This window comes from uncultured Enterococcus sp. (genome assembly GCF_913775425.1).
GTDB lineage: Bacteria > Bacillota > Bacilli > Lactobacillales > Enterococcaceae > Enterococcus_G.
This window is the reverse complement of sequence record NZ_CAJYIS010000071.1, coordinates 1-40,616: the sequence shown is the minus strand read 5'-3', so window position 1 is coordinate 40,616 and position 40,616 is coordinate 1. Positions and strand designations below refer to the sequence as shown.

Sequence of the window (40,616 nt, the reverse complement as noted above, 5' to 3'; positions counted from 1 at the left end):
TGATCCCAGTCATCGATTGGTGTATCGGCAACTTGGATTTTTCCACCTTGATAGGTTTCATTTGGGTTATACACCCCTTCAGTCATGCCAGCAGCTGTTGTTAAGATTTTCATCGTTGAACCTGGTTCATAAGTATCTTGGACTAAAATATTTCCCCATTTGAAGGTATCGGTGTCCGTACCTTCTTTTGTTTCTGGATCAAACGTTGGTTGTTGGGATAACGCGATGATTTCTCCAGTATCCGCTTTGACCAACATAGCCGTCATATTTTCCGCATCTAATTTATCGAAATATTCTTTCATATATTGATCTAAATACACTTGGATTCGACTATCTAATGTCGTATAGATATCTTTTCCATCTTCAGCTGGTGTAGATTCTGAGATCGTTCCTGGAAGTGGATTTTGATAGTTATCTTTTTGATAGACAATCTTTCCATCTTTTCCTTTTAAGATATCATTATACGCCGCTTCGATCCCCATTTTTCCGACAAGTTCTTTTTCGCCGGTCTTTTCTTCCACAACGTCAGTATATCCAATCAAATGAGAAGCAAATGCTCCATTAGGATATAAACGTGCTGGGCTTTCATTAAAGTAAATCCCGACAATATTTTGTTTTTCCATCGCTTCTTCGATGGCTTGTTTTTGCTTAAGGGTCAAATTTTTTGCACTGTTGATTTCTACTTGATAGGATTCTGCTTTTTCACCATTTTCTAACTGTTTCACCACGTCGTCGACATCGACCGCTTCGACTTGCGTTTTTAAAATTTTTGCTAAAGCTTCAAAATTCTTTGGCTCAGCATATAATTTTTTATCTCCAGTCGTATAGGTCTTTGATAAGATGATGTAAGCGGAATAAGAGGTAGCATCTTCAGCAATCGCGATCCCATTACGATCGTAAATAGTCCCTCGTTTGGCCGCCACGGTCTGACTCCCTTTATAAAGAGCATCCGTTTTATCTTTTAATGATACATCAGAAACTTTACCTGCTAATACGATATAACTCAAACGGCCCGCAAATAAAAAGAACATCACAAAAGTCATAGAGAACAAAAAGATCCCTACTTTTTTGCGATTGCTCTTAGGTGTGCCATTGTGTTTAGTGAAATATCGCTTGATTTTTTGTATGAGATTCATCTATTTCACATTCCTTAAATTATCCTCTTTATTGGTTAATCCTTTTTCTTCAGCGATTTTTTTGATTCGATCTGTTTTGGTTAATTCATTTTTTTCTTGACGCAAGTCATTGATTTGATTTTGATTTTTTGTAATTTCACTTTGTACGCCTGAGATCGTATTTTCGACTGAACTGATCGTCGTACGCAAGTTAATCGTAAATAGACCTAATGCAATAGCTCCCACAATAATGCTTGCAATCAAATATCTTTCTAGACGGCTTAAGACCGCCAAGCGATGTGCAGGAGATGTTGGCACCGAAACAACTTCAGGACGAACAAGTTGATCAGCATAGACTGTGGATTGTTCGACTTGTTCCTCAGGTGTTAATGGTTGGAATTGATCTTCTTGAAACTTCAATTCAGCCATGATGAATCTCCTCACTTTCTTTTATTCTCTCTACAATCCGTAGCTTCGCGCTACGAGAACGATTATTTTCAGCTAATTCTTCTTTAGATGCCGTAATCGGTTTACGATTGACTAAACGTAACTCTGGTTGAAATTCTTCAGGAATCATCGGCAATCCCGGCGGAACATCTTTTTGTTGACTAAATTCTTTAAACATCGTTTTGACGATCCGATCTTCTAACGAATGGAATGTGATGACACTGATTCTGCCATGAAGATCGATTAGTTCGATTGCTTGTTCTAATGAATCTTCTACCACACCTAATTCGTCGTTGACTGCGATTCGAATAGCTTGGAAAATCCGTTTAGCCGGATGACCGCCTTTTCGTCTAGCTGGTGCTGGAATCGCTTCTTTGATCAAGTCCACTAATTCTCCAGTAGTTTTGATCGGCTTTACTTCGCGGGCACGTTCGATTTCACGTGCGACTTGTTTTGAAAATTTTTCCTCTCCATAACGAAAGAAAATTTTTACTAATTCATGGTAACTATATGTATTGACCACATCATATGCAGAAAATTCTGCTGTCTCATCCATGCGCATATCGAGCGGTGCATCTTGATGGTAACTAAAGCCACGTTCTGCTTCATCTAGTTGCGGTGAAGAAACACCCAAATCATACAAGATCCCATCGACACGTGAGACACCTAAAGCCATTAGTTCTTCCTTTAAATAGCGAAAATTACGCTTAATAAACGTTACTTGTCCTTTTTCAACATAAGGCGCTAAACGTTTTGTAGCAAAATCAATGGCTTTTTGATCTTGATCAAATGCATAAAGATGACCTGAATCCCCAAGTTGTTGAAGAAGATATTCACTATGCCCTGCGCCTCCTAAGGTACAATCCACATAAATACCGTCTTCTTTGATATTCAATCCGTCAACAGTCTCTTGTTTCATGACTGTATAATGCTGAAATTCTGTCATCTTCTGCCTCTTTCTAAAACCCGAAATCTATCATATTTTCGGCAATCTCATCAAAATTTTCTTCTGCTTCAGTTGAGAAAGATCGCCATTTTTCTTCATCCCATATTTCAATTCGATTGGCTACACCAATAATGGTGCAATTTTTCGTTAAATTTGCATAGTCACATAATGTTTTTGGAAGGGTAATTCGTCCTTGCTTATCAAATTCACACTCCGTTGCAGCGGAATAGAGAAAGCGGACAAAGGTGCGAGCTTCTTTTTTCGCTAAGGGCATATCACTTAATTTTTGTTCCATTTTCGCCCATTCATCTTTAGGGTAACCAAAAAGACAGCCGTCTAGTCCTCTTGTAATCACAAATTGAGGCACTAGTTGCTCGCGCAGTTTCGCGGGAATAATCACTCGGTTTTTGGCATCGATTGTATGCTGAAATTCGCCCATCAACAACGCAAAAACCCCCGTTCACCACTTGATAAATCAAGTCTACCACAATCCCCCACTTTCTACCACATTTTCTCAAAAATTGAAAAAAAAGTTTTCTTTTCTGCTTTTTTTCAACATGAGTTTTGCAAATCTAAACAATCAGTCCGATCACGCTAGTTACAATCAGTAAGATGTAAATAAATAACGTAAATAAAAAGACCATCCGCCAATACATTTTGAAAAAACGTTGGTAATGGATCTCATCAAAAAAGTACGCATGTACAAAAGCCAATCCGATCGCTAGTAAGATAATCGACATAAAGTAGTAAGCTAAAAGCGTGGTACCAAGGACTTCTAAAGATAATTCATGGAATCCAATAATCAAAAAGAACGTTGCGATATCTGGTGCTTTAATGTTGAATTTCTTTTTTAATTGAAAAAACCTCACGATAAATTGTGCACCAAAAAGTGCGATGATTGGAAAAATATACCAAAAAAGTAAACTAACTGTAAATGTAAACATAATGTATTCCTTCCTGATTCTCTATAGATTGAGAGAAGTTTTATTATTTCGGGCTTTAGAAAAATTTAGAAAACGGTTGACGTGAGTTGAATCGTCTATTCGTATTCATTGATTGTCATAACTAGTAAAGGTGTGGATCGCTACGCATTCCAAGACTCTGTTTGCATATCGCTTTCTCTTTGAACGGCGAATAAAAAAAGAAAAATCTTCTTTAATTTACGCTTTTGAATCTTGAGTTCTGCTATACTTGAGAGTAAACTAAGTTATAACTGATTGTTTAGAAAGGTGAGGCATGATGAGCGGAAAAAAACCTAAAAGCCGATTTGAAAAAATTACGATGGTCGTTGTCTGGTTAATGTTGATTTTAACCATTGGATCTATCGTACTAGGTGCAATCGCAAGTATCAAAGGATAACAGACAATGAGCTGAAAACCGTAGCGAGAACTACGACTTTCAGCTCGTTTTTTCTTGTTTCGCAATGGCTAACAATTCCTCTGCATGTTGGACTGTAAGCTTCGTTACTTCTGCTCCAGCTAACATTCGTGCTACTTCATGCACTCGTTCTTCATTTGACAAGCATTCCACTGTCGTTTTTGTTCGTCCATCGGTTACTTCTTTTTTGATAAAGTATTGATAATCCGCAAATGCAGCCACTTGAGGCAAGTGGGTAATACACAAGACTTGTGAACGTCGCCCGATCGTAGCGATTTTTTGCGCAATCGCTTGAGCTACGCGTCCACTAACCCCCGTATCGACTTCATCAAATACAATACTGGTCAACGCTTGGTTCTCTGAGAAGACTGTTTTTAATGCCAGCAAGATTCGCGACAATTCTCCACCACTGGCCACTTTAACTAGTGGCTTCAGCGGTTCACCAGGGTTTGTGGATAAATAAAACGCCACCTTATCCATCCCTCGCTCGCCAAGCTCTACTTGTGTATCAAAACGGATTTGAAAATCTGTATTTTCCATATACAATTCTTTTAACTCAAGCAAAATCCCTTGTTCTAAACGTTTTGCGATTTGCTGACGTTTCTCATGCAACGTTTGCGCTAGTGAAGTGACGAGAGCTTGTTTTTGCTCTAATGCTTCACTTAAAGCAGCCAATTGTTCATCTGAGTGATCTGCTTCTGCGACTTCTTTAGTGATCTGTTCATAATAAGCTAATACTGCTTCGATGGAATCACCATATTTACGTTTGAGCTGACGAATCACTTCTAGACGGTCATACACTTCTTCTAAACGTTGTCCATCAAATTCCAAACTATCGATTTGACGTGAAAGATCAGAAGTCGCTTCTTGCACTAAGTAATAAGCCGATTGCAACGATTCTGCCATTCGTTCATATTCTTTATCAAGTGCCGCGATCCCTTCCATCTGTCCTGTAGCTTGGCTTAGTTGATCTGTCGTTCCTTGACCATCTTGTGTCAAAAGCTGATACGTCGCAGCTAGCGCATCTACGATCTTTTGGAAATTTGCCAATTTATCGCGTTCTTCAATCAAAGCCTCTTCTTCACCAAGCTGTAAATTAGCTTGTGCTAACTCATCTAATTGAAAGTGAAGCATATCCATTCGCTGTACATAGGACTGCTCATTTTGTTTGATTTGCATCACTTTTTTCTGTAATTTTCGAAAGTTCTGGTACTCTTCTTGGTAATGACTCAGTTGTGCGGTGAATTTGGCATCACCAAATTCATCGACTAGACGTAAATGTTGATCGGGTTGTAACAGTGCTTGATGATCGTTTTGACCTTGGATATCGACTAGAAAAGCGCCGATTTTCCGTAGATTAGCTAGCGTCATGACGCGGCCGTTGACCCGACAAATTGATTTACCAGTCAGTGCCATATCCCGTTGTACGATCAAAAAATCTTCTTCACGATCAAGTCCTAATTCCACGAGTAAATGGTCAAAAGCTTCTTGTGTCGGCCATTCAAACACACCTTCTAGTCGACAACGATCTGCTCCTTGACGAATCATCTCTACTGAACCTCGACCACCGGCTAAAAGCCCCATCGCATCGATAATGATCGATTTACCCGCACCTGTTTCTCCCGTCAGAGCATTCATTCCTTGATAAAAATTTAAATGTAACGATTCAATGATCGCGAAATTTTCAATTGTAATCTCGATCAGCATCTCTTCACCTAATTTCCCTACTGCTCGTAACGTCTAATTTCTTCGTAGATCACGTCGCGTGCTTCGTGTGTTTTTGTGATCATCAAGATCGTGTCATCATCCGTCATCATCCCGAATAATTCTTTAGTGTAATAACTCTCCAATAAATTTGCTAGCGCACGAGCATTTCCTGGCATCGTATTGATCAGGACAAATTTATCCATCTTATCGACTGAACGAACAGCATGTTTTAATAAATTTTCCATCCGTTGCGCGACTTCGACATCATTTTGTGCCGGCAAACTATAGCGATATCCTCCCGTAGCAGCTGGCACTTTGATCAATTTTAATTCCTTGATATCACGCGAGATCGTAGCTTGAGTAACTTGAATCCCACGTTGTTCTAAAATCGCAACAAATTCTTCTTGTTTGGCGATATCTTGTTCACTTAACAAGCGCGTCAATAATTGATGACGATCTTTTTTTCTCATACTTTCGCTCCTTTACGTCAATTGCTGATGCGCACGAGCGACTAACTCTGCGATATCGATCGTTGGATCGATTTTACCGATTCCCGTGCTTTTTTTCAAATGAACAATAAATTCAATATTTCCTTCTCCACCTGTAATGGGCGAGAAATCTAATTGTTTGACATCGTAACCTTCTTTAGCAGCAAATGTCGTGATACGTTCGATAACTTCTTGATGCGTTTTCGCTTCACGAACGATCCCGTGCTTTCCGACTGCTTCTTTGCCGGCTTCAAATTGCGGTTTGATCAACGCCATCACATCTCCTTGGTCAGCAAGGATTCGATGTAAATTCGGTAAAATCAGGCGCAATGAGATAAACGATACATCGATTGTTGCAACTTGAGGAACACGCTTGAAATCTTCTGGGTTCGAATGTCTAAAATTCACTCGTTCCATGACGACCACACGTTCATCTTGTCGTAATTTCCATGCAAGTTGATTATACCCTACGTCAAGCGCGTAACTTAATAATGCCCCATTTTGCAGGGCAACATCGGTAAAGCCACCTGTTGAAGATCCAATATCTAACACAACTTTATCGGTAACGGTAAAGTCAAATACTTTTAATGCTTTAGCTAATTTCAATCCACCTCTGGATACATAAGGCAGCTTTTGTCCTTTGATTTCTAAAGGTGTTGTAGCATCGATCTTCTCACCTGGTTTATCCAAGCGTTCGCTGTTGATTTCTTTATAAACCAAACCTGCCATAACGCCTCGCTTAGCTTGTTCGCGGGTCTCGAATAACCCTTGTTGGACTGCCAATACATCCACTCGTTCTTTTTTCATGTTATGCCTCTTTCTGTAGTGCCAATTGTGCAAGAATAGCTTGCATCGGTGCAGTCGTACGGTTCTCTTGTGCTAATGTGGTTAAAATCTCTTGTGCCTCTTCCAATTGTCTAGTTAGCGCAGCTTTTGCACCAGCTAATCCTAATAATTTTGGATAAGTGCTTTTGTCTAATGCTTCATCACGATGAGCAGTTTTGCCTAATTCATCAGTCGTGGCGATCACATCTAGAATATCATCCCGAATTTGAAACGCAAGACCGATTTTACGCGCTAATTGATCTAATTGTATCAATTCTTGCTCACTTACTTGACTGATAATCCCACCAGCCAATAAAGCAAATCGGATCAATTCACCGGTTTTTCGTTCGTGAATGGCTTGCAATTCCACTTGGTCTATTTGACGTTTTTCACCGCGCATATCCGCTACTTGACCTGCGACCATCCCACTTGGACCAGAACTAGTCGCTAGCAATGTAACTAAACGAACCGTATCTTTGGCATCAAATTCTATACTCGCTAGTACTTGGAAAGCTAATGTCAGTAACGCGTCACCAGCCAAAATCGCCATATCCTCACCAAATACTTTATGATTCGTCGGTTTTCCGCGGCGAAGATCGTCATCGTCCATTGCCGGTAGATCATCATGGATCAATGAATATGTATGCACCATTTCTAAAGCAGCGGCTGCATCGATCGCCGCTTTAGGAATAGTTGGTTGAAACAATAAGACTGTACTAAGCAACAGTAGTGGGCGAATTCGTTTTCCACCAGCGTCTACTGAATACTGCATACTTTGTGCTAAGCTTTTTTCGTTCGTTTCGTCTTGGATCATTTGAGCGATTTTTTGCTCGACTGCAACTAAATGCTCATTCATCATCTTCATTTTGCATCCTCTTCAAATGGTAATTCTTCATTGGTATCACTCATGATCTTCGCTAATGTTTTTTCTGCATGAGTCAGCGTATCTTTACATTCTTTACTTAATTCCATGCCTCGTTTAAAAGCGGTTAGTGATTCTTCTAGGGCAATATCCCCTTGTTCTAATTGGGTGACAATTTTTTCTAATTCAGCTAATGATGCTTCAAATGTCTGTTGGGTCATCTACTTGTCCTTTCTTGACGTCTCGTACATCTACCTTGGCTTGTCCGTCGGCTAAATGCAAGGTCAAATGATCGTTTGTATTTAATTGCTCCACCGAACGAATGATTTCGGTGTCACTTGTCGCATAACTATATCCTCGACTCATAATCTTTAAGGGACTTAATAGATCGAGTGCTTGGATTGTTTGATTGGCTTGTTGTTGTTTTTGCATAAGTACTCGAGTCATAGCTTGCATCAAACGTGTAGTCGTGTAGGCTTGCTCTTGCTGTTTTTGTGTCACTTGATTCTTCATCTGTTGTGGCGATAGCCGATAAGTGGCTGCAGCGACACGCTCGTTTTCTTTAGCGAAGCGTGTACTGATCACATGCTGTAGTCTTTGAATCATCACATCTACTTTTTGGATCTTCGATTCATATAGCCGCTCCGGCTGTCTCAAAATGTACGAATTGGCTAACGCTTGATACCGTTGTTTCTTCAAGTCGATCTGATGTAAAAAAGCTTGTTCCAATCGCAGTTGTTTTTCTTTGATCGCTAATACTTCTTGGGTCAATACCGGCACAGCCAATTCAGCAGCTGCTGTCGGAGTAGCTGCACGAACATCCGCAACTAAATCGGCAATCGTCGTATCTGTTTCGTGCCCGACCGAAGAAATCACAGAAATAGGCATCGACACAATCGCTCGAGCCACTTGCTCTTCATTAAACGGCCATAAGTCTTCAATCGATCCTCCACCTCGACCCACGATCACAGTATCAAAATCACCTAATTGTTTCACGCGTTCTAAATTTTCTACTATATTTGCCGCCGAACGTTCTCCTTGAACGACGGTAGGAAATAGCACGATTTGTGCAATCGGGTATCGTCTTTGGACAGTCGTCATAATGTCGCGGATCACGGCACCACTAGGAGACGTTAGTACTGCGATTCGTTTGGGAAATTTAGGCAATGCACGTTTTTGACGATTGAATAATCCTTCAGCGGCTAGCTTTTCTTTTAATTGTTCAAATGCTTGATATAAAGCCCCCACACCATCTGGTTCCATATGTTCGACATATAATTGATAGTTTCCCGTCGTTTCAAATAGTGAAATGCGCCCGACTACCAAGACTTTCATACCTTCTTTTGGTTCAAAATTCAATTTTGCAAAAGCTTGCTTGAACATCACTGCCGACAGCTTAGCCTGATCGTCTTTTAAACTAAAGTATTGATGGTTTGGACGCAGCCTAAAATTTGAAATCTCTCCAGTCAAATAAACGCGCTCCAAATAAGGATCTGCGTCAAATTTACGTTTCAAATAGGCGGTAATCGCCGCAATGCTAAGATAATTTGTTTTCACTTAATCGTCTCTCCTGACGTTTTGCAGCTTCATAAGTTTGTTGCATCAACATCGTAATCGTCATCGGACCCACACCTTTTGGAACCGGTGTGATAAAACTAGTTAATGGCGCTACTTCATCAAAATGGACATCGCCGATCAATTTGCCATTTTCATCGCGATTCATTCCAACATCGATGACCACTGCACCTTCCTTGATAAATTCTTTCGTTACAAAATGACCTCGTCCAATTGCCACGACTAAAATATCTGCCGTTTTGGCTAAAGCTGCTAACTCTTTTGTTTTAGAATGTGCCATCGTGACTGTAGCATTTTGCGCCAATAATAATTGAGCCATCGGTTTTCCCACAATGTTACTGCGACCGATCACAACAGCGTGTTTTCCGCTTAGATCGATCTCATATGCACGAAACATCTCCATAATACCGTATGGTGTACAGGGAATCATCTCAGGTGTACCGGCAAATAAATGCCCTAGATTCATCGGATGAAATCCATCAACATCTTTTTTAGGATCGATGGCTTCAACAATCTTGGCTTCATCGATATGTTTTGGAAGTGGAAGTTGTACCAAAATCCCATGAAAATCCTCATGTTGATTGTAAAATGCAATTCGTTCTAATAACTCATCTTCTGTAATCGTTTGACTCAAACGTTCGATTTTTGAATGGATACCAATTCTCGTTGCAGCCAATTCTTTATTTTTCACATATGTCTGACTTGCAGGATCTTCCCCGACTAATAACACCACTAACCCTGGTGTTTTCAGCGTTTGTTCTTGTTTGATCGTTTCTCTTAATTGTTCTTGCATGTTTTGGGCTAACCCTTTTCCGTCAATAATTGTTGGCATTCATTCCACTCCTTTACACTTTCTCATATTTTATCATAGGAAAGAAACGGATAGAACTCTCTAAACACGAAAGATCCAATTTTAGACAAAAACTTAGCCATTTTACAAAAAAAAGAAGCTGACCTATGCGCCAGCCTCGATTTCTTTATTGATAGAAGACAATACTCCATTGATAAACTTACGTGACTGTTCATCGCTAAATGTTTTTGCCAGTTCGATCGCTTCATTTAATACAACACGATTTGGTACGTCTTCCACATAAAGCATTTCAAATAATGCAAGACGTAAAATCGTTACATCAATCTTAGCTAAACGACTAATCGACCATCCTTTACGTAAATGCTGACCGATCTGTTCATCTAATTCATTTCGTTTAACACATACGCCACTGACCACTAAATCCAAGTAAGCAGGTACAAATGCTTCTTCTGCTTCATCGAGCAATTCCGTATGGTTCAATTCAATCGCATGATCGATCGCTGCCTGTTTTGAAAGGTCTTTGTTAACATCTAGAGGAAATAAAGCTTGAACTGCCATTTCTCTGATCTCATGTCTTGATAACTCTTTATTCATTCTCTTCCTCTTCATTCCCAAATAATTCCGCTATATTGATTTCTTCGGTTTTTTCTGGCACTACTGCCAAAACGTGTACATTTACTTCACTTAATACTACGTCTGTCATAAACAATACTTGTTGTTTGACGATTTGCTGGATCTCCATGGCAACTTTCGGTACCGATACACCGTATTTCATATAGCTGTATAAATCGACCTTAATTCCAGCTTCATCGATAGTTAAATGCACGCCTTTACGATGTGCTGAACGACCTAGTAATTCGTTCACATTATTGGTAAATGAACCACGCATCGCATAAACACCTTCGACTTTAGCTGCAGCAATCCCAATGATGACTTCGATAACTTCAGGTGCAATCACGATTTCACCTAGTTCTTGGTTGGCGTCTAATACTAAATTTGTTTCCTCGACCATATTATCTCCTCCGTCCCTAATTATGAGCACGAACGAGTAGCGCTCATGACAATTTCTAACTAGAACCACATATTGTGTTTACTTCGGTAACAGTGTATCATTTTCTCAGAAATTTCGCTATAAAAACTCTAGTTTATAGCGAAATTCTAAGATTTTATTTTTCACTTTATAGTAAAATTAATTCTTTTGGTGCATGTGTCAAGACGCGATTTCCTGTTTCGGTAATCAACAGATCGTCTTCGATACGAACACCACCGATACCTGGCAAGTAGATTCCTGGTTCATCCGTGATGACATTTCCAGCAACAAATGCTTTTTGCGCTCTAAACGAGACATTTGGTCCTTCATGGATCTCTAAACCGATTCCATGACCAGTGGAGTGTCCAAATGCATCTTTGTAGCCATAAGATGCAATGTGATCACGCGCAATTGCATCCAATTCCACACCAGTCATGCCAGGTCGTGCGACTTCAATCACTTTTTGATTGGCTTCTAAAACGATTTGGTAGATATCTTTTAATTGTTGGCCTGGATCACCAATCGCAAATGTACGCGTCACGTCCGATACGTACCCTTCATAATAGCAACCAAAATCGATGGTAATCAAATCGTTTTGCTCGATGATTTTTGAGCTTGCTACACCATGAGGCATCGCTGAACGAACACCACTTGCAACGATCGTTTCAAACGACACACTCGTTGCCCCTAGTGAGCGCATGAAAAAATCTAATTGATTGGCTACTTCGATTTCTGTCATCCCTGGACGAATCGTTTTAATCGTATTGGCGATTCCTTGATCTGCGATTGCACATGCTTTTTCGATCAATTCGATCTCTGTTTCATCTTTGACTTCACGTAATTCTTCGATCATCCCAGAAATCGGTACTAATGAAGACTCTGCAATAATTTCTTCTAACCATTGATAATCCGCAAAACTCACAAAACTTTCTTCAAAAGCGATCGCATCAATTTCTTCTTGCATACAAAGTTTGGCCACTTCGTCAAAGATCGGCCCTTTATTTGTAACGATCTCAAATCCTTGTGCTTGTGCTGTTGCTTGTTCTGTATAACGAAAATCTGTCACAAAAAAAGCTTTCGTTAAGGTAATCACCGCTAAACCAGTCGTTCCGGTGAAGTTCGTCAAATAGCGTAAATTATAAGGACTGGTAATCAAAAATGCGTCCACTGCTTCTTTTTTCATTGCCGCACGTAATTTTTCAATTTTATACATATTCTTCCCTCTTTCTGTTTCAGATTCCTATACTAGTATACCAAATTTTAGATTATTCTGGTATTAAAGAAAATGGACCTCCATCCAGGAGATCCATTTTTTATTTTTTCTTTTTTCCAGTAAACAATGCGACAACACCCCGCTTGACGACATCCGTAAAGGTCAATGAGCGCACCATATGACTTGGATCGACATAGACTTGAATCGCTCGCAACACTTTTTTAGGCTGTTTTGAGGCAAATGTATACGTCCCATTTTTTTTCGTCTGGATCGCATAGCGTGGGATCCATTTCCCTTTAAACATGACAGAGGCAATGACGTAATCTACTTCCTCCCAAGGGATTTGAATATATTTTCGTGCGTCCCGATCATTAAAAAACTCAAATCCATGATTGCCGATCATAATTTTCCCGTAATCGGTGATGCCTAAATAAGATGTTGCATCGATAACCAAATCAACTTTAGAATTAATCGATTCTACCATATTGCTCTCTCCACCTCTTATGTAAAAATGAAGGTCTTGAGTTAAGACCTTCATTTCTTTTTTCTATATTATAACAAACCGATTACGTGGCCGACAACACCGACTACGAATAATCCTAAAATGATTACGATTGGAGAAACTTTTTTCTTCAACAACCACATACAACCTAATGTTAATAATAAAGCTGCAAGTCCTGGAATCAATTGATCCAAGTTATCTTGTAGAGTAGTGACTTTAGTTGAATCTAATGCACGACCTGAAGCTACTTGACCAAATGCATCTTTTAGACCTTGACCAGACAATGGAATTTTGTCCCAATCAACATACGCACCATCGTCTAATTTCACACGTGAAATCACTGGTGTGAATTTGATCGATACCCAACGCTGTACTAATGATCCTAACACAAACATCCCTAAGATCGAAGCACCTTTTGTTACTTTTTGTAATAAACCACCAGATAAATCTTCAGTGATTTTTGATCCTGCTGTGTAGCCAAATTCTTGTGTATAGACCATAAATGCCCAACGGATGATATTCCACAAAACAAAGAATAAAATTGGTCCTAAGATGTTTCCTGTTAAGGCAAGTGATGCTCCTAGTGCACCTAACATCGGACGAACAGTAAACCAGAATACTGGATCACCCACACCGGCCAAAGGACCCATCATCCCTACTTTAACCCCTTGAATCGCTACATCATCAACAGGTGCTCCATTTGCACGATCTTCTTCTAATGCTAAGGTTACCCCTAAAATCGGTGATGCGATATATGGATGTGTGTTAAAGAATTCTAAGTGACGTTTCAACGCTGCCGCGCGGTCTTCTTTTGATTTATATAATTTTTTGATTGCTGGGATCATTGCAAAGGCCCAACCACCATTTTGCATACGCTCATAGTTCCAAGATCCTTGGATAAATGTTGAACGCCATGCTACGGACATCCGATCTTTTTTTGTTAATTCAATTCTATCTGCCATGTTTTTCTCCTCCTTCTTTCGCTTAGTAATCGTTTAAGATATCGCCTAATGGGTCACCAGTGTTTCCACCGCCGCCTTTAGATGAACCACCCATATCTGAAAGATTTAGGTAGATCAATGCAATCGCGATAGCTAACGCACCAATAGCGATCAAAGTTAGTTGTGAAATTGCTGCAATAACGAATCCAATAATAAAGAATGGCCAAACTTCACGTGTTGCCATCATGTTAATAACCAACGCATACCCTACTGCTACGACCATTCCTCCACCAATTGCCATTCCATCTGTTAACCAAGCTGGCATTGATTCCAAGAAATTACGTACTACGTCTGCTGGAATGAATAATAAAGCGGCTGCTGGAATCGCAATACGAATCCCTTGTAAACATACTGCTACGATATGCCAAAATTCGATTTTACGATAATCACCTTGTTCTGCCGCTGCATCCATAAAGTGAATGATCGGTACAGCAATCGTACGTACTAACATCGTTAAGAATAAACCAGCTACGGCTAAAGGAATCGCTACAGCAATCGCTGAATCTACCCCTTTTACTCCTTGACCACCTAATACTAAAATAATTGCAGATGCTACTGAAGCTAAAGCGGCATCGGGTGCTACTGCAGCTCCGATATTCGCCCAACCTAGTGCGATCATTTGTAGTGAACCACCTAAAACAATTCCGGCTCCTAAGTTTCCTGTTACTAGTCCAATCAGTGTACATGCTACTAATGGTTGGTGGAATTGGAATTCATCCAAAATTCCTCCCATCCCCGCAAAGAATGCGACGATGATAACTAAAATCATAGATATAATCGACATCTCTTAATCCTCCTTATAGTTGACGTTAAGCTTTCCCTAACTCTTGTTTTGCTTTTTTCAATAACTCATTCATATTACTCTTTGAATCATTTGGTACTTTGCGAACGTCGAATTTAACGCCTAATTTTTCTAGTTTTTCAAACGTCTCAACATCTTCTTCACCCATTGAAAGCACTTTATTTACGACGACTTTCCCTGTTGAATGTGCCATCGATCCTACGTTGACTTCTTTGATATCCACGCCACCTTCGACTGCTTTTAATAAGTCTTCAGGAGTTTCAAATAATAAGAGCGCTTTTGTTCCACCAAAACGAGGATCTTTTGCTACTTCGATCATTTTCTTGATCGGAATCACGTTGGCTTTTACTCCAGGAGGCGCTGCTTGTTCGATCAGTTTTTTACGAAGATCATCTTTTGCTACAGCATCCGATACAACGATGATACGTGTTGGCCCAGTCGCTTTCGTCCATGCGGTTGCCACTTGTCCATGAAGTAAACGTGTATCGATACGTGCTAAAACAAATTTGATTTTCCCATCACCCACTACAGTTCCTGGAGGCATTGCGCCTTGTGGAGCTTCAGCTTGAACAGGCGCTGCAACTTCTGGTTCTAATTCTTCTGGTTTTACTTTAACACCATCTTTTGCGGTATTAATGATGGCTTTGGCGATATCTTGTGCAGATTCCATTGAGAAACGAGAAGCATATGCTTCGATGACCATCGGTAAATTCATCCCCGCTACAATCGCCCAATTATCTTTATGCGCTTCAAATAGGCTGTTGGCTTGGTTGAAAGGAGTTCCTCCCCATAAATCAACTAAAAACAAGATCTCATCTTGGCTATCAAATGAAGCAATCGCTGCTTCCATTTTCGCCTTGATATCATCTGGTCCTTCACTTGGTTCTAATACACAAGCAGCAACGTTTTGTTGTTCTCCAAAAATCATTGCGCCTGACTGTAAGATCCCTTTAGCGAAATCACCATGGCTGGCTAAAATTATTCCGACCATTCTTTTCCCTCCTATACTTTTTTTGACATCGTTGTCATTTTTTCTCTTTTTCTAATAAATCGATCAACGAAATCTTACGATCTGTCGGAACTTTTCTAAGTTCTAGTTCGATTCCTCGATAATAGAGATAGTAAAAGGCTTGTCGATCCTTTTCATCAATAGATACATAATTTGTAAGCATATGCTTTCCGGTTTGAAATCGCATCCCACCGATATTCACACTCGATAAGGATAATCCTCCTTGAACAACGCGAACCACATCTTGCGGATTCGTAAACAATAATAAAATAGCTTGTTCAGAATACAAAGAATAATCACGAATCTGTAGCATTTTTTCAATAGTGACCACGTTTGCGCGAATACCTGGAGGAGCTGCTTCTTTCAACAACACCGTTCGAAATGGATCTTTCGCTACTTCATCACTGACGACGATGATTCGATTGATATTGGTCATTTTCGTCCAAGCCGTTGCGACTTGTCCATGAATCAAGCGATCATCGATTCTCGCTAAACGAATTACCATCTCGTTACCCCTCACACTTACAATTTTGTTATCTATTCATGAATCGGCCTTTCACTTATCTATAAGCAAGAAGCGTGCCAATAATTACATACACTATTAAACAGCATTTATTCAACTCAAAAAACACTAAAACGATACACTAAAAATAGTGTATCGTTTTAGTGTATCGTTCAAATGCTATATTGTATTGTAGTGTATTATTGTGTATCGATTTTTAATCGTAACATTTCAACAATATAATACTCTTCAGATTCTGCAATATCTAATCCAAATGGTGTCATTAGTTTTACAAGTTCACGATGCAAAAATGCATATCCTGAGAATGTATACATCGCCTGTATTTGCTCACTTGTAGCACTTAATGGTCGTTTGAGTAATGCACGTTCAAACAGATTGCTACAATGTGTCACTAAATTCGTACGAAAAGCATACGTTTCATCTTGGATTTTCCATACTTCTAGCAGTTGACTCGCAAACGTCCAAAGTGGATCGATCAATTTATCTGGATTAAAAAAAGTCAATCCTTCTGCCATAAATCGTTGACACGCTTGTTTAGCACTCACTTGATCGATCATTCGATCTTCATCTAATAATTGCGCTTCAAATGTCGATTCCATCAGTAAGTAATCAATTAATTCATCCGTGTCCGCATTGATAAAACGTTCTAAGGAAATGAACGGGGCATCAATTTTAGGATCAACCACGCCTGTCGAGGCAATGATTTCATATCGCTCCACTAGATCTGCTAAACGCGTGCTAAGTTCGACGACAGATAAAGTCAATACATTTAGATCATCGATATGTTGCTGTCCTAGAGAAGTTTCGATGATTTTTTTTACTTGTTGGGCCGTTCCCTCACCAGAAGCACAAATCGCTAAAATCACACGTTCTTTATTGGTATCTTTTGCTTTTTCTGCTACATGACCATACCCTCTAAACGTGCGTAGTGCATCATAAATACTATCTAGGTCACTACCGATTACAGATGCCTTGCGCGCAGCTTCTAATACATTTGGTGTGGTTACCATATCAAGCGTACGTACTTTAATCCCTGTATCGCGTTGGATTTGATCTTGAAACGTAGCCAAAGATCCCATATCAACCATCAATAAAACCCCACTATAATCATGTACACGTTTTACCGCTTCGACGACTTTATCATAAGCGACCTTAGGCGACATATCTAGTGGCATATCCACTGCGGCAATCTGATCAACACCTAAGAGCGATTTGACGACATCCACCATACTGCGCGCAGTACTTTCGCCATGAGCCGCTACAACGACACCAATTTTCCCTGTCATCGATGCATTGCGTAGCGAAATTAATAATACTGCCAAATAATCTTCTTCTGCTTGGGGAATCTCGACTTGGAAAAAGTGCGCGATATGTTGCCTGATTTCGTGAGCGAGTGCTAGTTCTTCAGGATAGCTATGAACCATTTCACGAATATTATCATTTGAGTAGCGAATATCTCCTAGCTGGATTTTCTTCATAAACGAACTGATATGTAAACTCATCGCATACAAAAAGTTTTGCTCAAGTGCATCCCCAAATCGTTCGTGGACGATCTGATATAACTGATTAGTCAACTCGATGATCTTAGGATCCACAAATTCACTTAATTTATTTTCTGATTGAAAAGAAAATCCATGGTTTTTATAAAATGATTTCAAGTGAACATTAATATCTGTTGAAATAAAGTGGTGAATCGTCTCTTGATCCACACCTTCAGCTTTTAGTAAATCTGCTTTGTCACCAATGATATCATATAAATTATAAGGTAGATCGTACGAACCAGTTTGGATATCAATCAATGCATCGTCTGGTTGGATTACTAATTTAGACGTTACATATTGTGATAACGCAGTCAAACTCTGACGTTTACTTGCCAAATGGACAAGCCCAGAGCGAATACCTTCTGGCACATCTTCCATCGTGATTTCGATCTCATTATGATACATATGATTTAAAAACCCTCTAGCACAAATCAGTTGAACATTGGATTTTAATTGTCCGATATTCCCAAACGTCACTGCCCCAATCAACGACTTCACCACATCTTCAGTCAACGAGATCGTTCGTTCGATACGTTTGGCTTCTTGTGCGACCATTACTTTTACTAAATCGATTTTTTCAATTGCCGGCCGTTCATCAAAAGAAGGCAATTGGATCGTAATTGGGATCCTACGTAAAAAGGTTCCTAGTAATGTCGAGGATGGATTTTCTGTTGTTGCTCCGATAATGCGAACACTAGCTTGTCGATGCTTTCCACTTTCTCCTAAACGATTATACCGACCATGATCCATAAAATAGAAGATCATTTCTTGACCTTCAGGTGGTAACCGATGGATTTCATCTAAAAATAGCATGCCATCATTCGCTTCTTCAATAATGCCTTCTTTATCTTTTTCAGCTCCAGTAAAAGCGCCTTTAGCATAGCCAAATAAATGACTCATCAATAGCTCAGGGTTGTGGGCGTAGTCAGCACAATTGAATACGATCAATTCTTTGTCTGATGCGATCACTTCATTTTGTCGCGCAAATTGAAACATAGCATGTGCAAAATGAGTTTTTCCTGATCCGGTGGGTCCTGTAATCAAACAATTTAACCCTTTAGGTGGATATAAAATCGCAGCTTTAGCCTGTTCACCTGCGTTTTTCATCGAACCATTGATTCCAATGATCGTTTGAAAGACATCTTGTGATTTTTCAAACGACAAGCGGGGTTTTGTAACTGGCAACTCTTTATAACTTGGCACATATTTTTCTACTGGTGGAATAGGATCGACTAGTTGATCCAAGGCTTTTTCTACTAAAAAATAGGTAACTGGACGTCCATCACTTTTCGTTAATTTTTGTTGCCGAACCAATTCATTTAATTCTTTGCTGACATTGGAACGTTGCATATTGAGTTTTTCGGCAAGTTCACTTGTCGTAAACCCTTGCTGTGTCGCTTTTTTCTGCTGCAAATAATTCCAAATCAAATCCTTACGTTTTGCCACGTATTCCCCCCCTTTTTTTTACCCGTGTATGCCAAAAATCATGCTAATGAGTAAAATAAAAAACACGACAATCGTAATGATCGTATAGATAAGATCACGTTGTTGAATAAATAGTAAAATCGAAACAAGTACGCGTAATGCGGGTGTTAAAATAAGGAAAAACAATCCTACTAATAGATAGGTATCCGGAACCAAATGGATAAAACCAAATACTAATTTTGACCATGAAAACAAGTCTTGTGCTGTAAACACTTGATCGGTCCCACGTAACGTCAACAATAGTCCAATAACCAATAAAGCCGCTGCAACATACGTCCCGATCGCTAAAATCCGTCCAATCAAAAGCTCCATTTTTTGAATTTCTGATTCTGAATTGTTCATCCTATTCCTCCAAATCCTTTGATGATCATTTGGATGCCTAAATAAAGTAAAATCGGAACAAAAATGATGCGGATCGTTCTCGTTTTAAGATACTGCATGATTCTGGTTCCGATCGTTGAACCAATTAATACGCCGATTGCTAATGGAGCTGCGATCATTGGCTGAATCGATCCGTTAAATAAATAAATCATCGCACTTGCCGCAGCCGTAACGCCCATCATCAAATTACTCGTCGCGCTAGAAGGCTTTAACGGCATTTTCATGATCGTATCCATCGCCAACACCTTAAATGCCCCGCTACCAATCCCTAATAGACCACTAGCGATCCCAGCACCAAACATCATCGAAAAGCCACCCGTTAGATTCGTCAGTTGGTAAGAGATCATTCGTTTTTCTTGCTTGTCATAATACGCGCCATTTAATTGAAGTTTTTCTACTACCGGAGATACAGTACCTTGAAAAATCGTTTCTTTTTTGCGGCCGATCAATTTTTTAACCATATTATATGCTGAAAAAACAAGTAAGGAACCAAAAAACATATATAAGATATTAGGCGCAAATAGCCCCGTCAACAATGCGCCTACAATCGCGCCTAGTGTCGTCGCGATTTCTAAAAACATTGCGACTCTCAGATTTAATAAATCGTCTTTTAGATATGCAATACTCGCGCCAGAACTCGTCGCAATCACCGAAATCACACTTGCTCCGATCGCATATTTAATATCGATTCCTAAAGCTAAGGTCAAAAATGGCGTGACGATAATGCCTCCACCTAATCCTAAAATCGCGCCTAAAATTCCAGCTAGGATTCCACTAAGCAAAAACAAAGCAATCATACTCTTTCTCCTTTAGCGTTTGCCGGGATAAAATTATCCGGTTTTTTAGACGTAAGTAACGTTTTTTGCATCCATGTAATATCCCACCATGTATCAAATTTATAGCCGACTTGTCGAAACTCACCGACTATTTGATACCCTAGTCGTTCATGAAAACGAATACTCGATGTGTTGCTAGATGTGATACAAGCTAATGTTTGATGAATATTTTGCATACGTAAGCGTTGTTCTAACTGTTCATAAAGCATGCGTCCGATACCATTTTTTTGTGCATCAGGCGCAAGATACACACTCACTTCAACACTCCAATCATATGCCTTACGCGCTTTATACGCACTTGCATAGGCATATCCCACTACTATATCCTCTTTTACTGCCACTAGATAAGGATAGGTATGCTGAATTTGTGTGACACGTGTGGTAAATTCGTCTAGTGTAGGGACTTCGTACTCAAATGTCGTGGCGGTTTGCAAGACATAGTGACCGTAGATCTCAACTAGTTTAGGAATATCTGCAGTCGTTACATTTCGTATATCTATCATATTAATTGGCCACGCTTTTTGGGTTCGGACCTGAAAATACTTGTAGATGTTGTGCATAAATTTCTAAAGTAACAGGTAACGCCGGTCCTGGATCACCATCGACATTTGTTTCCAAATGAGTCGCTGTAGTCAACTCAATCGTTCCTTTTTTAAACGTATGGTAGCCGACATTTTCACTTGATGTTTCGACCCCCTGATACAATTCTGGTAAACTTTTTAACACATCAAACATCGTTTGGTCTTTTAAATAAAGCAAATGAAAATTACCATCATCGACTTGAGCTTTCGGTACGAGTTGTTCAAACCCACCAATCGAATTGGTCAACCCAATCAACACTAAACTACTCGTCACTTCGATTTCTGTTTGATCGAATTTGATCAAAAAATCATAGGATTCATTTTTGATCAACTGTTTCAGTCCTGAAAAAATATAGGCAAATTTCCCTAGTTTGGTCTTCGCTTCAGGATCGACATCATTAATTGACTCTGGGATCGTGCCGATCGCGACCACATCCATAAAGTAACGCTCATTGATTTTGCCAATATCTAGTGGCTTAATACGATCAAATGAAATACATTCAATTGCCTCTTTTGGATCTAAAGGCAAATCTAGCGCTCGACCTAAGTCATTGACTGTCCCTAATGGAAAGAAACCAAATAATGGACGAGTTGCATGATTGGCTAAACCATTGATTACTTCATTGACTGTACCGTCACCGCCCATAGCAAATACGGCATCATAGCCAATCTGTGCCGCTTCATCTGCAAAACGTGTGGCATCATCAGCTTTTTCAGTATATTGGATATCGACACGCTCAAACATCGAGCGTAATTTTTCTTCTGCTAAATCTGCATATTCTTTTGCTTGCTCTTGTCCTGAACTAGGATTGATAATTAGTCTTGCTTTTTTCATTATAAACTCATCCTCTCATTTTATCGGTTTAAGCATCCACACTACTCATCGAATAGCCTCGTACATCAAAACGGTTACGACTTTTTGAATATTCTAGTGGACGGCCATCTTTTAGATAGACGACTTGTTCGACTTCTAACACCGGATCTTCTAGTGAACAAGCTAGATACTCTTGATCATAACGGTCCGAGCGATCCGCTTGAATACTGCGATACGCACCACCAAATTGTAGTCCCAATTCTCCTTTGACATAATCATAAATCGAGTGTAATAAAATATCCGTAGTCAGTCCAGGTACTAGATCACAAGGCATATACGTATGCTCGATCAAATAAGGAACATCTTCTAAAATACGCAAACGGATCAATTTATAAACAGGTTGCTGCGCTTTGATCATTAGTCGTTGTTGGACCTCAGTACTTGGAAACATCACTTCAAAACAAATCACCTTACTAGTCAACGTCTTATGTTTTGCGGCCATTTGTTTACTTAGCCCGTCATATTCTCCTACAGGTGAGGTATCTTTATTCCAAAACGAACGATTTAAAACTTTTGTACCGGCACCTCTTCTGGCGTATACTCGCCCTTCCATCATTAAGAGATCAATCGCTTTTTTGACCGTCATTCGACTAGCATCAAATTCTGCTACCAATTCTGTTTGATTTGGTAAGAATGTATCTTCTGCATAGATACCAGAATCGATGCGTTCACGTAAACTATTGGCGATTTCTTCATATTTGGGTTTCAAAAAAACCACCTCCTCTATCATTTTACTCGATATCAAATTGTTAGACAATTTTTACTCTACATTATTTTTTGTCTTGACAGCTGTTTTTGTATCCACTAGGCTTAAAGGGAATCTTGCAGTAAAAATACGATTAAAAGGAGTCGCTATGTTAGAAGTACATGAGTTAGTCAAAACGTTTGGAAGTTTAACAGCAGTCGATCATCTTTCGTTTCAAATCCAAGATGGACAAATCTTAGGCTTAATCGGTCAAAACGGTGCTGGAAAAACGACAACATTTCGCTTGATCCTTGATTTTTTAAATCAAGATAGTGGTAGTGTCAACTGGAATGGCCATGAATTAACTGGAAAAGATTATGATATCATTGGCTATCTTCCAGAAGAACGCGGGCTTTATCCGAAATTATCGATTCAGGATCAATTGCTGTATTTTGCAGCATTACGCGGAAAAAACAAAAAAGAAATCGAGCCTAAAATCGATGAATGGATGGATAAATTCCAAGTCAAAGGAAAAAAAACAGATAAAGTCAAATCTTTGTCTAAAGGAAATCAGCAAAAAGTCCAATTGATTGCTACATTAATTCACGAACCAAAACTGGTGATTTTAGACGAACCATTTAGCGGGCTAGATCCAGTCAATGCAGAATTATTAAAAAATGGGATTTTAGAATTAAAAGAAAAAGGATCCTGCGTGATTTTTTCAAGTCACAATATGGAAAATGTCGAGCAGATTTGTGATCACCTGATTATGTTGCGTAATGGGCAAGCAGTGTTAAACGGAACCGTTCGGGAAATTCGCGAATCTTTTGGACGCACAAAGCTCTTTTTGGAAGCACCCGTCACCAAAGAACAGTTAAGCCAAATTGCTGGCGTACAAGTCCACGAAAAAACAGGACAACAATTTGAACTGACTTTATCTAATCCAGAAATCGGCAAACAAGTATTTGAATTGGTTACAAAACATGGATATATCCCCATGTTCAACCAACAACCGCCAACATTAGAAGAAATCTTTAAACGAAAAGCAGGTGTGACGAATGAATAAATTTTGGATCATTGCCTCAGATGTTTATAAAAAAAATGTACGCTCATTATCTTTTATCATTATGCTACTGGCACCTTTCTTATTAATGGGAATCGTGTATCTTGTGGGCTCCTTGGCCACAAATTTTTCTAGTGAGACGACGATTGCTCTAGTGAGTAAAGAAGATGCTGTAACCGATGCACTAACTGCATCTAAATTACAGGATGTCACGTTTAAAACCTATCCGTCTGAACAAGCTGCTAAACAAGCACTAAAAGCTGAAAAAATCGATGGATTTATGACTGTAGAAAATACTGATGAAACCCTAAATGCTACACTCTATGCCACTTCTTCGATCGGTACAACGACTGAACTTGAGATCCAACAAACACTGTCTCAACTCCAAAGTATGCTAAGAGCCAATCAGTTGCAATTGTCTTCAAAAGAAGTCACGGCCTTAGCACAACCAGCATTATTTGAAAAAAACAAAGTTTCCTTTAACGATCAAGGAAAAATGGTTACCGGGGAAGATAATTCAGCGATTCAATTAGTGTTAGTCATCGGAATCACGGTGGTACTCTTTATTTTTATCACAAGTTATTCTTCAATTATCGCCCAAGAAATCGCCTCTGAAAAAGGTACACGGATCATGGAAGTCATCTTATCAAGTACCAAAGCTAAGACGCATTTTTACGGCAAATTAACTGGTGTGGTTCTCGTAGCGTTAACTCAAATCATAGTCTATGCTGTAGCTTTTATCGTTGGCTACTCACAATTGAAAAAATTGGAGTTCGTCCAATCGCTTTTAGATACGATCACGCTAGATAAATTGTTAGGACCTGCACTTTGGTTTACGTTGCTCTTTTTTGTCTTTGGGATTTTAGTTTATGCTGTCTTGGCTGCACTTTGTGGGTCACTCGTTTCAAAACCTGAAGATACAGCTAAAGCAGTTCAGCCGATTATTTATATCGGCATGATCGGCTATATTATCGGCTTTACTTTCGGAACCAATGATCCTCAAAATATCGTGATCAAAGTGACCTCTTTTATTCCTTTAGTTTCATCTTACGTCATGCCAATTCGCTTGGCTACAGATACTGTAAGTTTGACACAAGCGAGCTTATCCTTTGGGCTATTGGTTTTATTTGGAATCGGGTTGACTTTAGTTTCAGCCAATTTATACAAATCAAATGTTCTAGTCTATAGCGAAAAAGGCATGTTCCAATCCTTGAAACAATCACTAACGATCTTAGCCAATGAAAAGAAAAAATAATCAAAAAAGGGTGAGACAGATTTTTGTCTCACCCTCTTTTTGATTAAATGCTGTTAAAGACGTGTATTTAAATCATACTTTCTTTTTCTTTGTCTAACACACGTAAGAACGGATACCAGATAAACCCAACGATCATCATATCAACTAATTGCAATAAGCCACCTAATACTGAATTTGTCGCTAACATCCCACTAAAGAAGATCGGTACTGTCCAAGGAACCGATACCCCTGTTGGTGCAGGTACGATCCCAGCTGCCATTACCAAATAGTTCATAGTCGTCACGATAATCGGCGCGATGACCCAAGGAATCAAAATCGTCGCATTCAAGACGATCGGTAATCCAAAGATCGCCGGCTCATTCACATTGAAAATCCCTGGTGCCAAACTCAAGCGACCAATATCTTTATATTGCTTTTTCTTCATGACAAAAGCCATAATCAGTACTACTGCTAACGTCATCCCTGAACCACCTAACCCTACTGTAAAGGTTTCCATAAATGGTTTCGTAATAATATGTGGTAACGTTTCACCTGCTTTATATGCTTCAAGATTATCGAGCATTAGCGTATTCCAAATCGGATCCATAACAGAATTGACGATAATTTGACCATGTAACCCAAAGAACCATAAAAATTGAACAAAGAATAATGCAAGTAAAGTTGCTGGTAAACTACTTCCTAAACCAACCAATGGTTTTTGAATGATTTCATACACCACATCGTGTAAATTGGTATTTAAGACACCGGTTACAAATGCATTGATCAGTAAAAAGATGGTCAATGTTAACACCGCAGGAATCAACGCTGCAAACGATTTTGATACTGCTGGTGGTACACCATCTGGCATTTTGATCTGCCATCCTCTTTTCGTGATCCGACAATAGATTTCTGCCGCTAAAAAAGCAGCAATCATGCCGATAAACATCCCTTTGGCACCCAAACGATCTAACGATAATACTCCAGTAACTTCAACGCCATCTGCAGTCGTCATCATAAAAGGTGTAAGCAATAAAAAGCTTGCAAATGAAACGGCTCCACCAAAAATTCCTTCCACATCATATGATTTTGATAAATAATAGCCAATACCAAATGTCACAAATACCGACATGATACTCATCGTCGCATTTTGACCATTTCCAAACAAATTGCTTAACGTGCCCTTAGTCGCATCATTGAAAAATGGCAAGTTATTTAAAACCACGACAATCGATCCAAACATCGTCAACGGAAACGACAGCATAAATGCATCACGTAATACAGATAAATAGCGATTTTGACCTAACTTATTGGCAAAAGGTAAGATTTTTTCAGACAACCGATCCATAAAATTATTCACTTTATTCACATTCCTTATCGTTTAAAATTTTTGGTATAGCCAAACCTATGGCAACAAGCGATTGTGTTGTGCGACAGTCTTAAACCAGTGTCCCGATGCTTTGATCGTTTTCACTTGGGTATGGATATTATTTGAGATCAAACCATAACGATTTTTATAAGCATTACTCCAAGACCAACAGTCGATCGGCGTCCATAAATGATACCCAAAACAATTGGCCCCTTCACTGATCGCTTGATGTAAATAATTCAAGTGATCTTTGATAAAGGCAATTCGATACTCATCTTCAATGATTCCCTGTTCATTTTGATAACGTTCTTCACCTGAGATCCCCATACCATTTTCTGAAATAAACCAAGGAATATTCCCATATTCATCACGAATCGAACAAGCGATATCGTAAATCGCTGCTGGATAAATCTCCCAACCACGATCAAGATTCATGGTTCTTCCAGGTAATTCGTACTCATCGTAATATCGATCAGGCAACCATTCGCCTACGCTATTTGGTGAAATATCCGGTGCTTTTACACGATGTGGATGATAGTAATTTACACCTAATATATCAATTGGATTGTCTTTAATGATCGTCAATTCTTCTTCTGTACTTTCCCATATCACTTGATTTTCTTCAAGTAATGCTACAAGTTCTTGAGGAAACGTTCCTTTGATGGCTGGATCTAAAAACAAACGATTCGTGAATAATTCAGCTAAATGCGCCGCCTGTTGATCTGCAGGCGCATCTGAGGCTGGATAAGTCGGTGTTAGATTTAAAATGATCCCGATCTTCCCACCTGAACGAGCAACCTCCATTTCCTTGAAACGTTTGATTACTTTAGCTGAAGCTAAGTTTAAATTGTACGCGACTTGCATCGCTTTTTTACCATCAACTAATTTGGGATAGTGGAATTGATGCAAGTATCCTCCTTCCACAACAACGATTGGTTCATTATGCGTAAACCATTCTTTGACGCGATCACCAAATAGTTCGAAACATTTTGTCGCAAAGACAACAAACAACTCCACTACTTTTTTTGACTCCCATCCTCCATATTTATGATACAGTTCTACCGGGATATCAAAATGGTGTAGATTCATAACCGGACGAATATTTTTCGCAATCATCGAATCGATCACTTCATTGTAAAAACGTACCGCATCTGGATTAACACTTCCTGTTTCAAAATCGTCGATCAACCGTGACCACTGAATCGAAGTCCGTAAACTATTAAACGATAGTTCCTCCATCATCTTTAAATCGCTTTCAAAACTATTGTAAAAATTAGAAGCTACATCTGGCCCAATCTGATCGTAAAAATCTTCTGGATGTTGCTCAAACCAATAATCAAAAACGTTTGCATGTTGTTTGTTGAATCGGCCCTCACTTTGCGGACCAGACGTTGCTGCTCCCCACCAAAAATCTTCTGGAAACAATTTTTCCATTACTCATCCCTACCTTCGCTTGAATTCCCCCTTATTATATATTCATTATTTTTAAATGTCTATACTTTTATTTAAAAAGTTCTTATATTTCTAATTTTAAGATGATTTGATCGTATAAGCGCAACCCGTTTTCCATAATTGGTTCTGCGTAATGAGTCGTAAAATAATCGGGTACGATTTCTACCATTCGAAAATGATATTTTTGATATAGATACAACTGTTTGAAACTTGTACTACCGGTTTTGATTACGATTGTATGCTGATGTTTTGTTTTTGCTAGATCAATCAAATGCGTTAATAGTCGACTAGCGATATGGCGGTTTTCTGCATACTCAACTACAGCTAGATGTGTGATTTCAATTTCTTTAAGCTCTTCTACATATACTAATGCCCCTAATAGTCGATCATCTTCTATAAAGCCAAGCACTTCACCTTTTTCTAATGCTTTCTTTATCGCGAATTCACTAGGATCAGCGAGTAATAATAACGGCAACAGTTCACTTATTGTTTTGGTTAGCGTAACAATCATTTTATCCTCCTAAAAACCCCAAAAACGATGTGATCTCACATTGCTTTTGGGGTCTAATTTATCCGATTTTTTGTTGTTTATCTTTAGCTGCTTGAACATTTTGTAAAAATTCTTCTAGTGTCAATTGATGCGTTGTGATGTATTGCGCGTATTCTTTTCCGACATAGCGTAAATGCCACGGTTCATAGTCGATTTTAGTGATCGCTTCTTTTCCTTCAGGATAGCGAATAATAAACCCATACTCTGGTGCCTGTTTTGCTAACCACTTTCCACCTTCTGTATAGCCAAAATCAGAGTGCAAGACTTCTGAAGGATAGGAAGTGTACCAACTTTCATCCACGACATCTAATGCAAGTCCAGTGTGGTGTTCGCTATGTCCTGGTTCCGTCATCGTTTTTTTAGCATCTGCTAAGGCTTCCTCTTCTGTCATTCCATTAGCAACACGCTGTTGAACACCAGCATTTAACACTTGTTGTTGGTAGTCAACCGAACGATAAGCAGAAATAATAACCAATGGAAATTGCGCATCCTGACAGGCTTGAGCAAGTGCTTCATAATCTGGCAAAATTCGTTTATCTACTAAATAATTCCCTACTGCAGCTAGATCCGTTGCTTCATTAACTTCTGACTTGATCAAATGATCTGGTCCTACAAGTGGTAGACGCCAATCATCTAAAGATACATTGGCTAAAAATACTTCATCCTCAGTCAATGCTGTTGTTTTAGATTTTGCTGTTGTTTTTTTCTCAGCTTTCACTACGGTAGCTTGTTTGTCTTTATGTTCGATAATGCCACCTACTACAAGACCTAAAATCCCAACGCTTAAGAGCGTTAATCCAACCGTTTTTTTAGTCCATAGTGTACGTGTTTGTTTCTTGATTTTGCCCATGGTATACCTCGATTTTCCTATCTATTTCACTAAAAGTCGCAAACAAAAATGAATTTTTTTCAAGTTTTGTTAACGTTTGCGTTAGCGCTTGATAAAATTCTATTTGCATCGGCTGTTCTCTTAACCAATGAACGTCAGCAAATGGGTGATCAATCTGTCGATCTGTAAGATTCATCATAAAAATTGTATACTTATTTTCGTAATGACGCAAGCATCCAAAAATCGTATCAGAATAAAAAAGATACGTATCCCCTTTTTGTAACGGTTCATGCGTTGTACGATAGTGGATCAACTGCTTCATTTGATAGTATAGGTGATGATCGAATGTTTCCCAAGGATAATATGAACGATTATCTGGATCGGCTTGCCCTAAAACGCCCACTTCATCACCATAATAAATACAAGGTGTCCCAGGCAAAGCGAACATGACTGCAAAAGCTAGATAGACGTTGTTTAGTGATCCATCTAGTTCGGTTCGCAAGCGTTTGGTATCGTGTGTCCCTAAATTATTTAAAGATTGATGTAAAAAAGGTTGTGGATAGTTTTCTAGAATCGTTTGCAGTTGTTTGCTGATCACGGCTACTTCTTTCGTATTGATCAGCTTTAAAATTGCTTCACGAAAAGGATAATTCATTACCCCATTTAGATTTTCACCTTGTACATATCTACGACGTTGGTCATACGCAATTTTATTTGAGGCATCTTCCCAAACTTCACCGATCAAGATACGATCATCATATTCATCTAGTACTTGGCGAATCCCTTCAATAAACTCATCTGGTAATTCATCGGCAACGTCTAAACGCCATCCATCTACACCAAGATCTGTCCAATAACGGATCACGCTATCTTTACTTCGGTAAATAAAATCACGAAAGCTTTCTTGTGTTTTATCGATTTGTGGCAAGTCATGAATCCCCCACCACGACTGATATTCTGTCGGATAGTTGGTAAATTGGAACCAAGGATAATATTTACTTTGTCGACTACGACTTGCACCTGTAGATTCACCATAACGACCATCTTGATTGAAATAACGACTATTACGCCCCACATGACTAAAGACACCATCTAAGATCAGCCGAATGCCCGCTTGATGCAAATGATCCAATAACGAAAGAAAATCTTCTTTACTTCCTAATAACGGATCGATTTCAAAATAATCACTTGTATCGTAGCGATGGTTACTATTGGCCTCAAATATAGGATTTAGATACACGATCTTCACACCTAGGTCCACCAAATAAGGGATTTTTTCTTCGATCCCTTTTAACGTTCCACCATAGAAATCCCAGCGCGTTACTTCACCTTTTTCATTCTTGATATACATTGGCCGATCACTGTGACTACCGTAAAGAAAAATATTCTCACGTTCTGTCAACAATTGATGTGGTGGTAAGTGACTAGAAAAGCGATCTGGAAAAATCTGATAAGCGACACTCGTTTCAAACCACGAACGAATTGCTTCGTGCTTAAAGCAAGTCAATTGAAATTCGTTGATCTGATGGGCTTGTTCAACAAATTTTCCTTCACCGTTTTGTTGATCGCCCTTGATATAATAGCCAATCTTTCGATACCCTTCTTGTTGGTAGGTGATTTGAAAATGATAGAAATACAATCCTCGTTCTAGATGAAAGTGAGTTTTATATAGCTGTTGTTTCGCATCCCACTCCATCGTAATCGTTTGATCCGATGCTTGATCTTGGTGATAGACAAATGCAACATGTTCGATTTGTCCATTGGGTACACTCGCTTCTAAACAAATCTGCACCGTGTCAGATTCACTGACTGCTCCAAAAGGATATTTGTATTTCGTTGACCATGGATTAAATGTTATAGGAAGCATGTTCCTCATCCTTTACCGTGTGTCCAATTTTAGTTTGTTGAATACGCCAAATATCTTCAGCATATTTTTTTACAGTATCATCAGCTGAGAAACGACCTGCGTTAGCGATATTGACTAAGCTCATTTTCAACCATTTTTCTTGTTGAGCGTATAAATGTTCGATTTTTTCTTGCGCAGTGACATATGCTTCAAAATCACGCAACACGAAAAATTCATCATTGTATTTTAGTAAAGAATCATAAATTTCGATTCCTTCTTGTTCGATGTTTGGAATCATGCCATTAATTAAGGCATCGATTACTTTACGTAAGGTCAAAGAAGACTCATAATACTCAAACGCATGGTAGTTGGCTTGCTCATAGTATTCGTATACTTCTGATTCAGTCAAGCCAAAGATAACGATATTTTCATCGCCTACTGCATCACGAATTTCAATATTCGCACCGTCTAATGTGGCTAACGTAATCGCACCATTTAACATCAACTTCATGTTACTTGTTCCAGAAGCTTCTTTTGAGGCCAAAGAAATTTGCTCACTCACATCTGCAGCTGGAATAATTTTTTCAGCTAAACTTACACTGTAGTTTTCTAAAAAGACAATTTTTAGTTGATCATGGATACTTTCATCATGATTGATCAAATTCGCTAATTCATTGATGACTTTAATGATCGATTTTGCATAATGGTAACTTGGCGCGGCTTTGGCACCGAAAATAAAGACTCTTGGTTGGATTTTCTTTTTCGGATTTTCTTTTAGATCTAGGTAAAGTTTGATAATGTGTAAAAGGTTCAATAATTGACGCTTATAGGCATGCAATCGTTTGATTTGAACATCAAATATTGCATGATCATTCACAATAACACCCGTTTCTTTTTCGATGAATTGCGCCAAATGTGTCTTGTTCACTTGTTTAGCTTCAGCTAATTTTTTCAAGACTTTTTTATCATCTTTATAATTCATCAAGAGATACAGATCTGATGCTTCAAAACGCCAAGATTTTCCAATCGTTTCGTCTAACACGTTTGATAATGTCGGATTTGCCAATTGGATCCATCGTCTTTGTGCGATTCCATTTGTTTTATTATTAAAGCGCGAAGGATACAAGCGATAAAAATCATGGAGTACAACATTTTTTAAGAGATCTGAGTGAAGTTTGGCTACCCCGTTTGTACTATGACTTCCAATAATCGCTAAGTGAGCCATGTGCACCAGACCATTTGAGATAATACGAGTACGTTCGATTACGTCAAAGTCGACAGTCCCTGTCATCTGTTCCACAAATCGACGATCGATTTCTTCGATAATTTGATAAATACGTGGTTGTACGCTACGCAACATCTCGACCGGCCATTTTTCTAACGCTTCTGCTAAAATCGTATGGTTCGTATAGCTCATGACTTTGATCGTAAGATTCCATGCACGCTCCCAACTCATTTGCTCTTCATCGACTAAAATCCGCATAAACTCTGGAACACACATCGCAGGATGGGTATCATTGATATGGATTGCAACATATTCATCGATGTTATTCAAATTGTAGCCATTTGCTTTAAAGTGACGCACAATACTTTGAGTTCCTGCTGAAACAAAGAAGTACTCTTGCATCAAACGCAAGCGACGACCCGCTTCATTTGAATCATCTGGATACAATACAGACGTCAAATCTTCAATCTCACGGCGTTGTTGGATGCTACGATAGTTGGCTTCCTCTTCTAGCGGAATCTCTGCATCCCATAAACGTAACGTATTGACAGTTCCATTTTGATACCCAACCATCCCAGTATCATATGGTACCGCACGAACGATTGTTGGCTGTTCATGGACCGGAACTAAACTACCATCTTCCATTTCTTTTAAATAGGCATGACCATTGAATTGAACCATCACTGATTTACTATCACGGCGCACTTCCCATGTATTCCCACGTGATAACCATTCATTTGGTAATTCGACTTGATAGCCATCAATAAATTTTTGTTTGAATAATCCATATTTATAGCGGATCCCATTTCCATTGCCTGGTAGTCCTTCAGAAGCGATCGAATCCATAAAACAAGATGCTAAACGACCCAATCCACCGTTTCCTAATGCCATATCAGGTTCGATTTCTAAAATATCTTCTAAAGCAATTCCCATATCTGCCAAACTAGTTTCTACAGTATCTAGCCAGCCCATATTCAACAAATTACTCTTCATCATTCGTCCAGGTAAAAACTCAATAGAAAAGTAATACACTTGTTTATTGTGTTGTGCATTATACGTTCTTCGAGTAGTCCCCCAGTCTTTAGCATAACTGGCACGGATCAACGTCGCTAACGTCGTATATAAATCATATGGCGATGCTTCTTCAACCGATAATGCGTACTTTTCCGTCAACATGTCTAAAAATTTTTCTTTAAATAGCTCTTTACTGATTGTCATCGAATCATCCTCTACTTTTAGATTAAAGGAAGCTGGCATACGTTCATTCGCACCCCAGCTTTCCCCCTTATTTTTTCGACTGTACTTACATCCCTACCATTTCGTGATACAGGTGGATATAATGTTCACTTGCTGTTTCCCAACTAAAATCGACATCCATCGCACGAATCACGACTTCACGCCAAACATCGGGTACTTCTTTGTAAATATGCAGCGCCAAATCGACGGCTTGCTTTAGTGCGTAGGCTTGAAAATCTACGAAACCAAATCCCGTTCCTTCATGCGTAACAGGATTAAATGGCCAAACCGTGTCACTTAATCCCCCAATTTGGTGAACGATTGGCAATGTACCATAGCGCATCGACATCATTTGTGACAAGCCACAAGGTTCAAAGGCTGAAGGCATTAAAAACATATCTGCTCCAGCATAGATTTTTTGGGCCAAATCAACATCAAAGGTAATGCATGCTCGCACTTTTTCAGGAAAGCGAGATTCAAAATAACGAAATCCATCTTCAAAGCCTGTTTCTCCTGTACCCAATACAACGATTTGAACCGCTTGTTGTGTTAACAGTTCTTCCATTTTCTCCATGACTAAATGGAACCCTTTTTGATGTGTCAACCGACTGACCATCCCAATCATTGGCACGTCTTTTTCGATCGGTAAACCAAGTAATTTTTGCAATTGTAATTTGTTTTCTGTTTTTTTATTCAATGTTGTTTGATCAAATGGTTCAAAAATATGACGATCATGCATTGGATCGTAAATACTGTAATCAATCCCATTTAATATTCCAACTAATTTTTGACTTTCTTGACGTAAGATAGCATCTAGCCCGCAACCAAACTCACCTGTTTGAATTTCTTTGGCATAATTAGGTGATACTGTATTCACACGATCTGCATATACGATACCTGATTTTAACCAATTGACCATCCCGTTTTGCGCGATCATGCCATCTTCAAAATGTTCTGCACCGGTTTGAAACCAATCGCCTAAAGTATATGGTTCAAAATAGCCCTGAAATTCGATATTATGAATCGTCAATACCGTTTGAATCTGTTGAAAAGCATTAATCCAACGGTATTTTTCTTTTAATAAAAACGGAACAAATGCAGTATGGTAATCGTTTGTATGCACGATGTCTGGAATAAAATCTAATTTTTCCATCGCTTCAATCAATGCTTGTTGAAAGAAGGCAAAACGTTCGCCATCGTCGTCATAACCATAAATCGCTGGTCGATTAAAGTAGTATTGATTATCTATAAAATAATACTGAACGTCATTTAGTGTCAATGTTTTGATCCCACAATACTGCTTGCGCCAGCCCACATCGATCACAAAGTCTAACACGTCGGTGGTAGCTTCTTGATACTCTTTGGGAATCAAGGACATGTAGGGTAAGATCACCCGAATATCATGTCCCTTTTCCTTTAGTTTTTTTGGCAACGCTCCAGCTACATCGCCTAAACCGCCACTTTTAAAAAAAGGTGCACATTCCGCTGCTGCAAATAAAATTTTCATACCAGTTACTCTCCGATCTGATCAGCCGTTACATGACTACCTTTTTTAATAACTAATGGTTGCTCTTTAGTCCCAATAATACGCACGCCAGCTTCCACCGTCACGTTTTTGTCTAAAATCGCATATTGGATCGTTGCCCCTTGACCGATTTTTCCACTTGCCATCACAATCGAATGCTCCACTGTCGCTTCTTCTTCGATCGCTGTTCGTCTAGAAATCAAACTATGATGGACAGTTCCTCGAATGATACTTCCTGTTGCAAATTGACTTGCATGTACATTCGATTCCGGTGAGAAATAGGTTGGCACTTCATTTTTAGCTTTTGTTAAAATATGTTGACTTGAATAGAGTAGCGAATTGAATTTTTTAGGATCCAACATATCCATATTGGCTTCATAGTAACTTTTTACGTCAAAAATATTGCTTAAATAGCCGGTATATTCATATGTTGTAACTTCATTTCCTTTAAGATTTTTCCAAATCAACTCTTCTAAACAAGCATATTCACCCTCGTTTTGGGCCACTTCTAAAATATTGATCAACCAGTCGGTATTTACCACGAAAATATTCATCGCTAAATTGTAAAACGGTTGATCCTCATTTAACTCTTCAAAAACTGTCGCTTCAAGTGTAGGTTGGTTTTCACGAAAAGATAAAATATAGTCTTTAGGATAGATTTTATCTGATTCCACTCGTTTGAATAACACCGTACATTCGCGTTGTTGTTCTTCGTGTACACTGATTACTGAGCGATAGTCAACATTACACAAGATTTTGTTTCCTGTATATACCGTAAACTTCGATTTTGCTTTTCGTAAAAAATCGATCATCGGTTCATGGAAAGGTTCACCCGCTGCTTGTGCACGTTGAATCGTTTCTTTAAAAGAAACGAAGTAGTGACTTAGGATATTATTTAAGTGCCAATGATTGCCCCCACCTAAATGATCAAAGATCGATTGCGTATTGCGTTCGCTAGCAGTCATATAGATCGAGCGCACGTTTGCATTCACTAGATTGGATAACCCAAAATCAATCATCCGATATTTGCAATCGAAATACAGTGTTGCTAACGGACGTTTTGCCGTCAATTCACCTAATCCTGTACCTTCAAACTCATTTTCCATAATCGCAGATACTTTATTAGCTCTCATCTACTAACACTCCAATCACTTCAGAATAGCCGACTACCGCAATTTCATCGGTTCCATCGATTTCAGCATTATCTCCAACGATCGCATTTTCCCCAACGATCGCTCGTTTGATCGTTACATTTTTTCCAATCGTGGCTCCTGCCATAATGACACTATCTTTGATCACGGCGCCTTCTTTAATTTTCACATCATTTGATAACAAACTGTTTTGAACGTCTCCAGCGACATAACATCCATCCACCACCAAAGAACCTTTAACACTCGCTTGTTCTGTAATAAAATGCGGTGGAGATACTGGGTTTTTAGAATAGATTCGCCATGCACTATCACTCATCTTCAATTCATTATCTGGATTGATAAATTCCATACTGGCTTGCCATAGTGAATCGATCGTACCTACATCTTTCCAGTAATCATCAAAGCGATAGGCAAAAACATTTTCGCCGCTTTCGATATAAGACGGAATCACATGTTGTCCAAAGTCTAACATTTGATCATCTTTATTATAGCTATTCAACAACACTTGACGTAAACGAGACCAATTAAAGATATAAATCCCCATTGATGCCAAATTGCTTTTTGGTTCCGCTGGTTTTTCATCGAATTCAACGATACGATCATGATCATCGGTATTCATGATCCCAAAACGTGATGCTTCTTCCATTGGTACTTCAATAACTGCAACCGTTAGTGAGGCATGGTTGCGTTTATGGGTTTCAAGCATTTTATCGTAATCCATTTTATAGATATGATCTCCTGATAAAATCAAGACATACTCTGGATCGACTTGATCGATATAATCAATATTTTGATAGATCGCATGCGCCGTTCCTTCGAACCATTTGCTTCCTTCATTACTTGAATAAGGTTGTAAAATCGTTACACCTGAACCAATGCCATCTAAGCCCCAACTTGCTCCGTTTCCGATATGTTCATTTAAAGCTAAAGGCTGATATTGTGTGACAACTCCTACGGTACTGATTCCTGAATTCACACAGTTACTTAACGTAAAATCAATGATACGATAGCGTCCGCCAAAAGGGACAGCTGGTTTGGCAATCGTTTGGGTCAATTTCCCTAAACGACTTCCTTTTCCTCCTGCAAGGATCATTGCTAACATTTCTGTTTTCATACTCTCGATGGTTTCCCATCTTCCCTCCCTTATTTCTTCCTTGTAATCGTAATGGTTGCTGGTTTTAAAATTAAAGCACCTAATGCTGGAACAATTAATTCAATAATGTGTTCGTCTTGTTCACTAGTTGTGACCATTGGTTCTTGTCCTTTCGTCCAAGTCCCACCATATTCCGCTAACTCCGTATTCAATAACTCTTCATAAGTTCCTTTATAAGGAACTTTGATGCGAAAATTACGTTGTTCTTCAGGTGTAAAATTAAGGAGGACAATCAAGAAATCTTTTTTACGTTTTCCTTTACGGATAAAACTTAGCACGACTTCTTTAGTATTGTCCGCATCAATAAATTCGACACTCGCTTGAGGGTCTTGTTCTAACTCCCATAGAGCTGTTTCTTCTTTATATAACGCATTCATTTTAATTGTAAATGCTTGCATTTTTTTGTTCATATCATCGGCTAGATCTTTCCATTCTAGCCCTTCATTGTATTTCCATTCTAAAAATTGGCCCCATTCATTTCCCATGAAAGACAGTTTCTTACCTGGGTGTGTGAGTAAATACGTATATAAGTTACGTAGTTGAGAGAATTGCTTGTATCGATCGCCCCACATCTTATGTAACAAGCTTTTTTTACCATGAACCACTTCATCATGTGAAAGCGGCAAGATATAGTGCTCATTTGCCATATACATGAATGAAAAAGTCAGTTTATTTAGATGATACTTTCGATAAATTGGGTCCATTTCGTAAAAAGCAAGTGTATCGTTCATCCAACCAAGATCCCATTTATAATCAAACCCTAATGCATGATCTTCGACACGACCTGTAATCTTAGTTTCAGAAGAGCTTTCTTCAGCAATCATCACGACTTCTGGATGTGCAAGCTTGATCACAGCATTCATTTTTTGTAAGAAATAAATCCCATCAAGATTACGGTTGGTTCCTTCATGATTTGGTTCCCAAGCTTTATCATCATAATCAAGGTAGATCATACTTGACACAGCATCGACACGTAAGCCATCAATATGGAAAAACTCGATCCAAAACAAGGCATTAGAAATCAAGAAACTTTGGACTTGTGGTTTTCCAAGGTCAAAATTCAAAGCTCCCCAACGAACATTGCGCGCACGCAACTCATGTTGATATTCAAATGTCGGGGTGCCATCATAATAGGCTAATGCATCATCGTTCACACAAAAATGACCCGGTACCCAATCTAGTAATACACCAATATTTTCTTGATGACAACGATCCACGAATTCTTGAAATTCTTCTGGCGTACCATAATTTTCTGCGAGCGCAAAATAACCAGTTAATTGGTACCCCCACGATTGGTCAAGTGGATGTTCCATAACTGGCATCAATTCGATGTGTGTGTAGCCCATCTCTTTGATGTATGGAACTAATTCATCTGCTAAATCTTTAAATGTAAAAGGTGTACCATCCCAATGATACCGCCACGAACCTGCGTGCAATTCGTAAATATTCATTGGACGTTTTAGAGATTGACTTCTCTTGTTTCGACCACGATACAATCCATCACGCCACTTATGTGCTGATATTGTATACAATACCGCTGCATTATTTGGACGTGGTTCAAAGCGAATAGCAAAAGGATCGATTTTATAAACATGTCGCCCATTTTCTTGTTCAAGTTTAAATTTATATAAATCACCTTCTTGAGGTATGAGCGTGTGCGTTTCCCAAATTCCTGTACGAGCATCTTTTTCCATTGGAATCGTATCGTTCCAATCATTAAATGTCCCAACTAACCAAACTTGTTTGGCATTTGGTGCAAACACACGAAAGATATACCCTTCATCTGCTTGATGTGCACCGAGTAAATGATGTGCATAAAAATTTTCACCAGTTGTAAATAAATGTTTCGCTTGTTCTACTTGTTTTAGATCCTTCAATGCTATCCGTCCCCCCCTCATAAAAAAACAAAAACCTGTTTACAAAATTATGATAACACATCCCTTTGAACTGTTACAGAATTATTTCTTAAAAAACTAAATCGTTTTAATCATTTTCAAACAAAAAATCAATAAGATAACTAAAACAACAAGCGTTCTTGATTTGTAATTTCTCATTTTATTATCATTTAAACTGTCATAAAGTTAAAAAGAAACCGTTATATTAAATAAAAAAAACGAGTTATTTCACTCGTTTTTTATGGTCTTTTTTAAGGAACAGGATTAGTCCTGAAAATAAAATAACAATTATTAAAAAAATGATCCCTAATTTTATATCCCCTTTAAATAACGCATCTCCACCACAAGCATATAGAATCGATGCCGGCAATGTACCAAAAAGAACAATACTCCCTTGTTCTTTTTTCGTCATCCGCAGCTGTTGGATCGTATAGCTAACTAAAATCGAAGGAATAAAAGGAATCATATAACTGATCGTCAGCCCTGTTTTTGGATGTTTCAACGAGCTTAAATGTTTAATCCAATGATTTTGTGTTTGATTTTTATGGATCAAAGGAACTTTATTCAATAAAGTGATCGCCAAAAAATTTCCTGAAGCATTGCCAACAATATTCAGCACGCCTCCAAAAAACGGACCATAACATAAGCCGATCAATATGCCTAGCATCGATGTCGGAACACCAGGTACCATACAACAAATGATCGTTAAACTAACCAACACGACCGCTGCATCGATCCCGTGCGAACGAACTAAAGTTAGTAGCTCAGCTTTGCTTACTTTTGGATCAAACAATGCATGTAGATCGGGTTGGTAAAGATAAATGAGTATACTGCTTAATCCTAAAATCAACACGACTCCTAATAAAATCCATCGTTTACGAACTTGATGTTTGACCATCTCGTTTGGTTGATTAGACATCTGGATCGACTTCAAAAATAATGACTTCATCTTTTTCATTCGGATGTGTGATTTTTAGTCGTTGTGGCGGGCGGATATCTTCTGTATATTGCCCTTCACGGACTAATTCTTTCGGATCGACATTGGCATTTTCTTCATCACCACGGTTAAATAAAATATTTTCTTCCATGACCACCAACTCCTTTTTCTTTTATTTTAAAGGAAATGACTAAAAAATAAAAGAAACTTCTTCAAATAAAAAAAGCTCGACTCTATAGAGTCGAGCTTTTGTATTATGCTTCTTGCGCTACTGGGTAGACAGAAACTTGTTTTTTGTCGCGGCCTTTACGTTCGAAACGTACCACACCGTCAACTTTAGCAAATAACGTATCATCGCCACCGATACCTACGTTAACGCCTGGATAGATTTTTGTTCCGCGTTGGCGGTACAAGATTGATCCACCACTAACTGTTTGACCATCAGCACGTTTAGCACCTAAACGTTTTGATTGAGAGTCACGTCCGTTGGAAGTAGAACCTCCACCTTTTTTGTGGGCGAATAATTGTAAATTCATAT

Annotated in this window: 42 protein-coding genes; 3 read left to right on the top strand and 39 right to left on the bottom strand. The window is 38.8% G+C overall.

The genetic code is table 11. The features are described 5' to 3' along the window. The 5 genes from QZ413_RS08500 to QZ413_RS08480 form a co-directional block, all read right to left on the bottom strand. The coding region (locus tag QZ413_RS08500) for a penicillin-binding transpeptidase domain-containing protein (protein WP_297079245.1) at positions 1–1,136 on the bottom strand (1,136 nt) is incomplete at its 3' end. Then, complete coding sequence (gene ftsL / locus QZ413_RS08495; protein WP_297079243.1) at positions 1,137–1,544, bottom strand: cell division protein FtsL; 408 nt, start codon at positions 1,542–1,544, stop codon at positions 1,137–1,139. Beyond that, entirely contained in the window at positions 1,537–2,508 is a 972-nt protein-coding gene (gene rsmH / locus QZ413_RS08490; protein ID WP_297079240.1) for a 16S rRNA (cytosine(1402)-N(4))-methyltransferase RsmH, read from the bottom strand. Before rsmH ends, ftsL begins: the two co-directional genes overlap by 8 nt. Before the next feature lie 13 nt (positions 2,509–2,521). After that, the gene (mraZ, locus tag QZ413_RS08485; protein WP_297079238.1) at positions 2,522–2,953 is read right to left on the bottom strand and encodes a division/cell wall cluster transcriptional repressor MraZ; all 432 of its coding nucleotides are present in this window, start codon (positions 2,951–2,953) and stop codon (positions 2,522–2,524) included. Between the two features lie 127 nt (positions 2,954–3,080). Beyond that, positions 3,081–3,452 carry a DUF3397 domain-containing protein gene (locus QZ413_RS08480; protein ID WP_297079236.1) on the bottom strand — a complete coding sequence of 124 codons (372 nt, stop codon included), beginning with the start codon at positions 3,450–3,452 and terminating at the stop codon, positions 3,081–3,083. Positions 3,453–3,747: 295 nt separating this feature from the next. Here QZ413_RS08480 and QZ413_RS08475 point away from each other — a divergent pair, with 295 nt between their 5' ends. Then, on the top strand, positions 3,748–3,867 hold the full coding sequence (locus QZ413_RS08475; protein ID WP_081634494.1) for a DUF4044 domain-containing protein: 120 nt from the start codon (positions 3,748–3,750) through the stop codon (positions 3,865–3,867). Positions 3,868–3,906: 39 nt separating this feature from the next. On the opposite strand, the gene recN is transcribed toward QZ413_RS08475, so the two are convergent. The 21 genes from recN to QZ413_RS08370 all read right to left on the bottom strand — a co-directional run bounded on the left by recN (position 3,907) and on the right by QZ413_RS08370 (position 22,661). Further along, positions 3,907–5,592, bottom strand: a complete 1,686-nt coding sequence (gene recN / locus QZ413_RS08470; protein WP_297079233.1) for a DNA repair protein RecN — start codon at positions 5,590–5,592, stop codon at positions 3,907–3,909. A gap of 17 nt (positions 5,593–5,609) precedes the next feature. Next, positions 5,610–6,062 carry an arginine repressor gene (argR, locus tag QZ413_RS08465; RefSeq protein ID WP_297079231.1) on the bottom strand — a complete coding sequence of 151 codons (453 nt, stop codon included), beginning with the start codon at positions 6,060–6,062 and terminating at the stop codon, positions 5,610–5,612. Positions 6,063–6,074: 12 nt separating this feature from the next. Beyond that, positions 6,075–6,887 (bottom strand): TlyA family RNA methyltransferase, encoded by an 813-nt coding sequence (locus tag QZ413_RS08460; RefSeq protein ID WP_297079229.1) that lies wholly within the window; start codon positions 6,885–6,887, stop codon positions 6,075–6,077. 1 nt (position 6,888) lies between these two features. Further along, on the bottom strand, positions 6,889–7,770 hold the full coding sequence (locus QZ413_RS08455) for a polyprenyl synthetase family protein (protein WP_297079226.1): 882 nt from the start codon (positions 7,768–7,770) through the stop codon (positions 6,889–6,891). After that, positions 7,767–7,988, bottom strand: coding sequence for an exodeoxyribonuclease VII small subunit (locus tag QZ413_RS08450; RefSeq protein WP_297079224.1), 222 nt, complete (start codon positions 7,986–7,988; stop codon positions 7,767–7,769). Before QZ413_RS08450 ends, QZ413_RS08455 begins: the two co-directional genes overlap by 4 nt. Beyond that, positions 7,969–9,324, bottom strand: a complete 1,356-nt coding sequence (xseA, locus tag QZ413_RS08445; protein ID WP_297079222.1) for an exodeoxyribonuclease VII large subunit — start codon at positions 9,322–9,324, stop codon at positions 7,969–7,971. The genes QZ413_RS08450 and xseA overlap by 20 nt, the downstream gene beginning before the upstream one ends. Further along, the gene (locus QZ413_RS08440) at positions 9,305–10,174 is read right to left on the bottom strand and encodes a bifunctional methylenetetrahydrofolate dehydrogenase/methenyltetrahydrofolate cyclohydrolase (protein WP_297079220.1); all 870 of its coding nucleotides are present in this window, start codon (positions 10,172–10,174) and stop codon (positions 9,305–9,307) included. The genes xseA and QZ413_RS08440 overlap by 20 nt, the downstream gene beginning before the upstream one ends. 123 nt (positions 10,175–10,297) lie before the next feature. Further along, a complete protein-coding gene (nusB, locus tag QZ413_RS08435; protein WP_297079218.1) occupies positions 10,298–10,747 on the bottom strand; it encodes a transcription antitermination factor NusB in 450 nt (149 codons plus the stop codon). Continuing rightward, positions 10,740–11,165: an Asp23/Gls24 family envelope stress response protein gene (locus QZ413_RS08430; protein WP_297079216.1), complete on the bottom strand. Its 426-nt coding sequence runs from the start codon at positions 11,163–11,165 to the stop codon at positions 10,740–10,742. Before QZ413_RS08430 ends, nusB begins: the two co-directional genes overlap by 8 nt. A 166-nt stretch (positions 11,166–11,331) precedes the next feature. Next, a complete protein-coding gene (locus QZ413_RS08425; protein WP_297079215.1) occupies positions 11,332–12,396 on the bottom strand; it encodes a Xaa-Pro peptidase family protein in 1,065 nt (354 codons plus the stop codon). Between the two features lie 100 nt (positions 12,397–12,496). After that, positions 12,497–12,880, bottom strand: coding sequence for a DUF956 family protein (locus QZ413_RS08420; RefSeq protein ID WP_297079213.1), 384 nt, complete (start codon positions 12,878–12,880; stop codon positions 12,497–12,499). A 68-nt stretch (positions 12,881–12,948) separates the two neighbouring features. Next, entirely contained in the window at positions 12,949–13,860 is a 912-nt protein-coding gene (locus QZ413_RS08415; protein ID WP_297079212.1) for a PTS system mannose/fructose/sorbose family transporter subunit IID, read from the bottom strand. Positions 13,861–13,882: 22 nt separating this feature from the next. After that, positions 13,883–14,683, bottom strand: coding sequence for a PTS mannose/fructose/sorbose transporter subunit IIC (locus tag QZ413_RS08410; RefSeq protein WP_297079210.1), 801 nt, complete (start codon positions 14,681–14,683; stop codon positions 13,883–13,885). Positions 14,684–14,708: 25 nt separating this feature from the next. After that, the gene (locus QZ413_RS08405; RefSeq protein WP_297079208.1) at positions 14,709–15,692 is read right to left on the bottom strand and encodes a mannose/fructose/sorbose PTS transporter subunit IIB; all 984 of its coding nucleotides are present in this window, start codon (positions 15,690–15,692) and stop codon (positions 14,709–14,711) included. Positions 15,693–15,726: 34 nt separating this feature from the next. Then, complete coding sequence (locus QZ413_RS08400; RefSeq protein ID WP_297079206.1) at positions 15,727–16,215, bottom strand: mannose/fructose/sorbose PTS transporter subunit IIB; 489 nt, start codon at positions 16,213–16,215, stop codon at positions 15,727–15,729. Between the two features lie 197 nt (positions 16,216–16,412). Next, positions 16,413–19,220 (bottom strand): sigma-54-dependent transcriptional regulator, encoded by a 2,808-nt coding sequence (locus QZ413_RS08395; RefSeq protein WP_297079203.1) that lies wholly within the window; start codon positions 19,218–19,220, stop codon positions 16,413–16,415. 18 nt (positions 19,221–19,238) lie between these two features. After that, positions 19,239–19,601, bottom strand: a complete 363-nt coding sequence (locus QZ413_RS08390; protein WP_297079201.1) for a DUF1634 domain-containing protein — start codon at positions 19,599–19,601, stop codon at positions 19,239–19,241. Then, positions 19,598–20,437 carry a sulfite exporter TauE/SafE family protein gene (locus tag QZ413_RS08385; protein WP_297079198.1) on the bottom strand — a complete coding sequence of 280 codons (840 nt, stop codon included), beginning with the start codon at positions 20,435–20,437 and terminating at the stop codon, positions 19,598–19,600. Before QZ413_RS08385 ends, QZ413_RS08390 begins: the two co-directional genes overlap by 4 nt. After that, the gene (locus QZ413_RS08380) at positions 20,434–20,976 is read right to left on the bottom strand and encodes a GNAT family N-acetyltransferase (RefSeq protein ID WP_297079247.1); all 543 of its coding nucleotides are present in this window, start codon (positions 20,974–20,976) and stop codon (positions 20,434–20,436) included. The genes QZ413_RS08385 and QZ413_RS08380 overlap by 4 nt, the downstream gene beginning before the upstream one ends. 4 nt (positions 20,977–20,980) lie before the next feature. Then, the gene (locus QZ413_RS08375) at positions 20,981–21,892 is read right to left on the bottom strand and encodes a diacylglycerol kinase family protein (protein ID WP_297079196.1); all 912 of its coding nucleotides are present in this window, start codon (positions 21,890–21,892) and stop codon (positions 20,981–20,983) included. A gap of 28 nt (positions 21,893–21,920) precedes the next feature. Next, positions 21,921–22,661 (bottom strand): GntR family transcriptional regulator, encoded by a 741-nt coding sequence (locus QZ413_RS08370; RefSeq protein ID WP_297079195.1) that lies wholly within the window; start codon positions 22,659–22,661, stop codon positions 21,921–21,923. A 124-nt stretch (positions 22,662–22,785) separates the two neighbouring features. On the opposite strand from QZ413_RS08370, the gene QZ413_RS08365 reads away from it, so the two are divergent. Together QZ413_RS08365 and QZ413_RS08360 are read left to right on the top strand one after the other, a co-directional pair. Continuing rightward, positions 22,786–23,682 carry an ABC transporter ATP-binding protein gene (locus QZ413_RS08365; RefSeq protein WP_297079193.1) on the top strand — a complete coding sequence of 299 codons (897 nt, stop codon included), beginning with the start codon at positions 22,786–22,788 and terminating at the stop codon, positions 23,680–23,682. Next, positions 23,675–24,934: an ABC transporter permease gene (locus QZ413_RS08360; RefSeq protein WP_297079191.1), complete on the top strand. Its 1,260-nt coding sequence runs from the start codon at positions 23,675–23,677 to the stop codon at positions 24,932–24,934. The genes QZ413_RS08365 and QZ413_RS08360 overlap by 8 nt, the downstream gene beginning before the upstream one ends. 67 nt (positions 24,935–25,001) lie before the next feature. Here the strand turns inward: QZ413_RS08360 and celB are convergent, their stop codons facing one another. The 13 genes from celB to rpmA all read right to left on the bottom strand — a co-directional run bounded on the left by celB (position 25,002) and on the right by rpmA (position 40,614). After that, positions 25,002–26,270 (bottom strand): PTS cellobiose transporter subunit IIC, encoded by a 1,269-nt coding sequence (celB, locus tag QZ413_RS08355; RefSeq protein ID WP_297079188.1) that lies wholly within the window; start codon positions 26,268–26,270, stop codon positions 25,002–25,004. 45 nt (positions 26,271–26,315) lie between these two features. Continuing rightward, on the bottom strand, positions 26,316–27,713 hold the full coding sequence (locus tag QZ413_RS08350) for a glycoside hydrolase family 1 protein (protein ID WP_297079186.1): 1,398 nt from the start codon (positions 27,711–27,713) through the stop codon (positions 26,316–26,318). An 82-nt stretch (positions 27,714–27,795) separates the two neighbouring features. Beyond that, positions 27,796–28,242: an N-acetyltransferase gene (locus tag QZ413_RS08345; protein WP_297079184.1), complete on the bottom strand. Its 447-nt coding sequence runs from the start codon at positions 28,240–28,242 to the stop codon at positions 27,796–27,798. A gap of 58 nt (positions 28,243–28,300) precedes the next feature. Further along, positions 28,301–29,131 (bottom strand): D-alanyl-D-alanine carboxypeptidase family protein, encoded by an 831-nt coding sequence (locus QZ413_RS08340; protein WP_297079182.1) that lies wholly within the window; start codon positions 29,129–29,131, stop codon positions 28,301–28,303. Further along, a complete protein-coding gene (locus QZ413_RS08335; protein WP_297079181.1) occupies positions 29,091–30,977 on the bottom strand; it encodes a glycoside hydrolase family 13 protein in 1,887 nt (628 codons plus the stop codon). Before QZ413_RS08335 ends, QZ413_RS08340 begins: the two co-directional genes overlap by 41 nt. Then, positions 30,958–33,399: a glycogen/starch/alpha-glucan phosphorylase gene (locus tag QZ413_RS08330; RefSeq protein WP_297079179.1), complete on the bottom strand. Its 2,442-nt coding sequence runs from the start codon at positions 33,397–33,399 to the stop codon at positions 30,958–30,960. The genes QZ413_RS08335 and QZ413_RS08330 overlap by 20 nt, the downstream gene beginning before the upstream one ends. Positions 33,400–33,484: 85 nt before the next feature. Further along, a complete protein-coding gene (glgA, locus tag QZ413_RS08325; RefSeq protein ID WP_297079177.1) occupies positions 33,485–34,924 on the bottom strand; it encodes a glycogen synthase GlgA in 1,440 nt (479 codons plus the stop codon). Positions 34,925–34,929: 5 nt separating this feature from the next. Further along, positions 34,930–36,075, bottom strand: a complete 1,146-nt coding sequence (gene glgD, locus QZ413_RS08320; RefSeq protein ID WP_297079175.1) for a glucose-1-phosphate adenylyltransferase subunit GlgD — start codon at positions 36,073–36,075, stop codon at positions 34,930–34,932. Continuing rightward, positions 36,065–37,207, bottom strand: coding sequence for a glucose-1-phosphate adenylyltransferase (locus tag QZ413_RS08315; RefSeq protein ID WP_297079173.1), 1,143 nt, complete (start codon positions 37,205–37,207; stop codon positions 36,065–36,067). Before QZ413_RS08315 ends, glgD begins: the two co-directional genes overlap by 11 nt. 29 nt (positions 37,208–37,236) lie before the next feature. After that, positions 37,237–39,123, bottom strand: coding sequence for a 1,4-alpha-glucan branching protein GlgB (gene glgB, locus QZ413_RS08310; RefSeq protein WP_297079170.1), 1,887 nt, complete (start codon positions 39,121–39,123; stop codon positions 37,237–37,239). 241 nt (positions 39,124–39,364) lie between these two features. Further along, positions 39,365–40,060 (bottom strand): VTT domain-containing protein, encoded by a 696-nt coding sequence (locus QZ413_RS08305; protein WP_297079168.1) that lies wholly within the window; start codon positions 40,058–40,060, stop codon positions 39,365–39,367. Continuing rightward, positions 40,053–40,229: a hypothetical protein gene (locus QZ413_RS08300; RefSeq protein WP_297079166.1), complete on the bottom strand. Its 177-nt coding sequence runs from the start codon at positions 40,227–40,229 to the stop codon at positions 40,053–40,055. The genes QZ413_RS08305 and QZ413_RS08300 overlap by 8 nt, the downstream gene beginning before the upstream one ends. 103 nt (positions 40,230–40,332) lie before the next feature. Beyond that, positions 40,333–40,614 (bottom strand): 50S ribosomal protein L27, encoded by a 282-nt coding sequence (rpmA, locus tag QZ413_RS08295; protein WP_297079164.1) that lies wholly within the window; start codon positions 40,612–40,614, stop codon positions 40,333–40,335. Positions 40,615–40,616 lie beyond the last annotated feature (2 nt).

Bases quoted from the DNA above. Each gene is read 5' to 3' on its own strand.
- QZ413_RS08415 (WP_297079212.1), bottom strand. From the start codon at position 13,860: ATGGCAGATAGAATTGAATTAACAAAAAAAGATCGGATGTCCGTAGCA.
- QZ413_RS08475 (WP_081634494.1), top strand. From the start codon at position 3,748: ATGAGCGGAAAAAAACCTAAAAGCCGATTTGAAAAAATTACGATGGTC.
- QZ413_RS08335 (WP_297079181.1), bottom strand. From the start codon at position 30,977: ATGCTTCCTATAACATTTAATCCATGGTCAACGAAATACAAATATCCT.
- QZ413_RS08440 (WP_297079220.1), bottom strand. From the start codon at position 10,174: ATGCCAACAATTATTGACGGAAAAGGGTTAGCCCAAAACATGCAAGAA.
- QZ413_RS08360 (WP_297079191.1), top strand. From the start codon at position 23,675: ATGAATAAATTTTGGATCATTGCCTCAGATGTTTATAAAAAAAATGTA.
- QZ413_RS08420 (WP_297079213.1), bottom strand. From the start codon at position 12,880: ATGGTAGAATCGATTAATTCTAAAGTTGATTTGGTTATCGATGCAACA.
- QZ413_RS08480 (WP_297079236.1), bottom strand. From the start codon at position 3,452: ATGTTTACATTTACAGTTAGTTTACTTTTTTGGTATATTTTTCCAATC.
- QZ413_RS08385 (WP_297079198.1), bottom strand. From the start codon at position 20,437: ATGATTGCTTTGTTTTTGCTTAGTGGAATCCTAGCTGGAATTTTAGGC.
- QZ413_RS08450 (WP_297079224.1), bottom strand. From the start codon at position 7,988: ATGACCCAACAGACATTTGAAGCATCATTAGCTGAATTAGAAAAAATT.
- QZ413_RS08370 (WP_297079195.1), bottom strand. From the start codon at position 22,661: ATGATAGAGGAGGTGGTTTTTTTGAAACCCAAATATGAAGAAATCGCC.
- QZ413_RS08305 (WP_297079168.1), bottom strand. From the start codon at position 40,060: ATGTCTAATCAACCAAACGAGATGGTCAAACATCAAGTTCGTAAACGA.
- QZ413_RS08425 (WP_297079215.1), bottom strand. From the start codon at position 12,396: ATGTATAAAATTGAAAAATTACGTGCGGCAATGAAAAAAGAAGCAGTG.
- QZ413_RS08330 (WP_297079179.1), bottom strand. From the start codon at position 33,399: ATGACAATCAGTAAAGAGCTATTTAAAGAAAAATTTTTAGACATGTTG.
- ftsL (WP_297079243.1), bottom strand. From the start codon at position 1,544: ATGGCTGAATTGAAGTTTCAAGAAGATCAATTCCAACCATTAACACCT.
- QZ413_RS08375 (WP_297079196.1), bottom strand. From the start codon at position 21,892: ATGAAAAAAGCAAGACTAATTATCAATCCTAGTTCAGGACAAGAGCAA.
- QZ413_RS08430 (WP_297079216.1), bottom strand. From the start codon at position 11,165: ATGGTCGAGGAAACAAATTTAGTATTAGACGCCAACCAAGAACTAGGT.
- QZ413_RS08400 (WP_297079206.1), bottom strand. From the start codon at position 16,215: ATGGTAATTCGTTTAGCGAGAATCGATGATCGCTTGATTCATGGACAA.
- QZ413_RS08405 (WP_297079208.1), bottom strand. From the start codon at position 15,692: ATGGTCGGAATAATTTTAGCCAGCCATGGTGATTTCGCTAAAGGGATC.
- glgA (WP_297079177.1), bottom strand. From the start codon at position 34,924: ATGAAAATTTTATTTGCAGCAGCGGAATGTGCACCTTTTTTTAAAAGT.
- QZ413_RS08300 (WP_297079166.1), bottom strand. From the start codon at position 40,229: ATGGAAGAAAATATTTTATTTAACCGTGGTGATGAAGAAAATGCCAAT.
- QZ413_RS08345 (WP_297079184.1), bottom strand. From the start codon at position 28,242: ATGATTGTTACGCTAACCAAAACAATAAGTGAACTGTTGCCGTTATTA.
- QZ413_RS08390 (WP_297079201.1), bottom strand. From the start codon at position 19,601: ATGAACAATTCAGAATCAGAAATTCAAAAAATGGAGCTTTTGATTGGA.
- QZ413_RS08365 (WP_297079193.1), top strand. From the start codon at position 22,786: ATGTTAGAAGTACATGAGTTAGTCAAAACGTTTGGAAGTTTAACAGCA.
- QZ413_RS08315 (WP_297079173.1), bottom strand. From the start codon at position 37,207: ATGAAAACAGAAATGTTAGCAATGATCCTTGCAGGAGGAAAAGGAAGT.
- recN (WP_297079233.1), bottom strand. From the start codon at position 5,592: ATGCTGATCGAGATTACAATTGAAAATTTCGCGATCATTGAATCGTTA.
- argR (WP_297079231.1), bottom strand. From the start codon at position 6,062: ATGAGAAAAAAAGATCGTCATCAATTATTGACGCGCTTGTTAAGTGAA.
- QZ413_RS08455 (WP_297079226.1), bottom strand. From the start codon at position 7,770: ATGAAGATGATGAATGAGCATTTAGTTGCAGTCGAGCAAAAAATCGCT.
- nusB (WP_297079218.1), bottom strand. From the start codon at position 10,747: ATGAATAAAGAGTTATCAAGACATGAGATCAGAGAAATGGCAGTTCAA.
- glgD (WP_297079175.1), bottom strand. From the start codon at position 36,075: ATGAGAGCTAATAAAGTATCTGCGATTATGGAAAATGAGTTTGAAGGT.
- rsmH (WP_297079240.1), bottom strand. From the start codon at position 2,508: ATGACAGAATTTCAGCATTATACAGTCATGAAACAAGAGACTGTTGAC.
- QZ413_RS08340 (WP_297079182.1), bottom strand. From the start codon at position 29,131: ATGGGCAAAATCAAGAAACAAACACGTACACTATGGACTAAAAAAACG.
- QZ413_RS08460 (WP_297079229.1), bottom strand. From the start codon at position 6,887: ATGAAAAAAGAACGAGTGGATGTATTGGCAGTCCAACAAGGGTTATTC.
- QZ413_RS08350 (WP_297079186.1), bottom strand. From the start codon at position 27,713: ATGGAAAAATTGTTTCCAGAAGATTTTTGGTGGGGAGCAGCAACGTCT.
- QZ413_RS08410 (WP_297079210.1), bottom strand. From the start codon at position 14,683: ATGTCGATTATATCTATGATTTTAGTTATCATCGTCGCATTCTTTGCG.
- rpmA (WP_297079164.1), bottom strand. From the start codon at position 40,614: ATGAATTTACAATTATTCGCCCACAAAAAAGGTGGAGGTTCTACTTCC.